Below are 55,354 nucleotides of genomic sequence, written 5' to 3'. Positions count from 1 at the left end.
CCCAGTAACAGGAAGAGCTGGGCGGCCCGGGACGGGCCGACCCCGAGGAGAGGAGCGTCTTGACCCCCACCGTCCGTACCTACCGACGTACAACGGACAAACAAAGATCAGCGCCATGCGGCGCGGCAAGGTCGTCGTCACCCGCTGCCGTGATTGCAACGGGTCGCAACGCCGGAAGTCCCGATCCACAGAGCACTTCGCCGGGGTGATCACCCATGGCAGATGGCCCCTGGCACGCCGAATGGACGTTCATCAGCACATCCGGCGTCACTACAGGAACGGCGAACGATGCACGGTACTTCGATATCCGCACAGCCATCTTCAAAGCAGCTGACAAGTCGGTACCTGATCTGTCGCGCGAGGAAACCGCCGCAAGAGACGAGCCCTGGAAACTCCTGGTCAGAGCCCTTTACTCCGAAGCAATGCTATCGGCCGACGAAACCGGAACATGGCAATACGCGAGCCCGGACGGCTGGGCGAACGTCACCGTCCGTTTCACACCGTAGCCACCGCTCTCGCTCCGTCCGGAGTCGCGCCCCACGGGGGATAGGAGAGGCCGAATCTCGGCCTTGGCCGGAGGGCCGCATGGCGCGTAGACAGCCGGGTCGACATCATCACGGATTCACGTACACGCACCATGAGGAGACCACGCACATGGCCGAACTGCCCGACGAGAACCGCGCGGCCGGGCTACGCAACACGGTCGTGGACCAGCTGGAGGAAGGCGGCTGGATCACCTCGCCCACCATCGAGGCCGCCATGCGCAAGGTGCCCCGCCACCTGGCTGTCCCCGAGGCATCTCTCGAAGACGCCTACAGCGCCTACAACGCAGTGATCACCCAGAAGGACGAGCACGGCAAGCACACCAGCTCGGTGTCCGCCCCACAGATCCAGGCGATGCATCTGGAACAAGCCGACATCCGCCCCGGCCATAACGTGCTGGAGATCGGCACCAACGGGCCGAATGCCGCCTACATCGCGGAGCTGGCGGGATCCACCGGGCAGGTGACCGCCCTCGGGATGCGAACGGAATTCCTGATGCCGAATGCGTGACCTCTTCGGTCGGTGCTCGTTGGACATGGGGAGCGGATCGTCGGGGCGGAGCCGGGCGGGGGTGTGGGATGAGCGGGCTGCGTGAGGTGGCCGAGCCGTTCGTTACATCCGGCCCGGCCGGAGTAGCAATCCGTACCCGGATCAAGCACCTCACCGCGCAGGATGAGAAGGTTCTTGCGCTGGTCGGCGCCCATCTGGGTTCGCTCGCGTCGCGGGACCTCAAGACGCGCTGCGCGGACAGCCTGAAGCACTCCGCCGACCGGTGGGCGGCGCGCAAGCGGGAGCTGACGCCGGTCTCGTCGGCGCGCTGGGCCGGGGCGATCACCAAGGCGTCGCATGACCAGTGGGCGCTGGCCCGCCGTTGCCAGCTCGCCCACATCCAGAGTCTGGAGGCCGGTGTCGCCATGATCGCGCATCGGCTGGCGCAGCCGGTCGGGGCGAAGGGGTCGAAGGGGTCGAAGAACGCTGCGGGCGGCTATCGCTCCCGTCAGGAGTGGTTCGTCAAGGCCCGGCGCCTCCACGTGCTCCAAGACCGGCTGGAGCGGGAGCGGGCCGACCGCGAGGCCGGGACCGTGCACGTGGTCCGGGGCGGCAAGCGCCTGGCCCGCACCCGCCACCACCTGGACGCAGCCGGGCTGACCGAGGCCCAGTGGCGTGAGCAGTGGGAGGCCGAGCGCTGGTTCCTGCAGGCGGACGGCGAGTACGGGAAGCGATACGGGAACGAGACCATCCGTATCACCTCGGACGGCTGGCTGAGCATCAAGCTGCCCGCTGCGCTGAAGGATCTGGCGAACGCTCCGCACAGCCGGTACATCTTCACCGCGCCCGTGCGGTTCGCCCACCGGGGCATCGAGTGGGCCGATCGTGTCGAAGCGAACCGGGCAGTCGCCTACCGCATCCACTACGAAACCGGCCGCAACCGCTGGTATGTGACCGCTTCCTGGCAGATTCCACCCCGGGTGACGATCCCCTTGGAGGCGGCCCTCACCCAGGGGGTGATCGCGGTGGACACCAACGCAGACCACCTGGCCGCATGGCGCCTGGACGTACACGGCAACCCGATCGGCAACCCCCGACGGTTCTTCTACGACCTGTCCGGCACCGCCGACCACCGCGACGCCCAGGTTCGGCACGCACTGACCCGGCTGCTGCACTGGGCGAAGGACTGCGGCGTGGCCGCGATAGCCATCGAAGACCTGGACTTCGCAGCCGAGAAGACCCGCGAGAAGCACGGCCGCCGCAAGCGGTTCCGGCAGCTCATCTCCGGCATGCCCACGAGCAGGCTGCGCGCCCGGCTCTCCTCGATGACCGACGCCACCGGCATCACGATCATCGCGGTCGATCCCGCGTACACCTCGAAGTGGGGCGCCCAGCACTGGCAAAAGCCCCTCACCACGAAAACCAGGAAAACCACTCGCCACGACGCTGCCGCCGTGGCAATCGGACGGCGCGCCCAGGGACACCCGATCCGGCGACGGACGGCACCGCCCCCACACGACCAGAGCGATCATGCGGGGCATCGGACCGCCCAGGCCCGACCGGACATCCCCGGGCGCGAGGGACCCCGCCCCCGCATCCCCGGACCACGGACACGATCCGTGCGCGCCGGATGCGAAGCGAACACGGGGAACCAGAACGCCCAACACCGTTCGGGGCGTTCGGCTGAGCATGAGCCCTGGTACCAGGACTCACTCCCACTCAGTCCCTAGGAACGGTAGAGCGGGGCGAACAGTCCGTGTGCAGTGAAGTAGACCCCGGCGGGCTGGTGGGCGCACCAGCCGCTGAGGTCGGCGTCGAACACGACGATAGTGAAGCCCCCATCGCGCTTGAAGAGTCCCGCGGTTACGCCACCGCCGCGCAGAGCATTCCATGAGCCTCACGCAGCGTGATCGCTCTCGGCTCCGGATGTGCCCGACCACACAACTCGGTCACACGGTTTTCACACGGGGTGTGCGCCGGTGACCCGCGTCCGTCCTGCGCACACTCTCCCGCACCACCCTGCGACACGGTTGACTCGGACTGTCGAAAGTGCACGAAAGCACATTCCGGAAGGGGAACAGTCCGTGACCACCGAGCCCGAGCACGCCGCGTTAGCCGTGGAGCTCGCGGAAATCCGCCGCAGGGTCGATGTCAGCCTGGCCCGTGTCGACGGACAACTCGCCCTGCTCGACCACCGCGGGGAACAGTCCGAGGAGGATGTGGAGCAACTGTCCGCACGCGTACGCCATTTGGAGCACGGACGCTGGCCGCTGCCGTCCATCGCCGCACTCACGGGGGTATGCGCGCTGGTGCTGGCGCTGTGGCAGGCCGCCGTCCGCTGACGCCCGGCCGGGGGGGCACGCGGTCGGCAGGCCGCCGGCGGGGGCGACGTCGGCGGTCAGCCGAGGCGGACAGGCGGGCGTGTCAGCCGAGGCGGGTGGGCCAGCCCAGGCGGGTGTCGGGCTGATGTGTCAGCCCAGGCGGATGTGGTGGAGCAGCAGCAGCGCGGCCGCCATGTTCGCGGCGGGCACCTCGCCGCGCGCCACCATGTCCGGGACGGACTTGAGCGGCACCCAGGCGCGCCGGTCGGATTCGAAGTCGTCCTCCGGCGGCCCGACGTAGGCGGCTTCCTCCGCCCAGTAGATGTGGTGCCGGGCGTCGGTGAGCCCGTTGGACGGCTCCACGGAGAGCAGATGGCGCAGCGGGCCGGGGCGCCAGCCGGTCTCCTCCTCCATCTCGCGGGCCGCGGCGACCTCGATGTCCTCGCCGTCCTCGACGACGCCGGCCGCCAGCTCCCAGCCCCAGGCGTCGGTGATGAAGCGGTGCCGCCACAGCAGAAGTACCTCGTTGGCCGCGTTGACGACGGTGGCCACGGCCACGGGGCGCAGTCGGATCAGATAGTGGTCCAGGTGGCGGCCGTCGGGGAGTCTGACGTCGGCGAGGTTCACCGAGAACCACCGGTTCTCGTACACGGTCCGCTCCCTGAGGTTCTTCCATCGCACTGTCAGCCACCTTCCGCCGCACAGTTGGCAAGGCTGTCGACGAGGGCGCGGACCGGACTCAGAGAGGCACGCGCAGCGCCCCGTCGATGAGTTCGGCGGCCTCGGCAGTCGCCGCGCTCCCGCTCTCGGCGAGGTGTTCCCGCACGGCGCGGAGCCGGTCGCGTAACCGCCTGGACTCCATACCGCGGGCCCGCTCGGTCATTTCCACCGCCGTGGCCACCGCCCGGTCCGCGTCGCCCTGTCTCAGCGCGATATGGGTGAGCATGGCGAGCCGGTGCACCCGGCCGCGGTCGTGCGCGGGGGTGCCGACCGCGGTGGCGGCGTTCTCCAGAGCGCCGCCCAGGTCGCCCAGGCTCAGCAGCGCCTCCGCGACCTGGACGTTGACCAGGCCGGGCTGGACGTAGCCGGTCTCGTCGGGCTCCTGGCCGGGGCGGATCCGGTCGGCGGCGGTCTCGGCGCGCCGGATGCAGGCCAGCGCCCCGGCCCCGTCGCCCAGCCGCGCGTACGCCTTGGCCTGCATGGCGTACAGGTCGGAGGCAAGCGCGGGGGTGATATGCGAACCGGACGCGCGCAGCGCGGATTCGGCGAAGGCGACCGCCTGTCGGTACTCCTTCATGAACAGGGACTGGTTGACCAGCAGCGCGATGACATACGCGCCGAGCCCGCGGTCCCCGCTGGCCTTGGCCAGCCGCAGCGCCTGGTGGAAGTAGCGCTGGGCCAGGCCGTGGGCGTCCGAGTCGTAGGCGCAGATACCGGCGATGGCCACCAGGCCGCCGGTCGCCCGGTGCAGCTGGCGGCCGGTGGCGTCGGGGTAGCTGCCGCGCAGCAGCGGCGCGGCCTCGGCGTTGAGGAAGCCCACGACGCGGGCTCTGGTCGCCACGCCGCCGGCCTTGCGGTACATCTGCTCGTAGTGGGCGCGGGCGGCGCGCAGCATGTCGATGTCGGACATGCTGACGCGGGTGAGGCCGCGGCGGGAGACGTCCGAGTCCTCCGGCGGGTTCTCCCACTCCCACACCGGGATGACGGCGGGGGTGCCGGTGACCGCGGGGGCGGCCACGACATGGGGCCGCTGCTGCTCGTCGGAACGCCACAGCGCGGTGGCGCGCTCGACGAAGCCGGACAGCGGAGTGGCGGGGGCGCGCGGGGAGCCGGGGGTGCCGAGGCCGATGTCGTCGAGGGTGAGCGCGCGGTGCAGCCGCTCGCCGAGCACTTCGCAGATGAGGTCGGGCACTTGGCCGCGGGGGCGCTGGCCCTTCAGCCAGCGGGCGACCGCGGTGTGTTCGTACCGCAGCTTCATACCGCGGGCCCGGCCCGCCTCGTTGATGTGTGCGGCGAGTCCGGCATGGGAGATCCCGGCCTCGTCGAGTACGGAGTCGAGCAGTGTGTTGGGCTCCATGGCCCCCTCCTGATGCGCCCCCAGCCGCGTGCCCCGCATGGCCAGCGTAGTGGAGGTCGATTCGCACGGGGTGTGAACCGACCCGGGGTGTGAACTGCCCCGACCTCAGCCGGTCTTCGTCTCGTTGCGCAGCGCCAGCAGGGCGACGTCGTCGGCGAGTCGGCCGCCGGTGTGCCGCAGCACCGCCGACCGCACCCCGTCGACGACCGCCGCGGGGACGATCGGGCCGGTGCCCGCCGCCTTGACCAGGGCGGGTCCGAGCTCGAAGAAGGTCCCGTGCGCGTCGCGGGCGTCCTCGGCCCCGTCGGTGTGCAGGACGAGCGCGTCGCCGGGCTGCAGCGGGGCGCCGCGGGCGGCTGGGAGGTCGTCGGGCAGCGGGAACGGGCCGAGCGGGGGCAGCACTTGGCCCAGGTCCAGCCGGCGCGCCCGCGCCTCGCCGCCCGGCACCCGCGCCCCGCCGGTCGCGTCCTGGGAGAGCAGATACGGCCAGGGGTGGCCGCAGTTGAGGGCGGTGAGCTCGCCGTCGGGTCCCATTTCGAGCAGGAGTACGGTGACGAATTCCTCCGCGACCGGGGTCCTCGGCTCCTCCCCAGCGGGGGGATCGCCCAGGGCGCGCTCGTGCAGATGGCGCTGAAGCGCGCGGTCCAGGCGGCGCATGACGTCGGTGAGTTCAGGCTCGTCGTGGGCGGCCTCGCGGAAGCTGCCCAGCACGGCGGCGACGGTGCCGATGGCGCCGACGCCGTGGCCACGCGCATCCCCGATGATCAGCCGGACCCCGTGCGCGGTGGCCAGCACCTCGTACAGATCGCCGCCGACCGCGGCGCCCCGGCTGGCCGACAGATAGCCGGCCGCCATCTCGATACCGTCCAGGCGGGCCGGCAGCGGCCGCAGCACCGCGTCCTGCGCGGCGGCGGCCACCGCCCGCAGCTGCTCCAGTTCGCGGACCAGCCGCAGCCTGCGGCCGTTGGTGAGATAGCTGGCGACGACCACGGCGAGGATGGCGCCGCAGCTGACCAGGCTCGCATGTGATTCCTCCACATCGCCGTCGGGTTCCAGGGTGCTCGGCGGGCCGAGGGCGAACAGCATGCTCGCGCCGCCGAGCAGCAGGATGCATCGGCGGCGGCCGCTGCTGGCGCAGGCGATGGCGGGTGCGGCGGCGAGGAGCGGGACCACTTCGGTGTCATGCGGGGTCAGCAGCTCCCAGCAGAGGGCGCCGAGCACCCAGAGGCAGGGGATGACCGTGGTGAGGGCCCGCCGGCCCCGTGCACCCCGTACGAACGCACCGCCGACTGCCCATGTCCCGATCATGTGTCGTCCCCCAACGCCGGCCAATGAGGCGGTTGGCCGGGCCCTGGTGGTCGGTGCTGCGCGGGCCGTGCGACCGGGACGATTCTTTCGGCAGCTTCTGCCAAAATGAGCAGCCGGACTCCGATTCTCACCTGATTGGGTGAGATGTTCTTCATCGTGTTGCCGAACGCCACGCCGAAGCAGCGACAAACGGTCCCCTCAACGCCGTGGGGGCGCACCCCGTTTACGGGATGCGCCCCCACCTTCAGGCGAAGCCGTCAGGCGCCGCGCAGCACCGCCCCGGTGCGCTCGACCGCCGCAGCGATCGCCGTGTCACGGGCCGCCGTGGCCTCCTCGGCGGTCAGCGTGCGGTCGGGGGCGCGGAAGCGGAGAGCGTAGGCCAGGGACTTCTTGCCCTCGCCCAGCTGCTCGCCGGTGAAGACGTCGAACAGCCGCAGCGATTCGAGGAGTTCACCCGCGCCGGCCAGCAGCGCCGCCTCGACATCGGCCGCGGCGACCGACGCGTCGACGACGAGCGCGACGTCCTGGGTGGCCACCGGGAAGGTGGACACATGCGGCGCCTGGACCGGACCCGGGGCCGCCCGCTCCAGGCGGTCGAGCTCGATCTCCATGGCGCAGGTGCGCTCGGGCAGGCCGAGGGCCTTGGTGACCCGGGGGTGCAGCTCACCGGCGTTGCCCACAAGGATCTCCTGGCCGTCGACGACGGCCAGCAGCGCGGCACAGCGGCCGGGGTGCCAGGGGTCCTGCTGGTCCTGGCGGACGATCAGCTCAACCCCCGCCGCACGGGCCACGATCCGCCCCGCCTCGACCGCGTCGGCCCAGCTCACCGGGGTGTCCTTGCCCCACCAGCCGGACTGCTCACGGGCGCCCGCGAGGACGACGGCGGCGCGCCGCGGCTGGCTGGGCAGCGCGGTGTTCAGCTCGGCGATCTCCTCGTCCGACGGACGGTGGTCGACGGGCAGGCTGATCGCCGGGGGCTCGTCGCCGGTGGCGCGGAAGACCAGGCCCGTCTCGAACAGCGCGAGGTCGTGCGTCCCGCGGCCGTCGTTGCGCCGCAGCGCGGCGAGCAGCCCCGGCAGCATGGTGGTGCGCAGCGCCGGCTCGGCGTCGGAGAGCGGGTTGACCAGGCGGACCAGGTCGCGCCGCGGATCGTCCGCGGCCAGGCCCAGCTGGTCGAGCACTTCCTCGCCGATGAACGGGTAGTTCAGGGCCTCCACATAGCCGGCGCCGGCCAGCGCCCGGCCGACCCGGCGGTGCAGCCGCTGGCGCTCGGTCAGCCCGCGGCCGGCCGGCGGCTGGGGCAGGGTCGAGGGCAGGTTCTCATAGCCCTCCAGCCGGATGACCTCCTCGGCGAGGTCGTTGGGGTCCCGCAGATCGGGCCGCCAGCTGGGGACGGTCACGGTGAGGGTGTCCGTGCCGTAGACGTCGCAGCCGACCTGCTGGAGCCGGCGCACCACGGTCTCCCGGCCGTAGGCGAGGCCCGCGACCTTGTCCGGGTGGTCGGCGGCCACCGTGATCGTATGGGGCGCGCTGGGCGCGACGATCTCGGTGACGCCCGCCTCGGCGGTGCCGCCCGCCAGCAGCACCAGCAGGTCCACGGTGCGCTGGGCGGCGGCCGAGGCGGCCTCGGGGTCGACGCCGCGCTCGAAGCGCCGCGACGCCTCCGAGGACAGCTTGTGGCGGCGCGCCGTACGGGCGATGGAGACCGCGTCGAAGTGCGCGGCCTCGATGACCACGTCGGTGGTGCCCTGGACGGCGCCGGTCTCGGAATCGGCCTGGGCGTCGGCGATCTCGGTGTTGGCACCGCCCATGACGCCGGCGAGCCCGATCGGGCCGTTGTCGTCGGTGATCACCAGGTCCTCGGCGTCCAGGACGCGCTTGGTGCCGTCGAGGGTGGTGAACTTCTCGCCCGGCTCGGCACGGCGCACACCGATCGTGCCGCTGACGCGCGACCGGTCGTAGGCGTGCAGCGGCTGCCCGAGCTCGAGCATCACGTAGTTGGTGATGTCGACGGCGAGCGAGACCGGCCGCATCCCGGCCTTCTGCAGCCTGCGCTGCAGCCAGATCGGGGAGTGCGCCTCGGGGTCGAGCCCGGTGACCGTACGCGCGGTGAAGCGGTCGCAGCCGATCCGGTCGGCGACCTGGACCGGGTAGCCGTGCGCGTTGGGCGCGGGCACGTCCAGCAACGCCGGGTCGCGCAGCGGCAGCCCGTACGCGGTGGCGACCTCGCGGGCGATACCGCGCAGCGACAGGCAGTAGCCGCGGTCCGGGGTGACGGCGATGTCGAGGACCTCGTCGACGAGCTCGAGCGGCTCGATCGCGTCGGTGCCCACCTCGTACTCCGGGGGCAGCACGATGATGCCCTCGTGGTCGTCGGACATGCCGAGCTCGGCGGCCGAGCAGATCATGCCCTCGGAGACCTTGCCGTACGTCTTGCGCGCCGAGATCGCGAAGCCGCCGGGCAGCACCGCACCGGGGAGGACGACGACGACCTTGTCGCCGACGGCGAAGTTGATCGCGCCACAGATGATGTTCTGCGGCTCGCCCGTGCCGTTCGCCTGTCCGACGTCGACCTGGCAGTAGCGGATGGGCTTCTTGAAGCCCTCCAGCGTCTCGATCGCCAGCACCCGGCCGACCACCAGGGGGCCCTTGAGCCCGGCGCCGAGCTGCTCGACGGTCTCGACCTCGAGCCCGGCCGAGACGAGTTTGGCCTGCACGTCGCGGCCGGTCTCACCGGCCGGCAGGTCGACGTACTCCCGCAGCCAAGAAAGCGGGACCCGCATCAGATCTCCATCCCGAAGGGCCGGGTGAAGCGCACATCACCCTCGACCATGTCTCGCATGTCTTCCACGTTGTGCCGGAACATCAGCATCCGCTCGATGCCGAACCCGAAGGCGAACCCGCTGTACTTCTCCGGGGCGATGCCACAGGCGATCAGCACCCGCGGGTTGACCATGCCGCAGCCGCCGAGCTCGATCCAGCCCTCGCTGGAGCAGGTGCGGCAGGGCCGGTCGGGGTTGCCGACCGAGGCGCCGCGGCACACATAGCACTGCATGTCCATCTCGGCGGACGGCTCGGTGAACGGGAAGAAGTTCGGCCGCAGCCGGGTGGACATGCCCTCCCCGAACAGCGCCCTGACCATGTGGTCCAGGGTGCCCTTGAGGTCGGCCATGGTCAGGCCCTCGTCGATCGCCAGCAGCTCGACCTGGTGGAAGACCGGGGTGTGCGTGGCGTCCAGCTCGTCGGTACGGAACGTCCGGCCGGGGCAGATCACATAGATGGGCGGCTTCCGGTCCAGCATCGACCGGATCTGCACGGGCGAGGTGTGGGTGCGCAGCACCACCCCGGACCCGTCGCTCCCCTGGCCCTTCGCGCCCTGCACGAAGAAGGTGTCCTGCATCTCACGGGCCGGGTGGTCCGGCGGGAAGTTGAGCGCGTCGAAGTTGAACCACTCCGCCTCGACCTCGGGCCCCTCGGCGACCTCGTAGCCCATGGCCACGAAGACGTCCTCGATGCGCTCGGAGAGCGTGGTGATGGGGTGGCGGGCGCCGGCCGGGATCCGGTCGTACGGCAGCGTGACATCCACCGCCTCCTCGACCAGCACCCGGGCGTCCCGCTCCGCTTCCAGCTCCGTCTGCCGGGCCGCCAGCGCCTTGTTCACCGCCCCGCGCGCCTGGCCGACGCGCTTGCCCGCGTCCGCCTTCGCATGCGGCGGCAGCGCGCCGATCTCGCGGTTGGCCAGCGCCAGCGGCGAGCGGTCGCCGGTGTGCGCGACCTTCACCTCGCGCAGTGCCTCGAGATCACCGGCCGCGGCGACGGCGGCCAGCGCCTCGTCCCGCATCCGGGCGACCTCTTCTGGTTTCAATGCCTCGACCTCGACAGGGTCGTACGACTTATTGGGTGCCGACATCTCTTCCCGTGTTTCCGATTGGCTGGCTGCGCGACCCGCCTCGACCACTGGTGCGCCAAAGGTGCCAAAAGCCGAGTCTAAAGGGCGCTGGACCGCGCTGTTCCGGGGGACGCCCCGGGCCCCGGTCGGGTGTGGGCCCGTGGGCTCCTCAGGCCAGGTAGGCCGGGGTACCCACGGGCAGGGTAAATCGGAACTCCGCGCCGCCGCCGTGGGCCCGGCCGACGGTGATCGTCCCGCCGTGTGCCTCGACGATGCCCTTGACGATGTACAGGCCCAGGCCGGTGCCGCCGCGCTTGCTGCCCCGCCAGAAGCGGGTGAAGACGCGGCTCATCGACTCCTCGGGGATCCCGGGGCCCTCATCGCTCACGGTGACGGCGGTCCTTTCGACAGTGGGGCCTTCCGCGGCCGGCTTGACCAGCTCGGGGGCCACCTCAATGGTGACGGTTCCCTCGCCGTGGCGCACCGCGTTTTCCAAGAGGTTCCCCAGCACCTGGTCGACCTTGTCCGGATCGGCCCACAGGCCCGGCAGCGGCTCCCTGACCTTGATGAGAAAGCGCTCGGAGGAGTGACCCGAGGCGGTCAGCGCCTGGACGTGGCGCCGGACCGCGGCCGCGATGTCGACCGGCTGACGGCGCACCTCAAGACGGCCGGAGTCGATCCGCGATATGTCGAGAAGCTCGGCGATCAGGCGGGTGACGCGGTTGGCGTCGGCGTCGACGGTCTCCAGCATCAGTCGCTTCTGGTCGTCGGTGAAGCGCTCCCATTTCGCCAGCAGCGTCGCCGTGAACCCCTTCACCGAGGTCAGCGGGGAGCGCAGCTCATGGGCGACGGTGGCGATCAGCTCGGCGTGGCTGCGCTCGGTGCGGCGGCGCGCCTCGGTGCCGCGCAGCGAGACCACGACCCGGCGCACCGGCCCCATCGGCCGCTCGCGCACATACCGGGCGGAGACCAGCACCTCACGGCCGCCGGGCAGCAGGAGGTTCCGCTCGGGCTGGCCGACGCGGGTGGCCAGGCCCCCGTACGGATCGGTCAGCGCCCACCAGCGGCGCCCCTCCAGGTCCTCTAACGGGAGCGCGCGCTCCAGCTTCCGCCCCAGGGCGTCGGCCTGGCGGGTCGCGGTGATCCGGGCCGCCGCGGCGTTGAAGCAGGTGACGCGGCCGGTCTCATCGGCGATGACCAGGCCGTCGGGCAGGTCGTCCGGGTGCACGTCGAGGCCCGCCGTCGCCTCGTCCGGCTCCCACCGCGCATATCCCTGGTACGGCGCCTCCAGGCGCGCTCCGGGCGCACAGGCATCACTCGTCCTGGCGCCGGAGGTCCTGACGTCCATCCCCGCACCCCCTCCGCTCGCGGCCGGACGCCCCCTTTGACGACAGACCCTGGGCCCCCAGAGGGGGCAACCCTACTAGGTCGATGTGACGGAGCGGCACCCTCCGGGAGCGCGCTGCGCACGAGCGGAGGCATAGAGGCACACAGCGGCGGCCGTGGCGAGGTTGAGGCTCTCGGCCCTGCCGTGGATCGGAACGCGCACCACGTCGTCCGCGAGTGCGCGGGTCGCCTCCGGCAGTCCCCACGCCTCGTTGCCGAAGATCCAGGCGGTGGGCGCGCCGAGGACCCCCTCGTCGAGCTCGGTGTCCAGGTCCCGCTCCCCCGCCCCGTCGGCGGCCACCACCCGCGCCCCGGCCTCCCGCAGCCCGCTCACGGCGCGCTCCACGGGCACACCGACGGCGACGGGCAGATGGAAGAGGGAGCCCACGGAGGCCCGTACGGACTTGGGGTTGTACAGGTCGACGGAGGCGTCGGTGAGCACCACGGCGTCCGCCCCGGCGGCGTCCGCGCAGCGCAGCACGGTGCCGGCGTTACCGGGGTCGCGGACGTGCGCCAGCACCGCGACCAGCCGGGGGCGGGCGCGCAGTATCTCCTCGAACGGCGTGTCCAGGAAGCGGCACAGCCCGACGATGCCCTGCGGAGTGACGGTGTCCGACATCTCGGCGACGACCTCGTCGGTCGCGGTGAGCACGGGGGCGCCCGCGGCGCGGGCGGCGGCGACGATGTCCGCGTGGCGCGCGGCGGCCTCCGGGGTCACGTACACCTCCACGAGGTACGCCATCGCCTCCCGGACGGCCTGCGGACCCTCGACGAGGAACCGGCGCTCCTTACCGCGGAAGCTGCGCTTGGCGAGCCGTCTCGCCGCGATGACACGCGGCGATCGAAGGGAGGTCAACTCGGGGGTCGCCATAGGGGTGCTCTCGTTTTCTCCGTTGTGGGCAATCGTTCCGCCAGGGGGCACCTCCCAGCGGTAGCTGGGGGAGGAACGGGTGGGCACAACCCGACCACCGGGCCGCACCCAGCACACAGACCTCAGACACGCACAGACCCGCAGGTGAGCATCACCTGCGGGTCCGTAGCCGTACAGCTCAGCGCAGCGCTTACGCGGCCTTCGGCGCGTTCACGTCGCTCGGCAGCGCCTTCTGCGCGGCCTCGACCAGCGCGGCGAAGGCGTTCGCGTCGTTGACCGCCAGGTCGGCCAGGATCTTGCGGTCCACCTCGATGTTGGCGGCCTTCAGACCCTGGATGAAGCGGTTGTACGTGATGCCGTTGGCGCGGGCAGCGGCGTTGATGCGCTGGATCCACAGCTGACGGAAGTCGCCCTTGCGCTTCTTGCGGTCGTTGTAGTTGTAGACCAGGGAGTGGGTGACCTGCTCCTTGGCCTTGCGGTACAGGCGGGAGCGCTGGCCCCGGTAACCGCTGGCCTGCTCGAGGATCGCCCGGCGCTTCTTGTGGGCGTTGACTGCCCGCTTGACGCGTGCCACTTGTTAACTCCTTGTACGGGGCCGCGGCTGACTCACGCGGCCCGGAAACGAATAGGTCCCGGTCGGCTCGGTGCGCGCGCCCCGCCGTAGCGGGGCGGGGCGTCACTTGCCGAGAAGCTTCTTGATCTTCTTGGCGTCGGCCGGGGCCATCTCGGTCTTGCCGGCCAGGCGGCGCGTCAACGTGGACGGCTTGTGCTCGAGAAGGTGGCGGCGACCGGCGCGCTGGCGCATCACCTTGCCGGAGCCGGTGAGCTTGAAACGCTTGCTGGCACCACTGTGCGTCTTGTTCTTCGGCATGTCGCCGTTCTCTCCTCGTCGGGACGCCGTCCGGCCGCTGTGGGCACGGTGAAGCGTCGGGATGTTTCGGGTTGTGTCCGGGGCGCGCGGCCCCGGGGTGAGGCTCGCGCCTCGAATCACGCCTCGGCGGGCTCCTCGGCGGGCTCCTCCGCGGGGCTGTGGCCCTGCTGACGCTCCGCCTTGCGGGCGGCCTGCGCCTCGCGGGCTTCGGCCATCGCCTCGGTCTTCTTCTTGTGCGGACCGAGAACCATGATCATGTTTCGGCCGTCCTGCTTCGGGTTGGACTCCACGAAGCCCAGCTCCTGGACGTCCTCGGCCAGCCGCTGCAACAGCCGGTAGCCGAGTTCCGGCCGGGACTGCTCGCGGCCACGGAACATGATCGTGATCTTGACCTTGTCGCCCTGCTTGAGGAACCGGACGACGTGACCCTTCTTGGTGTCATAGTCGTGCGGGTCGATCTTCGGCCGGAGCTTCATCTCCTTGATGACCGTGTGCGCCTGGTTCTTGCGCGCCTCACGGGCCTTCATGGCCGACTCGTACTTGAACTTTCCGTAGTCCATGAGCTTGCAGACCGGCGGGCGAGCGTTCGCCGCCACCTCGACGAGGTCGAGGTCGTACTCCTGCGCAAGCTCCAGGGCCTTGGCAAGCGGCACGATGCCGACCTGCTCGCCACTGGGACCGACGAGTCGCACCTCGGGGACGCGAATCCGGTCGTTGATGCGGGGCTCGGCGCTGATGGGGCCTCCTCGGTTGCACCACGCGACCGTCTGGCGGACTGCCGCGTAACGTCTGTTCTTGTCGGACCACCGCGCCGTGACGTCAAAAACGCCCCGGACGGTACGCAGGCGGGGCTCCTCATAGACCGGGAGCACCGCCGCGATATCACCGCGGGGCGCAGCCTGACCGATGACCTGCCGACCGGGGGTCGGTTCAGGTGGGAGTTCGGAGCCTCCACTTGCGGGCCGGGCACACCAGTGACCGGCCGGTCGTTTCCCTACGATACCAGGACTGGCCGAGAATGCTCACCACGGAGAATGTTTACCGCCCGCCTTGCTGTTTGCTTCTGCGCCCCGCCCGGCGGAACGGGCCCGCGGCGCGCCGCCTAGGCTGGGTCGCACCATCCACCAGGAAGTGAGCCTCGAGCACCATGAGCGACGCCAACGCCGGTCAGCCCGCACCCGCGCCCGACTTCGATCAGATGACCCGCGACATCGCGGACGTACCGGCGGTCGAGGTGATCACGACGGTCGCGGTGCACCTGATGAGCGCGGCGGCGGTCAACCTGGGGCTGGCCGAGGAAGGCCCGCAGCACAAGGACCTGGACGAGGCACGGAAGCTGATCAACGCGCTGGCCGGGCTGGTCACGGCCAGCGCCACGGAGATCAGCTCCTTCCACGCCGCGCCGCTGCGCGATGGCCTGAAGTCGCTGCAGCTGGCCTTCCGCGAGGCGTCGGTGGTGCCGGACGAGCCGGGGCAGGGGCCGGGCGAGAAGTTCACCGGGCCGGTCTTCGGGAGCTGAGCGGGGCCGAGCGGGCCGCGCGCTTCCCCGCCGCCTGGCGGGCCGCGCGCTTCCCCGCCGCCTGGCGGGCCGCGCGCTTCCCCGCCGCCTGGCGGGCGGCGGGCGGCTTACGCGGCCTCCGGCCCCTTGGCCTCCGGTTCGCCCGTCGCGGGGCCCCTGCCGCCGAGCCGTCTGCCCCAGAGCGTATGCGGCCGAGGGCCGGTCACCTGCTCCTCCTCGACGACCGGCTGCCCGGGGTGGGTGAGCATATGCAGACCCGCCGCGAGCACCCCGCCGATCATCGGCGCGATCAGGAACAGCCACAGCTGCGAGAGCGCCCCGCCGCCCGCGAACAGCGCCGGGCCCAGGCTGCGCGCCGGGTTCACGGAGGTCCACGTCAGCGGGATGCCGACCAGGTTGACCGCCGTGAGGGCCAGGCCCACCGGCAGCGGCTCCGTGCCGACCAAAGCGACCTTGCTGGTCACCGTGAGGAAGATGAAGACCAGCAGGAACGTCAGCAGCACCTCGGCGAGGAAGGCTCCGCCGCCGCCGATACCCACGGGCGACCGGCCCCCGTAGCCATTGCTGCCGAACGCGTCGCTGGTCACCAGCCTCGGCACCTGCTTGGCCAGCAGGAAGAGCACCGCCGCGCCCACGATCCCGCCGACCAGCTGCGCCACCCAGTACTCGACGGCCGTACGGATGTCGATGCGCTTGGCCAGCAGCACGCCCAGGGTGACCGCCGGGTTGACATGGCAGCCGGAGATACGGCCGAAGGCGTAAGCGATCGCGATCAAGGTGAAGCCGAAGGCGAACGAGATGCCGACGGCGTTGATGTAGTCGCCCGCGAGGACCAGGGAACCGACACCGAAGAAGACCAGCAGCGCGGTTCCGACGAATTCGGCCACGACCGTTCTCGTGTCTGTCGTTCGCATCTCCGCTGTATCCGCCGTACTCGTAACCATTGGCGCGCTCCTCGATCGGATCGCCGGTTGTCGTCCTTGCATTGTGGGACGAAAGAGGAGATTTCGCCTGTCGGAGATCGCGGAGGTACCGAGCGTCCACAGGGCCGTGGCAGGGCTCAGCGGCTGAACAAGGGCTCCCCCGGCACCGGCGTCCCCGGCGGCAGCAGCGCCAGGTCAAGACCGCGCACCAGCCGGGCCCGCAGCGTCTCGTCCGCGGCCAGGGCCTCCGCGACCCGCCGCACCGTCTCCGGCGCGGGAGCGCCCGGGTCCAGGGTGAGCGCGAGGATGCCGTCCGAGTCCGCGGCGGGCGTCAGATGGGCGCGGAGCACACCGGGCTCGGCGGCCAGCACCGTACGCAGCGCCTCCGCGACCGCCGGGTCGGCGAGCGGATCGGCGCTGGTCCGGCCCTCGGCGAGGGCGAGCAGGGCGGGCCCGGTCAGCTGGTACGGCACCGGCCCGGCCAGATCGAGCACCACGGTGTCCGCCTTCTCGTGCGCGGCGGCCTCCAGCGCCTGGCCCAGCGGTACGGCCACCGGCCGGGCGTCGGCGCGCCAGCGGGCCAGCGTCCCCAGGGAGGTGAAGGCGGGCAGGGCTCGCCGGCCGTCGGGCGCCTGAAGCGTGGGCACCGCCATATCGCTGGTCTTCTCCCGGCGCAGCCCGTCGGGGCCTTCCTCGGCCTCCCCGAGAAGGGCGACCACCGGCACCAGCAGCCGCGCCCCGGTGAGCGCGCCGAGCACTTCGGGTTCGGCGGAGGGGTCGTCGGCCCAGGCGGCGAGCGCCGCGGTCAGGCGAGGGTCGGCGGAGCCGTCGTCGCCGGAGAAGCCGGGGTCGGGGATGTTCTTGAGCGCCACCCGATGAGGGTATCGGGGGGCGCCGAAATGATTTCTCACGGGCTCTTAACCTGCCTCTTAACTGGGAAGCAGACCCTGTGCCTAGCGTCGCCCGTCATGGAATCCGGGACTCCAGGGGAAAGAGACAGCGGCGGCGCACACCGTTCCGCCACGCGCCGCCCCGCTCTGTACGCGGCCGTCACGGCGGTGGCACTGTTGATCGGTGCGGTCGCCGTCGGGACGCATGTACGGCCTCAGGACCGGCCGCGGAATGCCGCCCCGCGCGCCACGACCACCCCGGCCGCCGCCTCGCCGTCGGCCACGGCGAGTGGCGGCGGGACCAGGGGAGGAAGCGGCATGGAGCGAGTGGGCAGGCAGAAGACGCAGGCACCGGCATCGTCGTCACCGCCGCCGTCGGCCGCCGCGCTGACCGCGGCCCTGACCGACGCGCTGGACGCCGTGGCGGACGGCACCGACGGACAGTTCTCGGCCGCGGTCCTGGACACCGGCTCGGCGGCGGGCGCGGTGTACGGCGACGGGGCGTACGACACCGCGAGCATCGTGAAGGTGGACATCCTCGCCGCGCTGCTGCTCCAGGCCCAGGACGCGGGGCGGCAGCTCACAGCCCAGGAGCGCTCGTACGCCACCGTGATGATCCAGAAGAGCGACAACGACGCGGCGACCGCGCTGTGGCAGGAGATCGGCGGCGCGGCGGGCCTCGACGCCGCCAACAAGCGGCTCGGCCTGACCGAGACACACGGCGGCCAGTCGGGCCGGTGGGGGCTCACCCAGACCACCGCCGCCGATCAGCTCACGCTGCTGCGGGCGGTCTTCGCGACCGGCGCAGAGGGCGGCAAGACGGTGCTCAGCGAGCCGTCCCGGGCGTATGTCCAGCAGCTCATGGGGCAGATAGCCGAGGACCAGGCCTGGGGTGTCTCGGCCGCCGCCGACGACGCGGCCGGCACCCGGCTCAAGAACGGCTGGCTGCCGCGCAGCGCCACCGGCCTGTGGGTCGTCAACAGCATCGGCCGGGTCACGGCGCAGGGTCGTACGTACCTTGTGGCCGTGCTCTCCAACGGGCACAAGGACATGGACACCGGTGTCGCCCTCGTGGAGTCCGCGGCCCGCGCGGCCGTGGGCATCTTTTAACGCTTGGCGTTGAGGCCTCAGCCGCCGGGCCGGGCGGCGCCCCGCCGCCACCGGGCGAACCCGGCCCCCGGGCCGCGCAGCGGCCCCGACCCGCGCCACAGCGCCACCGCGGCGGCCAGCAGGCCCGCCCCGGCCACTCCGGCGGTGAGCGCGAGGCGGTTCGGGCCGCCCTCGTCGCCCTCCGTACGGGCGTGGTCCGGGCCCGAGCCGAAGTAGCGCTGGGGTGAGGCCCCCACGGCCGGCCGCTGCGCCTGGGGCTTGAGCTTCGCCCCCGCCTTGATCGCCGCCGCGGGGTCCACCAGGCCCGCGCCGAGCTCGTCGTTGCGGCCGCCCTTGGGGCGGTCCTGGGCGGTGTCGATGAGCAGCTGTCTGATCTGCCGGGGGCTCAGCTCGGGGTGGGCGGCGCGGACGAGGGCGGCCGAGCCGGAGACGAACGCGGCGGCGGCGCTGGTCCCCCAGCCCTCGTAGTAGCGCCGGTCGGGGTCGGCGATGACCACGTCGTCGCCGGGCGCGCAGACCGCGGCGTACCAGCGGCGGGTGGAGAAGACGGCGCGCAAGCCGTAACGGTCCACGGCGGTCACCGCGATCACCCCGGGGTACGCGGCCGGATAGGAGGCCCGGTCGCCGTCCTCGCCGCCGTTGCCCGCCGAGGCCACCACGACCACGCCCTTGCGCAGCGCGTACTGCACGGCGGCGTCCTCGGCGGGCTCGGGGTGCGCGGACTTGCTGTCGTCGCCCAGCGACAGGTTGATCACATCGGCGCCGTGGTCGACCGCCCAGCGGATCCCGTTCGCCAGCGCGCCGCCGCGCTGCGTACGGGCCTTCTTGCGGGCCGGGTCGGCCTCCTCCAGGATCACGCGCACCGGCAGGATCTTGGCCTCGGGGGCCACGCCCTTCACGCCGTCACTGCCGGAGGCGCCGTGTCCGTGCCCCGCGATGATCCCGGCCATGGCGGTCCCGTGCCGGGCCCAGGCGCGGTCGCCGCGCCCGGCTCCGAAGCCGATCATGTCCTTGCCCGTGAGGACCTGGCCCGCGAGGTCCGGGTGCTGGTCGTCCACGCCGGTGTCGAGCACCGCGACCGTCACGCCCGCGCCCTTGGTCGTCTGCCAGGCGGTCGGCACGTGAATGGCGTCCAGCGCCCACTCCCGCGCCTGTATCGCGTCCGCCCCGGCGGGCACGGCGGGCAGCAGCGCCAGCCCGGCCGCGGCCAGCCCCGCGCCCACGGCCCGGCCCAGCCGACGCCAGCGGGTCATCGCGGGACCTCCGTCATCGCGGGTCCTCCGTCTTGGACAGGGCGCGGCGGAAGGCGCGCTCGATCTCGTCGGCGATGCCGCGCGCGTCGTGGCCGAGGCCCGACTGGGCCGGGGCCGTCGTCGCACCGCCGCGGGTGGCCTCGCCGGCCGGCTGCGGGTCGGCGACCTTACGGCCGTCGGCGAAGCCGGACACGGTGTACACGACGGCCGGGGCGTCGGGCAGGATCCGGATCCGCCAGCTGGCGCGCTGGGCGTCGCCGAAGCCGGCGGCGGCGGTGCCCTTCGCCGCGTACGGGCGGGGCATGAGGTCGGCGCGCTCGCCCAGCCCCTCGGCCTGGAACCGCTCGCTGAGCTTGCGCATGGCCCCCGACCCGGCCTTCGTCACCAGCAGGCCGACGGTGGTCACACCGGTGCTGGTGGCGTCCGTGTAGGTGGCACGCAGCAGCCGCTTGCAGCCGACCGGCGCCAGGGCCTTCTCGAGCAGCGGGTCGAAGGCGCCGCCGCAACTGCTGTCCGGCGCGACCGCGATCCGCGTCCAGTCGCGGTCGGCGCCGCCGGGACCGGCCCCGCGCAGGGTGCGGGGGAAGAGTTCGTCGACGGGGACGCTGTGCCAGGCGCTGCGGGCCCGTGCGTAGCTGTCGCCGTCGGCCGGCCGGGACCCGGAGTCGCCGGTCAGCCAGGATCCGGCCGCGGCGCCGCCGAGCAGCCCGAGGCCCAGGACGAGACTGGCGGCGGCGGCCGCGACCCTGCCGCGGGTGCGGCGGCCGGTCGGCCGGTCCGGGGCGGCGCCGCCGTACGGGGAGTCGAGCGTGGACCGGTCGGGGCGGCGCCATGGGCCGAAGGCGGCGGGCCGGGGGGCGAACGGGGGCGCGGCGGGCGAGGGTGCGGAGGTGGGGCGTGGGGGGAGGCCGGTGGGGCGCGGCGGAGGGCTGGTGGGGAGGCTGGTGGGGCGCGGCGGGCTGTCGGCCGACCGCGCCCGCGGTATGCCCGTGCCGCCGCCCGCGGCTGTGCTCCCCGCCGTGTTCCCGCCCGTACTCGCGCCTGCGTTTCCGCCCCGGTTCGGGCGCGGGGTGCGCAGCGGTACGCCCAGGATCGGGGTGTCCGGGTCGCCCAGGGGCCCGGCTCCGGGGGTGGCGCCCGGCGGGGGCGCGGTGTGCGGAGGGTGGGCGGGGCGGGGTGGTGGGATGCGGTGTGGGCTGCGTGCCTGTTCCGCTTCGGTGCTCACCTGCACCCCTCTCGCACCCTCGAAAGACTTCGAAAGACGTGTTGTGTGCGCGACACTCTACGGTGCGCCGGGCGCCATTCGCACCGGTCGCCCTCTACCCGGCGGTAACGGCCGTCTGGCAAGCTTCGGCCATGTCCGCACTCCCCGCTGATCTCTCCGCCGACCTTCCTGCGGAGCGTGCCCGTTACGACCGGGCCACCGCTCATCTCGAGGCACCGCTGGCGATCGTCGATCTGCGGGCCTTCGACGACAACGCCCGGGATCTGGTGCGTCGGGCGCACGGCAAGCCGATCCGGGTGGCGAGCAAGTCGGTGCGGTGCCGCACGCTGCTCGACCGGGCGCTGGCCAAGGACGGCTTCGCGGGCATCATGAGCTTCACGCTCGCGGAGTCGCTGTGGCTGGCGCGCGAGGGGTACGAGGACGTCCTGCTCGCCTATCCGTCGACAGACCGGGACGGGTTCGCCGCGCTGACCGGCGATCCCAAGCTCGCCGCCGCCGTGACGGTGATGGTGGACGATATGAGCCACCTCGACCTGATCGAGAGTGTGCGCTCCGGGACCGAAGAGGTCCGGGTCTGCCTGGAGTTGGACACCTCGCTGCGGCTGTTGGGCGGCCGGGTACGGATCGGCGCACTGCGCTCACCGCTGCGCGACCCGGCCCGGCTGGCCGAGCTGGCGGAGGCGATCCAGCGCCGCCCGGGGTTCCGCGTCGTCGGGCTGATGGGGTACGAGGGGCATGTGGCGGGCGTGGGCGACAAGCTGGCCGGGCGCCCGCTGCGGTCCCGCGCCATCCGGCTGATGCAGTCCGCGGCGCGCCGTGAGCTGGCCGAGCGGCGCGGGGCCGTGGTGCGCGCCGTTCGGGCGGTGGCGGATCTGGAGTTCGTGAACGGAGGCGGCACGGGCAGCGTGCAGCACACCGCCGCCGAGGGCGCGGTGACGGAGATCGCCGCCGGATCCGGGCTGTACCAGCCCCGGCTGTTCGACAACTACACCTCCTTCCGCGGCCGCCCGGCAGCCCTCTTCGCCCAGCCGGTGGTGCGCCGGCCGGGCGTGGGCGTGGTGACGGTGCTCGGCGGCGGCTACCCGGCCTCGGGCGCGGCGGGCCGGGACCGGCTGCCGGTGCCGTATCTGCCGGAGGGGCTGGCCTACGACCCGATGGAGGGGCCGGGCGAGGTGCAGACCCCGCTGCTGGGGACGCCCGCCGACGATCTGCTGATCGGCGACAAGGTGTGGTTCCGGCACGCCAAGGCCGGGGAGCTGTGCGAGCGCTTCGAGGTGCTGCACCTGGTCGACGGGGACCGGGTGGTGGACACGGTGCCCACGTACCGGGGCGAGGGCCGCACCTACCTGTGACGGCGGATGCCCGGATGCCCCGGACGGGGACCGGTGACCGGGGTCAGACGGACTCGCCGTTGCCGCTGTCGCCCAGCGCCCTGATGCCCTTGACGATCTTGTCCATGACGGACAGCGACGGCGCCTTGTCGCTGACGTCGAATCCGAAGCGCACCAGGACCATGGTGTCGGGCAGAAGAGGTGAGGGGAAGGCGACGGTCTGGACGTAGCCGTCCTCGCCCTTCTTCGTGATCACCTTCCAGCGCACCAGGTAGCCCTTCTGCCCGGCGACCGTGACCGCCTCGGACTTGAGTTGCTTGTGCGAGGTGATCCCGCCGTACGACTCCTTGCCGTTCTGCGGGTTCTTGCCGTAGGAGCTCTCCGCGGCCTGCTTGATGTCCTCCTTGGCGATGCCCTCCGCGGACTTGGCCTTGAACCCCGTGGCCGGCATGGAGAAGACGCCGCCGCGCAGGCAGTTGCTCTTCGCGTCGTTCGGGCAGGGATAGGTGTCCTTTGTGGTGACGCCCGCACCGCCCGCGCTGCTGCGGCCTTCCTTCCAGCCGTCCAGGACCGGCAGGCTGATGCCGTTCAGGGCGTCCTCGGCGATGCTCGGATCGTCGGAGGGCGCGGGGGCGGTGGGGGTGTCGGTGGGGCCGCCCGGGCCCCCTCCGTCGTCGCCACCGGAGGTGCCCCCGTTGCTGTTCCAGCCGTTGTCCCCGCCGCTGCTGCCGTCCGGGGCGGGCGCGGATGTGGTGGCGGTCGGCCCGGGCTTGGCCCCGCCGCGGTCGTCGGACCCTCCGTCGTCGTCGCCCAGCAGCGCGACGCCGCCCGCGATGGCGGCGGCCACGACGGCCGCCACCACGACGGCCGCCGCGATCTTCGGGCCGCGGCCCCGCGCGGGGGTGCCGGTCTCTCCTGGCGTATAGACGGGCACGGGCGGGCCGAATGTCTGGCTCGTCGGTCCCGGGGCCTCGCGGGTGTGCTCGGTCCAGCCGAACCCGTCCCACCAGCGTTCGGGGGCGGGGCCGAGGCCGGTGTAGCCGGGGTCCGGGTACCAGCCCGGGGGTGTCGTCATGCTCACGCCGTCACCTTATGGCCACGCGTCCGCTCCGTACACCGGACCGTCCCAACCCCTGCGCGCTCACACCGGGGTGACGTACGCCCCCGCGATGCCTCCGTCAACCAGGAACTCCGCGGCGTTGACGAACGAGGAGTCGTCGCTGGCGAGGAATGCCACCGCGGCGGCGATCTCCTCCGGTTCGGCGAAGCGCCCCACCGGGATGTGCACCAGGCGGCGCGCGGCGCGCTCGGGGTCCTTGGCGAACAGTTCCTTCAGCAGCGGGGTGTTGACCGGGCCGGGGCACAGCGCGTTGACCCGAATGCCCTCGCGGGCGAACTGCACGCCCAGCTCGCGCGACATCGCCAGCACCCCGCCCTTCGACGCCGTGTAGCTGATCTGCGAGGTCGCGGCGCCCATGACGGCCACGAAGGAGGCCGTGTTGATGATCGACCCCTTGCCCTGCCGCTGCATATAGGGCAGCGCGGCCTTGCAGCACAGATAGACGGAGGTGAGGTTGACCTCCTGGACCCGCTTCCAGGCGTCCAGGCCGGTGGTGAGGATCGAGTCGTCGTCGGGCGGCGAGATGCCCGCGTTGTTGAAGGCCACGTCGACCGAGCCGTAGGTGTCGTACGCGGTCTTGAACAGCGCCTCGACCTGCTCGGGGTCGGTGACGTCCACCCGGACGTACAGCCCGCCGGCCTCGTCGGCCGCGGCCTTGCCCGCGCTCTCGTCGATGTCGGCGCAGACGACCCGCGCGCCCTCGGAGGCCAGGCGGCGCGCGGTGGCCAGGCCGATGCCGCTGCCCGCCCCGGTGACGACGGCGGTACGGCCCACCAGGCGGCGGCAGACCGGGGCCTCGGGGGGCTCGGGGATGTCGGGGATGTCGGTCACGTCACTGCTCCTCGGTGCTGATGAAGACGTTCTTGGTCTCGGTGAAGGCCGCCAGCGCGCCGGGCCCCAGCTCCCGCCCGAGGCCGGACTGCTTGTAGCCCCCGAACGGAGTCCAGTAGCGCACGCTGCTGTGCGAGTTGACGGACAGGTTTCCGGCGGCGACAGCCCGCGAGACGCGTACGGCGCGGCCCACGTCGCGGGTCCAGATGGAGCCGGACAGCCCGTAGTCGGTGGCGTTGGCCAGCCGTACGGCGTCGGCTTCGTCCTCGAAGGGCAGGACCACGGCGACCGGTCCGAAGATCTCCTCGACGGCGGCGCGGTGGGTGGGCCCGACGCCCTCCAGGACGGTGGCCGGGTACCAGAAGCCCTTGCCCGCCGGGGCCTCGCCGCGGATCGCGACGGGCGCGTCCTCGGTGACGTAGGACCGTACGCGCTCGCGCTGCGCGGCGGAGATCAGCGGGCCCATGGCGGTGCCGGGTTCGGCCGGGTCGCCCACCACGACGGAGCGCACGGCGGGCTCCAGCAGCTCCATGAACCGGTCGTAGACGGCGCGCTGGACCAGGATGCGGCTGCGGGCGCAGCAGTCCTGGCCGGTGTTGTCCAGGAAGGAGCCGGGGGCCGAGCGCGCGGCCAGCTCGATATCGGCGTCGGCGAAGACGATGTTGGGGCTCTTGCCGCCGAGTTCGAGGGTCACGCGCTTCACGCCCGCCGCGCATTTGGCCATGATCCGCTTGCCGACGGCCGTCGACCCGGTGAAGACGACCTTGGCGACGCGCGGGTGCTCGACCAGCGCCTCGCCCGCGACCGGCCCGGCACCGGGCAGCACCTGGAAGAGCCCGTCGGGGAGCCCTGCCTCGGTGGCGAGTTCGGCCAGCCTGAGCGCGGTGAGCGGGGTGGTCTCGGCGGGCTTGAGGAGGACGGCGTTGCCGGCCGCGAGGGCGGGAGCGGTGCCCCAGGCGGCGATCGGCATGGGGAAGTTCCAGGGCGCGATGACGGCGACGACGCCCAGGGGCTCCTGGAAGGTGATGTTCAGCCCGCCCGGTACGGGGATCTGGCTGCCGGCGAGGCGTTCCACTCCCCCGGCCGCGTACTCCAGCAGATCGCGGACGTTGCCCGCCTCCCAGCGGGCGTTGCCGATGGGGTGTCCGGCCTCGCGGACCTCCAGCCGGGCCAGCTCCTCGAGGTGGTCGTCGACGGCGGTGGCGAAGCGGCGCAGCAGCCGCGCGCGGTCGCCGGGCGCCAGGGCGGCCCAGCCGGTCTGGGCCCGGGCGGCCCGGGTGACGGCGGCGTCGACGTCGGCGGGGGTGGCGGCGGGGACGGTGGCGATGATTTCTTCGGTCGCCGGGTTGAGTACCTGGTGTTCGTGCGGGTGCTCGTTGTTCGCGTGCGGGTGCTCGTTGCTCACGTGGTGGTTCCTCACATGCGCTCGAAGGACCGGAAGCGCTCCCAGTCCGTGACGGCGGTGTCGTAGGCCTCCTGCTCGACACGCGCCATGTTGAGGTAGTGGTCGACGACCTCCTCGCCGAAGGCGGCCCGCGCTATGGGGCTGGTCCGCCACAGCTCGGCGGCGTCGCGCAGGGTGGCCGGGACGTGTTCGGCGTCACCGTTGTAGGCGTTGCCGGTGCACACCTCGGGGAGCTCCAGCCCCTCCTCGATCCCGTACAGCCCGGCCGCGACCATGCCCGCGACGGCGAGGTAGGGGTTGACGTCGCCGCCCGGGAGGCGGTTCTCCAGGCGGTGGGAGGGGCCGTGGCCGATGACGCGCAGCGCGCAGGTGCGGTTGTCCGGGCCCCAGGCGACGGCGGTGGGCGCGAAGGAGCCGGGGCGGAAGCGCTTGTAGGAGTTGATGTTCGGCGCGTAGAGGAGGGTGAAGTCGCGCATCGCGGCCAGCTGCCCGGCGAGGAAGTGGCGCATCGTCTTGGACATGCCGTACGGGCCGTCGCCGTCGGCGAGCACGGGCGCCCCCGACTCGTCGCGCAGCGAGAGGTGGATATGGCAGGAGTTGCCCTCGCGCTCGTCGTACTTGGCCATGAAGGTCAGCGCCACGCCCTCCTGGGCGGCGATCTCCTTGGCGCCGGTCTTGTAGATGGCGTGCTGGTCACAGGTGGTCAGGGCGTCGTCGTAACGGAAGGCGATCTCGTGCTGGCCGAAGTTGCACTCGCCCTTGGCCGACTCCACGGTCATCCCGGCCGCGCCCATCTCGTTGCGGATGCGGCGCAGCAGGGGCTCGACGCGGCCGGTGCCGAGGACGGAGTAGTCGACGTTGTACTGGTTGGCGGGGGTCAGCCCGCGGTAGCCGGCGCCCCACGCCTGTTCGTACGTGTCCTTGAAGACCATGAACTCCAGCTCGGTCCCCGCGTACGCGGTCCAGCCGCGCTCGGCGAGCCGGTCCAGCTGGCGGCGCAGGATCTGGCGCGGGGAGGCGAGCACGGGCGAGCCGTCGTGCCAGGCCAGGTCGGCGGTGATGAGCGCGGTGCCGGGGTTCCAGGGGGTGCGGCGCAGGGTGGCGGTGTCACCATGCATGGCGAAGTCGCCGTAGCCGCGCTCCCAGGAGGACATGGCGTAGCCGTCGACGGTGTTCATATCGGCGTCTACGGCGAGGAGGTAGTTGCACCCTTCGGTGCCGTGCTCCAGGACCTCGTCGAGGAAGAACCGGGCGGCGAACCGCTTGCCCTGGAGCCTGCCCTGCATATCGGTGAAGGCGAGGACGACGGTGTCGATCTCTCCCGCGTCGACGAGCGTGGTCAACTCGTCGGCGGAGAGCGGGGGCGTGCGGTCAGCCACGGTGATGCCTCCTGTCGGTACGACTGGGTACGTCTCGATGCGCCCGGAGCCATAAGGTATTCGGGTAGACCATTGATTGGGAAGTAGGTGCGGAAAGTTCCATGAACGGCGGCGGAAGCGGCACGGGGGCCGTGGGCGACCGGCTGGCGCCGGTGCTGCGGCCGGTGCGGGCCGGCAACGGCTTCGAGGAGGCACTGGAGCGGATACTCCGGATCCTTCGGCTCGGTCTGGTCCCCGAGGGCGAGCGGCTGCCGTCCGAACGGGAGCTGGCCGAGCGGCTGCGGATCAGCCGGGTGACGCTGCGCGAAGTGCTGAAGGTACTGGCCGACCAGGGTCTTGTGGAGAGCCGGCGCGGCCGTTACGGCGGCACCTTCGTACGGGCCCGGCCGGAGTCGGCCAGGGGCGGCGAGGACGAACTGCGGCGCCGGATCCGGGAGGTGGACGTCGAGGACACGCTGCGGTTCCGGGAGGTCCTGGAGGTGGGCGCGGCCGGGCTGTGCGCCGCGCACGGGCTGTCCGACGAGCGGGCCGCCCGGCTGCGGGCCGCCCTCGACGCGACGCGCGACGCACCGCTCGCCGACTACCGCCGGCTGGACACGATGCTCCATCTGACGCTCGCCGAGCTGGCGGGCTCGCCCTCGCTCGCGGCCCAGTACGCGGCCGTCCGCGCCACCGTCAACGACCTGCTGGACTGCATCCCGCTGCTGGTGCGCAACCTGGAGCACTCGCAGGCGCAGCACACCGCACTGGTCGAGGCGGTGCTGGACGGGGACGCCGACGGGGCGCGCGAGGTGATGCGGGAGCACTGCGAGGGCACGGCGGCGCTGCTGCGCGGCTTTCTGTCCGACGACGCGGCCGACGCCACGGGCGCGGGTACGGGTACGGGTACGGGTACGGGTACGGGTACGGGTACGGGTAACGGGCAGGGTTAACGGGCGTTTTACGCAGAGGTCTTGCGCATGGCCGCCAGACAAGGCAAAGGTATGCCTCCAAACCATTGCCCTCGCCTCTCGTGTGGACCAGGAGCAACCATGGCCGACGGAACCGAGTCCTCGCGCACCTCTGTCAGCTCGCCGGGCGCCTCCCCACCGGACGGCGGCGCGGCGCCCGCCGAGGACGCCTATCTGGAACGCCGCACCCTGCGCCGCGGCAGCGCGGGCCCGCTGCTGCTGACCGGCCTCGGCGTCGCATACGTCGTCTCCGGCGACTTCTCCGGCTGGAACTTCGGCCTGGCGGAGGGCGGCTTCGGCGGCCTGGCCATCGCCGCCGTGCTGATGGGCCTGATGTACACCTGCATGGTCTTCGCCCTCGCCGAACTGGCGGCGATCCTGCCCACGGCGGGCGGCGGCTACGGCTTCGCGCGGCGCGCCCTCGGCACCTGGGGCGGCTTTCTGACCGGCACGGCGATCCTCATCGAGTACGTCCTCGCGCCCGCCGCGATCTCCATCTTCATCGGCGACTACGTCGAATCGCTCGGCCTGTTCGGCCTCGAATCCGGCTGGCCGGTCTACCTCGCCTGCTTCGTCATCTTCATCGGCATCCACCTGTGGGGCGTGGGCGAGGCCCTGCGCTTCAGCCTGATCGTCACCGCCATCGCCGTAGCCGCGCTGCTGATCTTCGCGTTCGGCGCCTTCACCGACTTCGACTCCGCCTCCCTCGACGACATCCCGGTCGACCACTCGGCCCTCGGCGCCAGCTCCTGGCTGCCCTTCGGCCTGCTCGGCATCTGGTCGGCGTTCCCCTTCGGCATGTGGTTCTTCCTGGGCGTGGAGGGCGTACCGCTCGCGGCCGAGGAGACCCGCGACCCCGCGCGCACCCTGCCCAGGGCCATGGCCTGGTCGGTGGGCATCCTGCTGGTGCTGGCCCTGCTCACCTTCCTCGCCGCGACCGGCGCGCGCGGCGCGAACGCGGTCCAGGACGCGGGCAACCCCCTCGTCGAGGCGCTACAGCCGGACGGCAAGGCGACCACCCTGTCCCGCATCGTCAACTACGCGGGCCTGGCCGGCCTCGTCGCCTCCTTCTTCTCCCTCATCTACGCCGGCTCACGACAGCTGTTCGCCCTCTCCCGCGCCGGCTACCTCCCCCGCTTCCTCTCCCTCACCAGCCGCCGCAAGGCCCCCTACCTGGGCCTGCTGGTCCCCGGCGCCCTGGGCTTCGCACTCGCGGCGGCGACCGGCGACGGCGCCCGGATGCTCAACGTCGCGGTCTTCGGCGCCACCATCTCGTACGCGCTGATGTCCCTCTCCCACATCGTGCTGCGCCGCCGCGAACCGGGGCTGCACCGCCCGTACCGGACCCCGGGCGGCGTGCTGACCTCCTCCATCGCCTTCGTCCTGGCCTGCTCGGCGCTCGTGGCCACCTTCCTGGTGGACAAGGACGCCGCCTTCATCGCGCTGGGCGTCTACGCCGTGGCCCTCGCCTACTTCGCCTTCTACAGCCGGCGCCGTCTGGTCGCGGCGGCTCCCGAGGAGGAGTTCGCGGCGCTGGCGGAGGCGGAGGCGGAACTGTCCCGCGACTGAGAGATTGGACCCTGCGTTGTCAAAGCCCCTTATCGGCGTCAGCACCTACCTGGAGTCGGCGGTCAGCTGGGGCGTCTGGCACCAGCCCGCGGCCCTGCTCCCGGCCGGATACCACCGCCTCGTCCAGCGTGCGGGTGGCCTGGCCGTCATGCTGCCACCGGACGACGCCCCGGCGTCGGCCCCGTCCGTGGTCTCCCGCCTGGACGCCCTGGTCATCGCGGGCGGCCCCGACGTCGAGCCCGTACGCTACGGCGCCGAGCCCCACGAACGCACCGGCCCGCCAGCGCGGGAGCGGGACGCGTGGGAGCTGGCGCTGATCGACGCGGCCCTGGCGGACGGCGTGCCGCTGCTGGGCATCTGCCGTGGCATGCAGCTGCTGAACGTCGCCCGCGGCGGCACGCTCGTCCAGCACCTTGAGGGCCATGTGGGCCCGCCGGGCGTCTTCGCGCGACACGAGGTCAAACCGGTGCCGGGCACGCTGCTGGCCCGGATCGCGCCAGAGGCGGTGTCCGTGCCTACGTACCACCACCAGGCGGTGGACCGGCTGGGCGAGGGGCTGGTGGTCTCGGCGCGTGCGACGGCGGACGGGACGGTGGAGGCGGTGGAGCTACCGGGGGGTGCGGGCTTTGTGCTCGGGGTGCAGTGGCATCCCGAAGCGGGGGAAGATGTGCGGGTCATGCGTGCGCTGGTCGACGCGGCGGCCGCGGCGAGGGGCTGAACGTCCAGCACCTCGCCGGTCCCCGGCTATGGGCGATCGGGCCCGCCGGAGCAGCTCCGGCGGGCCCGATCGGAAGAGAAGAGAGGACGCCGACTACGTCCACCAGACGGACGTGTCTTCGTACTCGAAGGGGTGGCCGGACTTGCTGAGGTAAATCTGGAAGGAGTAGCCCGCGCCCTCCCCCATGTCGTGGCCATTCGAGGCACTGTGAGTGACGCAGTTTCCGTTTCCGCCCACGGAAAACTCGTCGTAATAGTGGTAGCCACTGACCTCCAGGTTGACCTTCCAACCGTCGGCCTCGATGTCGCACAGCTCCACGACGTCGCCGTCCGCCTTGAAGCGGACCCGACCGCCCGGGTCGCCGTCGTTGGTGTGCATCTGCTGGTCCCACCAGTTGGCGGTGGTTGCGGCCCCGGCGGTGGGTGCGCTGAGCAAGGGCACACCCGCCGCGACAACGGCCACGGCAAACGCGCTGAGGGTCCTGCGGAACTTCATATCACTCCCCAAGAGGAAACTAAGCGAAGCAGCGTGCCCGGGGATGTGCACTTTCAACGCCCTTGCCATACGCCAGAGTTGAGTGCGGCACATCTGCCTGCTGAGTGGTTGCCGCGAGGAATATAAGAGGCTGGAACAACCATGGTCAACTCCTGCATTCGATGGTTGCGGCACGGCCGGCCTCAGCGCTCCCCGTCCACCTCGGCGCCGGAGATCCGGGCGGTCGTGGCCGTACCGCCCGGACCGGTCGTCGTCGGCTGGAGGGTGAGGGAGATGCGCTGGGTCTCGCTGGTCGAGTACTTGCCGTTGCCGCCCGCCTCGACGACCCAGAAGCGGACCTTGCCATTCGCGCCACCCTCTTTGGTGACGGCCACGGTGACCTCAAGCTCGATCGGGCCGACGTCGAACTTCAGCGCCTCGTCCGCGCCTGCGGCCGCCGCGGCGGTCAGCTGCGCACGCAACTCGCGAATCATCTCCGATAGTTCGACCATCTCCCCCACGGGTCCCCCTCATCACTCGTCCCGGGAGACGAAATCCTACAAGGGGGCACCGACAGGGAAGGCGGACCACAGGCGATCGGCCCGCCGGAAGAAAATCCGGCGGGCCGATCGGGAGAGACAACGCCGTGGCTAGGCGACCCAGTCCGACGAGTCGTCGTAGTCCAGGGGGGTGCCGGACTTGCTGAGGTAGATCTGGAAGTAGTAGTGCTGGTTCTCCGTCAGGTCATGGCCGTTCGCGGCAGTGTGGGTGACGCAGCTGCCGTTGCCGCCCACGGACATGCGGTCGACCACGTTGCCGGTGTAGCCGTGGACGATGGTCAGGTTGACCTTCCAGCCGTCGGCCTCGATGTCGCACAGCTCCACTTTGTCGCCGTCCGCCTTGAAACGGACGCGGCCGCCCGGGTCGCTGTCGTTGGTGTGCATCTGCTCGTCCCACCAGTCGGCGGTGGTGGCGGTCGGAGCGGCACTGGCGGTGGGCGCGGTGAGCAGGGGCGCCCCTGCCGCGGCGATGGCCACCGCGAACGCGGCGAGGGTCTTGCGGTACTTCATGTCACTTCCCAAGAAGAGCATAAGAGGCTTGATCAACAACGGTTCATTATGAACGGGCCGTTGACCGGCAGGGGCGCGGGCTCCCCCGCGGCCCGCCTCAGCGCTCTCCGTCCACCTGGGCGCCGGAGATCCGGGCGGCCGTAGCCGTACCGCCCGGACCGGGCGCCCCCGGATGATGAGGGAAGGTCAGGAGTTGATCTCGAACGGGTCGCCGTACACCTTCCACTTGAGCGGGGGCTCGAGCCCGAGGTTGCCCTCGTTGAGGAACTTCCGCTGCTCGGTGTCCACCCGGCTGGTGTCGCTGTGTGCCTCTTCGCTCTGCATGGCCTTCTTGCGGGCGTCCAGGAAGGCGTTGAGGTAGGTCTTCTCGTCGCCGCCCTGCGCCGGGGTCTTGGCCTTGGACATGGCGGTCTTGCGGATGCCGCCGAAGCTGTACTTGCTGTCGCCTGGGCCGTGCATGACGATCGCGTCGTAGTAGATGAACTGGCCCAGCGTGCCTATTCCGTCGGCCTTGCCCTGGTTGACGGACGGGTTGAAGTAGACGCGGTCGCGCTCGTGTTCCTGGGCGTCCTGGAAGGCCTTGTCCTCGGCGGCCTTCTTCCAGTCCTTGGTGAAGTTGGGGTCGAGGCCGTCGTGGGAGTCGCTGCCGTCGACCTCGCGCAGCGCGGGCAGGTACTTGGCCAGTACGTTGCCGGGCTTGACCTGGGTGTAGTACTCGACGAGTTCGAGCATGTCGCCGGTGCCCGAGCAGAAGCCTATGATCCCGGCGGTGTAGCCGCGGCCGTCGTCTATGTCCTCGATGTACTTGAACTGGGCGCGCCAGTCCAGCGAGGAGTTCTCCGCGCTGGAGACCAGCTTCATGGCGATCTCCTTCTTGGCGGGATCGTCCAGGTTCTTCACCGCGGCCGTCCGGTGGTCCGCCGTTACGGCCTGCGCGGCCTGCGCTGACGAGGGTGTCTGCTCGGCGGCCTGGCCGATTCCGACGCTGGTGAGGACGAGCGCCGCCGGGACGGCTACAGCGGCGGCCACGAGGCCGATCCTCTTGGGCATCTGGATCTCCGTTCCTTGTCGTCTGTGGGGGAAGCGCGCACGGATCGCCACGGGAAGACGCCCCCGACGATCCGTTAGGAACCTTTCCTAACCATTCAACCGAGCATGCCATGCGCGCGACAAGAGCTAGGAACGAAGAAGAACCCCGACGGGCCGCTGAAGACCCCGAGTTGCCGACAGCCGGGTCGGCAACTCGTACCCTGGTCGCCCCCTCGCCCGACCACCCGGTGCCGTGAACGGGCGGCGACAGCTCAGGGATGTATTTGCTCGATGAGACGGACGTTGCGCGAAGAGCGCGGCCGCCATGACGCATACGACGCCGACCGCCGGCAACCGCTGCATCCCCGACGCGGCACCCGCCCCGAACAAGGTGAGCAAAAGCCGTTCAGGGTGAGGAAGAACGTGTTGTCCACGCTCCTGCGGGCGCTCACCCGGTCGGCCGACTCCACGTAGACCTTGTACTGCTCCAGCACGGCCGGCTACGGCTGTGGCAGGCCCTGTCCCCGGGCCTGGAGAAACGCGGGCAGATCGCCGGCCAGGCGGGAATGAGCCCCAGCACGCTCGACGAGTTCGTGGCCCACGTACGGGAGTTCATACTCGACTGCATGCCGCCGCCGATGCCGCCGAACGGCGCACAGGCGGCCGCTCCCGCCGTCCGGTCCGCGAATCTGCCCCTGGCCGTGCCATTCGCCTACGCCAACCGCGCGTTCTTCAACGACCCGGAACTGGCACAGCTCGTCGATCGCTGACCCGCCCCGCACGGCCAGGTGGCCGCTACGCCTGGGGAAGGGGAACCGCGGCGCCCGGGCCGTCGGCCTGGCCTCCGGGGCCGCCGCCGGCCGCCGCGGCGCCGCGGCCCGGCACCTGGGGCGAGACCGCCGCCGCCTCCACCGCGCCCGCCGCCGGCCGGGCCGCGATCGCCCGCCACCACGGATCCAGCGGCAGGCCCGCCACCGGTTCGAAGGGCTCCCCCGGCCGGGGGATGGCCACCCGCGCATCAGCCGCCCGCGCGGCGGTCAGCGTGCCCTCGGCCGGCTCCTCCCAGGGGTGCGGAGCGAGGTTGAAGGTGCCCCAGTGGATCGGGAGCATGATCCCCCGGTCCGGCTCGCCGCCCTGGAGATCGACATGCGCCCGCATGCCCTCCTCAGGAGTCATATGGATGTCGGGCCAGAAGTCGCTGTACGCCCCGATCTGGATCATGGTCGCGTCGAACGGGCCGTACTCCGCCCCGATCTCCGCGAAGCCGGGGAAGTATCCGGTGTCCCCGCTGTGGTAGACGCGGTGCTCAGGCCCGGCCACCACCCAGGAGGCCCACAGGGTGTGCTGGGTGTTGCGCAGCGCGCGACCGCAGAAGTGGCGGGCCGGGGTGGCGGTGAACCGCAGGCCGGCCGCCTCCGTCGACTCGCGCCAGTCCAGCTCGGTCATCCGCCGCGCGGGCACACCCCAGCGCTCCAGGTGGGCGCCGACGCCCAGCGGCACCACGAAATGCGCCTCGGAGCGCACCAGGGCGCGGATGCTCGGCATGTCCAGATGGTCGTAGTGATCGTGGGAGATCACCACCACATCGACCGGCCCCAGCTCGCGCAGCGGCACCGGCACCGGGTGGATCCGCTTCGGCCCGGCGAAGGAGAAGGGCGAGCAGCGATCGCCCCACACCGGGTCGAACAGCACCCGCCGCCCGTCGATCTCCGCCAGCACGGTGGAGTGGCCCATCCAGGTCAGCCGCAGCCCGGAGGCGGGCGGCGTGGCCAGGTCGGCGAGGGTGGTGGGGTGCACCGGCACGGGCCCGGCCGGGGCCCGGCGGACGCGCTCCTCCTTGCGGAAGTAGGTGGGCAGGAACTTCAGCATGGAGCCGGACGGCGCGGTGCGGGCGGTCACGGGGTTCACGAACACACCGTTCGCGAAGTTCGGCGACCGGCGGATGCGCTCCATGCGCTCTCCGGCCGGGTCCGCCCCGAAGGCGGCGGGGCGCAGGGCGGCGGCGAGCCGGGCACGTTTCTGGCTGGGGCCGGTCACGGCACCTCCTGGGTGAGGGGCGGATGCCCCCGTACGGTCTGCGGTGTGGCAGCGCGGCGGGGACCGCCGCGCTGCTTAAGGACAACTCGCGAGACCGCCGGTGTTGTTCCGCTGAGCGCCGCGGATCAGCAGCTGAGGTTGGATCCGGGGGTGGTGCCCAGGATCTGGACGAACCTCTGATAGGCGTCGATCCGGCTCTGCACCTGGCCGGGGTTTCCGCCGTTGCACTCGATGCTGCCGTTGATGCTGCGGATCGTCTCGCCGAAGCCCCGCTGGTTGACCATCGCGTCGTGCGGGGTCATGGTGCCGGGTCCGGTCTGGGTGTTCCAGTACCACAGGGCGGTCTTCCAGGAGACCGCCGCGTCCCGCTCGACCAGATACGGATTGTTCAGCAGGTCGATGCCGAGCGCGTCACCGGCCGCCTTGTAGTTGAAGTTCCAGCTGAGCTGGATCGGCCCGCGCCCGTAGTACGCGGCCTGGCCGGCCGGGCAGCCGTAGGGCCGGCTCGCGTCGCAGTAGTGCGGATAGTTGGACTGGTTCTGCTCCACGATGTAGACGAGGCCGCCGGTCTCGTGGCTGACGTTCGCCAGGAAGGCGGCGGCTTCCTGCTTCTTCACGGTGTCGCTGCCGGTGTTCGCGAAGCCGGGGTAGGCACTCAGGGCGGCGGTCAGACCCTGATACGTGTAGAACGAGTTGCGGCCCGGGAACATCTGGTTGAACTGCGCCTCGCTCACCACGAAACCCGCCGGGTTCTGGCCTCCGGACCCGCAGTCGTACGGCTCCCAGTACCAGGTGCTGATGATGGGGTCATAGCCCGGGTTGTCGTGTTCGGCGCGGTAGTACTTGCCGTCGGTGTACTTCACGATGTCGCCCGTGGCGTACCACTTGCCGGCGACCCAGTCCGGGTAGGTGCAGGCCGCGCGGGGGGTGGTCGCCGTGGTGGCGGTCGCCGAAGCTGAGGCCATGGGCATGACAAAAAGCAGGGCGCACGTCGCCGCGGCGGCGGCGAGAGCGGCCCGGAGGCGTTTTGCTATCAAGGCTCCTCCTTCAGGGGGGACTTGAGAGTGGGGGGACCTGACACCACTCAAGCGGACTTGGTCTATACCAGTCAAGGTCTAGACCAAGCCGGGTATGCGGGCGGCCGCGCCCGGCCGCCCCTCCCCTCTCCCTCCCCGCGGAGGACCCCCGTCAGGTCTGGCGCTCCGGGGCGTACCCGTCGGCATCCAGGCCGAAGGTCCAGGCGACGCCCTCACGGGCGGTGGTGGTGCGCGGCGGCACGCGCAGCCAGTAGGTGCGATGCGTCCCGTCCGGCTCCGGCGTGGAGTTGACCACCTCGACCATGGCCACCGGCTCGTCACCGGCCATCTCGATGCGCCACAGCACCCCGGTCTCGTCGCGGTGCACCGGCTTCGCCCCGGACTCCGTGAGATAGCGGTCGTAGCCGTAGTGCTCGAGCATGACGCGGCGCAGCTCCGCGTTCTCCTCGGTGCGGATGCGCTCGGCGGTCAGCTCGGACAGCTGCCCGAGGAAGTCCGCGGGCACCGGCATGCCCCGCCACGCGTACAGCGCGAAACCGTCGGGGTAGTCCAGCGCGGGCCCGGTGCCGCTGTCGAGGCGGCCCGCCTCGTCGCGGTGCAGCGTGACCGGGCGCTCGGCGATGACCACGGCCTTCTCGTACGGCCACCACCACCCTGCGGACCGCGCCACCGCGGCCGGGCCGGCGAGCTCACCGGCGTCTCCCTCTGCGGCTACCGCCGCCAGCCACGGCGCGTCGTGCTGGCCGAGCACCGCGTCCAGCATGGCCAGCCGGACGGCGGATTCCTGGCCCCGGTCCGACTGCGCATCCAACGCCTCGACGACTCCGGTGCGGATGCGCTCGGTGAGCGAGCGGGTGACCTCCCACAGCGCCGCACCCGTCAGGGCCCAGCGCTCGGCCCAGCCCGTGCTGCCGAGCGTGCCGTGCAGCCGCTGTCGCGCGGCAGCCCACGGAAGGGTGCGCACCGCCTCCCGGACACAGGCACCCGCCGCGCCCGCCTCCGGCTCGACCCCCGCGGCGCGCAGCGCGCCGGCCGCCCGGTCGGCGATCTCCCGCGGCAACTCGCCGCCCTGGCCGGTCAGCAGCATCGCCGCCGCCGTGCCCGCCAGCGGGGAGTCGACCCATACGATCCGCTCCGGGCGCGCGATCCCGGCCGCCTCGTAGGCCAGCCGCACGCCCTCCTCGGCGGCCTCGCGGTCGGCCGGGCCCGTGGCCGCGGCCACCGCCCGCCACCGCTCGACCAGGCTCAGCGCCACAGTGTCCGCACCCGCGGTACCCGGACCCGCGACGTCCGATGCCGTCGTCATCGAGCTCATGGTTTCCGTCTCCCGTTTCCCAGTCCCGGTTCTCAGTTCTCAGTTCTCGGTGCTCAGTTCTCAGTCCGCCACCACGCGCACGGCGCCCGGCGCGTACTCCCGCTGCCGCACCACGCGGTACCACCCCTTGGGCAGCGGTATCGCCGCGTGTTCCTCGTGCACCACCCGCCCGCCGTCCGGCAGATGCAGATACGACACGCCGAACGGCCCCGACTCGCGCACCAGCGTGCCCGGCCCGACCACCGCATGGGCGTGTCCGGTCACCTCGCCCAGCGCCAGCACCAGCCGCCCCCGCGAGTCCCGCGGCTGCCGCGGCAGTGCTTCGGTGTTCGGCGGCAGTGTCTCCTCGGCCACCGGCACGATCAGGACATCTCCCTGTCGGTACATGCGCTTCTCCCTTTCCACCGCACGGCGGCGCCGGGGCCCACCGCTCCTGCGGGGCCCGTCGATGTCCACGACGTTAGGCGCAGGGACTGACAACGCGGAGCGCCCGACAACGCTTCGACAATGCCCGCCGCGCCCGCTGTCGGTGGGGCTTGGTAGAACTCTTCGCACGCCGTTCGGAAACGGGCACGCCCACGCGAAGCATCAGGAGATCTCCCGGCATGAACTACGCCGAACACATCGAGGAACTGCACGGCCTCCCGGCCTTCGACTTCCCAGCGCCCGACAAGGTGCCGGACCTGCCCGAGCCGGAGGCCGTGGCGTGGCGGCTTTCCTGCGACCCGTACCGCTCGGGTCCGGACATCGGATTCGCCGACTGCTTCCAGCGGTTCCTGGACACGGTGGACACCACCCGCGTACGGGCGCTGATCTTCGGCGTATGGGGCGCGGCATACGAGGACGACTCCAGCGTGGTCATCGAGCCGCTGGTCGCCGCCAAGGACCGGTTCCCCGCTCTCGAAGCGTTCTTCGTCGGGGACATCGAGGCGGAGCAGGCCGAGATCTCCTGGATCGAGCAGTCCGACGTCACCCTGGTCCTCGACGCCTTCCCCCGGCTGCGGGAGCTGAAGATCCGCGGTGGTACGAAGCTGCAGTTCCCCGCCGTGAAACACGAGCACCTGCATACACTCTGCTTCGAGAGCGGCGGGCTGCCGGGCGCGGTGGTGCGCGGTGTCGGCGACAGCGAACTGCCCGCGCTGGAGCGGCTGGAGATGTGGCTGGGGGTGGCGGAGTACGGGGGCGACTCGACCGTCGCGGACCTGGCCGGGCTGCTCTCGGGAGGCCGTTTCCCCGCGCTGCGCCACCTGGGGCTGCAGAACAGCGAGATCCAGGACGAAATAGCCACCGCCGTCGCCGCCGCCCCCATCGTCGCCCAGCTCGCCTCCCTCGACCTGTCCATGGGCATCTTGACCGACGCGGGCGCCGAGGCCCTGCTCGAAGGCCAGCCGCTGACCCACCTCAAGGCACTCGACCTGCACCACAACTTCTTCTCCGAGGCGATGGAACAGCGGCTGCGCGACGCCCTGGAGCCCTCCGGTGTGCAGCTCGACCTCTCCGAGAAGGGCGACGAGGACGACGACGGAGAGGGCGAGGTGTGGCGTTACACCGCGGTCGCCGAATGACGACCCCCTTACCCAAGCCCTCGACAGCCGCGCACCACGACGACCGAAAGGACCGTGCCGCCTCATGATCAGCGAATATCTGGAGACCTTCGCGGGCCTCCCCGTCACCGACTTCGCCGAATGCGGGACCGACCTGCCGCCCGCCGACGCCGTCGCCTGGCGGCTGGCCAGCGACTTCGACGAGGAGCGGACCTTCGAGCAGCTGTGGCGGGAGTTCCTGGAGACCGTCCCGGCGGACCGGATCCGTGCGATCGTCATCGGTGGCTGGTGGGGCGATGGGGAATACGAGTCCGTGCAGCCGGTGCTCGACCTGCTGACGGAGTCGGCCGGGCGCCTGCCGGCACTGCGGTCGCTCTTCATCGGCGATGTGACGGCCGAGCAGTGCGAGCTGTCCTGGCTGCAGATGGCAGACGTCTCGCCAGTGGTCGAGGCGTACCCGCTGCTCGAGGAGTTCGTGGCGCGCGGCTGCGGCTACAGGGGAGACGACGGGGGGCTGGCCTTCAGCCCCGTGCGCCATGAGCGGCTGCGGACGCTGCGGTTCGAGTCCGGCGGTCTGCCCGCCTCGATCGTCCGGGCCGTCTGTGACAGCGAACTCCCCCGTCTGGAGCACCTCGCGCTGTGGCTGGGGGTCGACCACTACGGCGGCGACGCGACCATCGCCGACCTCGCCCCGCTGCTGGCCGGCGGCCGCTTCCCCGAGCTGCGCCACCTGGGCCTGCAGAACAGCGAGATCCAGGACGAAATAGCCACCGCCGTCGCCGCCGCCCCCATCGTCGCCCAGCTCGCCTCCCTCGACCTGTCCATGGGCATCTTGACCGACGCGGGCGCCGAGGCCCTGCTCGAAGGCCAGCCGCTGACCCACCTCAAGGCACTCGACCTGCACCACAACTTCTTCTCCGAGGCGATGGAACAGCGGCTGCGCGACGCCCTGGAGCCCTCCGGTGTGCAGCTCGACCTCTCCGAGAAGGGCGACGAGGACGACGACGGAGAGGGCGAGGTGTGGCGTTACACCGCGGTCGCCGAATGACGACCCCCTTACCCAAGCCCTCGACAGCCGCGCACCACGACGACCGAAAGGACCGTGCCGCCTCATGATCAGCGAATATCTGGAGACCTTCGCGGGCCTCCCCGTCACCGACTTCGCCACGTCCGGGACCGACGCCTCCGACCTGCCGCCCGCGGATGCCGTGGCCTGGCGGCTGGCCTGCGGCTGGGACGATGATCTTCCCTTCGACGAGCTGTGGCGGAACTTCCTGGAGACCGTCCCGGCGGACCGGGTCCGCGCGATCGTCATCGGCAGCTGGTGGGGCGAGGAAGGGTACGAGTCCGTGCAGCCGGTGCTCGACCGGCTGACAAAGTCCGCCGAGCGTCTGCCGGCGCTGCGGTCGCTCTTTCTCGGCGATGTGACGGGCGAGGAGTGCGAGCTGTCCTGGCTGGAGATGGCAGACGTCTCGCCAGTGGTCGAGGCGTACCCGCTGCTCGAGGAGTTCGTGGCGCGCGGCTGCGGCTACAGGGGAGACGACGGGGGGCTGGCCTTCAGCCCCGTGCGCCATGAGCGGCTGCGGACGCTGCGGTTCGAGTCCGGCGGTCTGCCCGCCTCGATCGTCCGGGCCGTCTGTGACAGCGAACTCCCCCGTCTGGAGCACCTCGCGCTGTGGCTGGGGGTCGACCACTACGGCGGCGACGCGACCATCGCCGACCTCGCCCCGCTGCTGGCCGGCGGCCGCTTCCCCGAACTGCGCCACCTGGGCCTGCAGAACAGCGAGATCCAGGACGAAATAGCCACCGCCGTCGCCGCCGCCCCCATCGTCGCCCAGCTCGCCTCCCTCGACCTGTCCATGGGCACGCTGACCGACGCGGGGGCCGAGGCCCTGCTCGCCGGTCAGCCGCTGACCCATCTCATGCTGCTCGACCTCCACCATCACTACCTGAGCGAGAAGCTGGCACAGCGGATGCGCGACGCGCTGGAGCCGAGGGGGATCGAGGTGGACCTCTCGGAGCAGCAACAGCCGGGCAGGTGGGCAGGGGACGAGAGCAACGAGGAGCACCGCTATGTCGCCGTCTCCGAATGAGGTGCGCCATGACGTGCGCTTCGCCGTAGTCGGCAACCCCGGCGGCCGCCGGGTGGAGATGTTCACGGACGCCGTGCTGGCGGCGGGCCTGCCCGCGCCCCGGGTGCTGCCCTGGCGCGAGGTGCTGTACGACGGCAGGCCGCGGTTCGAGCCGGGCGAGACGGTGCGGCTGGACTCCCCGGGCGAGGACGAGGACGTCGAGCTGCTGCTGCGGGGCGCCGACGACCCGACCCGCGTCGAGGGCACCGCCCACTGGTACACCCGGTTCACCGGCGCGGCGCGCCAGGTCGCCGAGGCGGCCCGTACGGCGGACGCGGCGGTGCTGGACGACCCGGACGAGCTGGCCGTCATGTTCGACAAGCGGCTGTGCCACGGCGTGTTGAGCGAGGCCGGAGTCGCGGTGCCGCCGTCGCCGACCTCCGGGCCCAAGGCGCCGCCCGTCCGCGGCTGGGATGACGTACGGGCGCTGCTGGCGGGCTCCGGCGGGCTGCGCCGCGCCTTCGTGAAGCTCGCGCACGGCTCGTCCGCGTCCGGGGTGCTCGCCGTCGAATGGGGCGCCCATGGCCGGGTGCGCGCCGCGACCTCGGTCGAGCGCACGGCCGACGGGCAGCTGTTCAACTCCCTGCGGGTGCGCCGGTACGAGACGGAGGCGGAGATCGCCGCCATCGTCGACACGCTGGCCACCGACGGGCTGCACATCGAGCGCTGGGTGCCCAAGGCGGCGCAGCACGGCCGCGCCGCCGACCTGCGCGTGGTGGTGGTCGACGGGCGGGCGACCCATGCCGTGGTGCGCACCAGCCGCTCCCCCATGACCAACCTCCACCTCGGCGGCATCCGCGGCGATCTGGCCGCCGCGCGCGCCGCGGCGGAGGCGGCCGGGGTGCGCTGGAGCGAGGTGCTGGGCCTGGCGGAGCGGGCGGCGGCCTGCTTCCCGGGCACCCTGTGCGTCGGCGTCGATCTGCTGCCGGGCACCGGATGGCGGCGCTTCTCGGTCGGCGAGGTCAACGCGTTCGGCGATCTGCTGCCCCGGCTGACCGGTCTGCCCGGCAGCGGCGCGGAGGGCCTGGACACGTACGGCGCGCAGGTCGCGGCCGTGCTCCGGCGGCGCAAGCCCCCGGCAAGAGAGGCGGCGGAAGGGCTGGTACGAGAGGCGGCAGGAGAAGTGGTGGGAGGGGGCGGCCTCGATGCCCTTGGCTGAGCCGGATATGAACGAGGTCGTGGGCAGCCATGATCTGCTGCTGGTCACCTTGGACACGCTGCGCTACGACGTGGCGGCCGAGCTGGCCGCCGAGGGCCGGATCCCCCATCTGGCGAGCCGGCTCCCCGGCGGGGTGTGGGACAAGCGGCATGCGCCCGGCAGCTTCACCTACGCCTCGCATCAGGCGATGTTCGCCGGGTTCCTGCCCACCCCGGCCACGCCCGGCCCGCACCGGCGGCTGTTCGCCGCCCGCTTCGCGGGCAGCGAGACCACCGCCGAGGGGACCTTTGTCTTCGACACCCCGGACCTGGTGTCCGGGCTCGCGGCCGCCGGGTACCACACGGTGTGCGTGGGCGGGGTGGGGTTCTTCAACAAGCGGGGCCCGCTGGGCTCGGTGCTCCCCGGCCTCTTCCAGGAGAGCCACTGGGAGCCGGAGTTCGGCGTTCCGTCCCCCACCTCCTTCGAGGCACAGGTGGCGTGCGCCGAGAAGGTCATCGCCGGGCTGCCGCCGGACCGGCGGCTGTTCCTCTTCGTCAACGTATCGGCGCTGCACCAGCCCAACTGGTTCCATCTGCCCGGCGCGACCCGCGAGGCGGGCGATTCGCGCGCCACCCACGCCGCCGCGCTGGAGTACGTCGACCGGCACATCGGCCGGCTGTTCTCCGCGCTGAGCGACCGCGGCCCCGGCTTCGCGATCGTCTGCTCCGACCACGGCACCGCGTACGGAGACGACGGCTATACGGGCCACCGGCTCGGCCATGAAGTCGTCTGGACCGTGCCGTACACCCACTTCTTCCTCGAGGCCTCATGACCACCAGCACCACCGCCGCTACCGCCACTACCGCCCCCGCTGTCCGCCCGTACCAGTCGTACGTCTACGCGTACCCGCACAAGACCGCCTACCGCCCGCTGAATCCGCGCCCCGCGCTGAGCGACCTGTGGGCGGCCGAGCCCAAGGACGCGCTGTCGCTGTACGTGCACATCCCCTTCTGCGAGGTGCGCTGCGGCTTCTGCAATCTCTTCACCCGCGTCGGCGCCCCCGAGGGGCTGGTGAGCGCCTATCTGGACGCCCTGGAGCGGCAGGCGGACACGGTCCGCGAAGCGCTCGGGGACGGGGCCCGGTTCGCCACGGCCGCGTTCGGCGGCGGCACCCCGACCTTCCTGGAGGCGGCGGAGCTGGAGCGGCTGTGCGATATCGCGAGCCGGCGCATGGGGGCCGATCTGGCGGCCGTTCCGCTCTCGGTCGAGGCATCCCCGGCCACCGCCACCGCGGACCGGCTGGCCGTGCTGGCCGAGCGCGGCACCACCCGGCTGAGCCTGGGGGTGCAGAGCTTCGTGGACGCCGAGGCGCGCTCGGCGGTGCGGCCGCAGCGCCGGGAGGACGTCGAGGCGGCGCTGGGGCGGATCCGCGAGGCCGGTATCCCCGTGCTCAACATCGACCTGATCTACGGCATCGACGGGCAGACCGAGCGGAGTTGGCGGCAGTCCCTGGATGCCGCCCTGGTCTGGCGCCCCGAGGAGCTGTATCTGTATCCGCTGTATGTGCGCCCGCTGACGGGCCTGGGGCGGCGCGACGCGGCGGCCACGGACGCGGAGTGGGACGCCCAGCGGCTGCGGCTGTACCGGGCGGGCCGGGACCACCTGCTCGCCCAAGGCTATGAGCAGGTGTCGATGCGCATGTTCCGCCGCCGGGACACGCCCGGGACCGGCAGGGAGCCATGCGGCGGGGACGACTACGCCTGTCAGACCGACGGCATGGTCGGTCTTGGCTGCGGCGCCCGCTCGTACACCTCGGCGCTGCACTACTCGTTCGACTACGCGGTGGACATGCGGGAGATCCGCGGCATCATCGACGACTACACGGCGCGGCCCGCGGCCGACTTCGCGCGCGCCGAGGTGGGCCGCGCGATGACCGCCGACGAGGCCCGGCGGCGCCACCTCCTCCAGTCGGTGCTCCAGGCCGAGGGCATGCCGCTCGCCGGCTACCGGGCCCGGTTCGGCACCGACCCGGCCGAGGACTTCCCCACCGAACTGGCGCGGTTCGCCGAGCGCGGCTGGCTGGATCCGGACGCCGCCCCCGAGCTGCTGCGGCTCTCCCCCGAGGGTCTTGCGCACTCCGACGCGCTGGGGCCCGAGCTGTTCTCCCCCGCGGTGCGCGCCGCCATGGCCGACTACGACCTGAAGTGAGGCGGGCGGCGTGGACCTGACGATCCTCTACCGAGGCCCGCTGGCCTCGTGCGACTACGACTGCCCGTACTGCCCGTTCGCCAAGCGGCGCGACACCCCGGAGCAGCTGCGCGCCGACCGGGCCGCCCTGGAGCGCTTCACCGCATGGGCCACGGCGAACACGGGCGACCGGCTGTCGGTGCTGTTCACCCCGTGGGGCGAGGGCCTGGTGCGCTCCTGGTACCGCCGGGCGCTGACCGAGCTCAGCCGGCTGCCGCATATCGCGCGGGTGGCGATCCAGACGAATCTGAGCTGCCGTACGGGCTGGATGGCGGACGCCGATCTGGACACCCTGGCGCTGTGGTGCACCTTCCACCCGGGCCAGACGCCGTACGACCGGTTTCTGGCCAAGAGCCGTGAGCTGGCGGGGCTCGGGGTGCGCCACAGCGTCGGCATCGTCGGCCTGCCCGAGCATCTGGAGCCCGCCCGGCAGCTGCGCGCCGATCTGCCCGCACAGGTCTATCTGTGGGTCAACGCCGCCGAGGGGCGCACCTATACGGACGAGGAAGCGGCCGAGTGGACCGCGCTCGACCCGCTGTTCGGCTACAGCCGCCATCCGCACCAAAGCGCCGGTCTGCCATGCCGGACCGGCGCTTCGGTGATCTCGGTGGACGGCGACGGCGCGGTGCGCCGCTGCCATTTCGTCCGTACGGAACTGGGCAACCTCTACGACGGCTCGTACCGCGCGGCCCTCGCGCCCCGCCCCTGCCCGCTCGCCGTCTGCGACTGCCACATCGGCTATGTGCACCTGGAGTCGCTGCCGCTGTACGACGTGTTCGCGGGCGGGGTGCTGGAGCGAATTCCGGCCGCCGTCGGCACGGGCTCAGGGCTTACGCCCCACCCCGCCGTACACGCCGACGTCAGCCCGCTTCCCCTGCTTCGGTAAGGGGCCGTCCGGCCGCCATGCCGGCACCTGGACCAGCCCCGGCTCCAGCAGCGGAAACCCGTCGAAGAACGGCAGGATCTCGGCGCGGCCGCGCAGGCTGAGGCTGGCCGAGGACTTCCGGTACACCTCCGCGGCGATGTCGGCTCGGTCGGTGAAGTCCAGGGTGCCGTGGCTGATCACCAGACAGCTGCCCGGAACCAGCCGTTCGGTGAGGGTCGCGAGGATCCCGACCGGGTCCTCCTCGTCCTTGACGAAGTGCAACACCGCGACCAGCAGCAGCGCCACCGGCTTGCCGAAGTCGATGAACTCCCGCACCGCGGGCCGGTCAAGTACCTCGGCGGGCTTGCGCACATCCCCCAGTGCGAAGCTCGTGCCGCCCGCGTTCGTCAGCTTGGCGCCGGCGTGCGTGGCGACGATCGGATCGTTGTCGATATAGACCACTCGGGTTTCCGGCGCGATCTCCCGGGCAACCTCATGGGTGTTCGGCGACGTCGGGATTCCGGTCCCGATGTCGATGATCTGCCGTATCCCGTCCCCGACGACGGTGCGCACGGCCCGGAGCAGAAACTCCCGGTTGGCGCGGGCGGTGCCGCGGACGGTCGGTGTCACTTCGAGAATGCGGTCGGCCGCCCTGCGGTCGACCTCGTAGTTGTCCCAGCCCCCGAGGTAGTAGTCGTACATGCGGGCCGGATGAGGCGTACTGGTGTCTATCTCCTGCACGGAGAATCCTTGGTCGGTCACACCGTTCTCCCGTTTTTGCGGTTTCGCGCTTCCTGAGGTCACTCCCCTGTGACCCGTGGCTGCGTCAGGCGAGCAGGAAGTCCGCTTCGCCGGCCTTCGCACCCTGGATGAACCGCTTCATCTCCAGATGCGTATAGATGAGGGCAGGTCCGTCGGGATCCGTGGACTGGCGCAGCGCCACTCGCCCGTCCTTCAGCCTCATCGCCTCGACGCAACTTCCCCCGTTGCCACCGCTCCATGGCTTGTGCCAGCCCTCGGTACCGAGGTCCCTCGCCGGCATTCCGCTGTAGACGCGGTCCGTGCAGATGCGATCCATCGATCAGATCTCCTTGCGAATGCCACTCAGAATGGCCTGAGTGGTCTGTGCAGGCGCGGCCTGCGCACACATCCGGTCCAAGGCCTCCAGGAACGCCGATACGTCATCGCGCTGGTCGAAATAGGAACCGCTGACAAGCGTCTCCGTATACGCGATGTCCGGCAGCTCCTGAATCGGGAACCGGAAGATATGGAAGGGGCCGTACATCGCCGGGTGCGGCCCGGCGTCGAACGGCATGATCTGCAACCTGATGTTGGGCATCGTCGCGGCTTCGATGAGCCGCGTGATCTGATCGCGCATGACCTCGGGCCCGCCAATGGGTCGGCGGAGCACCGTTTCGTCCATCACCACCCACAGCATGGGCGGATTGGGACGGGTGAGGAGGGCCTGCCGCTCCATCCGCAGGGCGACATTGCGCTCGGTCTCCGCATCGGCCGCGTGCGGCATTCCGGCGCACATCACCGCACGGGCGTAGTCCTCGGTCTGCAACAGCCCGGGGACATAGTGCGGCTCATAGGCGCGGATGAGATTGGCCTCGCCCTCCAGACTGACAAAGGTGTTGAACCACTCGGGCAGCACATCCCGGAAGCGGTGCCACCAGCCGGGCTTATTGGCCTCGCGCGCGAGGGAGAGGAACCCCTCGACTTCCTCCGGGTCGGTGACCCCGTAGGTGCGCAGCAGCTTCTCGACGTACGGAAGCTTCAGGCCGACCTCGGCCTTCTCCATCCGGCGGATCGTGGCATGGGTGACGTCGAGGGCGCGGCCCGCCCGCTCGTACGACAGCCCGGCCTTCTCCCTGAGGTCCTGCAGCCGCTTGCCGAGCACGACTCTCAGGACGGTCGGGGCGCCGCCCGCTCGCGCATCCGCCACTACCGTCCCCCTCCAACTACCTTCACATCACAGCAGTCTGGCACGCGCTCAGCCGCTACAACAGACTGTCTCTTCGATTCTGCAATTTACAGATTGAACCTTGCCATACGCGAGTGGCGCAGAGCATAGTGTCGGCGTGGCTCCTTCCTATGAGGCTCTCCGGTTAGGGCGCAGCGGCTCGCTCTCCGCTCCGTGCCTGCAGGACGCGTTTCGCCTTCCGGCACTGAGCACTTCCGTCGCGGAGGCGAGAAGGCTGGTCGTGCTGCGGCTGTGCTCATGGGGCGCCAGGCAGGAGATGTGCGACAACGCCGAGTTGGTCGTCTCCGAGCTCTTCACCAACGCCGTGCGCCACACCTCCAGCGAGGAGGTACGGTGCACCATGCAGCTCATGGGCAAGCGCTTGCGGTTGGAAGTGGCCGACCAAGGGTGTGCGCGCACGGAGCCACAGGCCCGGTCGGTGAGCGTCGACCAAGAGGGCGGACGCGGGCTGATGCTCGTCGAGGCTCTGTCCGAGGCTTGGGGCGTCAGACCGGACGCCAATGGCACGGGCCGCGCCGTGTGGGCCTATCTAGCTTAGGCCCACAGGGCACGACCCGCTTTGTGTTCGCCGATTCTCCGCGCTGTTTCTCTACTTCGGGGTTTCTTCGGGGTGTTCGGGACTCCCCTGCGGGAGCCCTCAGGGCCGCAGCGGCAGCAGGTCCGGACGCTTGGGCTCCACATGGTCCCCCGACGACTCCCCGCGCAGCCGTCGGCCGATCCAGGGCACCGCGTATTCGCGCGCCCAGTGGATGTTGGCCCGGCGCACCTCGGCGGCCGAGCGCGGCCCCTCCGGCGGCCACGGCTGGTCCGGGTCGACCGGTACGTCGAGGCCGAGCACCTTGGCGGCGCGCAGCGCGACCCGGGTGTGTCCGTCGGGCGACAGATGCAGCCGGTCCTCGCTCCAGGCCCGCCGGTCCTGTACGGAGCGCAGCGACCACAGGTCGAGCACCGGACACCGGTACCGGTCGGCGATCGCCCGCACATGGGCCGTGTACGTGGCGGCCTTGCCGCGCAGATGGCGCAGCACCGGCACGCCGCGTGGGTCGAACCCGGTGCACAGCAGCACCGTGCCGACGTGGGAGGCGAGCCGGTCCACGGCCGCCTCGTAGCGCTCGGCGACGTCGTCGGGGTCGCTGCCGGGCCGCAGGATGTCGTTCCCGCCGCCGCAGAACGTCACCAGATCGGGGCCGAGTTCGATCGCGCGCGGGACCTGCTCCTCGACGATCTGGTCGAGGAGCCGGCCCCGTACGGCGAGGTTGGCGTAGCGGAAGTCGGCCGGAGCCGGGCCGCCGATGGACCCGGCTCCGGAATGTCGGTCGGAGAGCAGGGCGGCCAGCCGGTCCGCCCAGCCGATGAAAACGCCTTCGGGATCCGGGTCGCCGACGCCCTCGGTGAAGCTGTCCCCGATGGCGGCGTAGGACCCGATCACTCCGCTGTTGAGTCTCTTCGCATCGTCTGCCACGTCCCGACATCCTCCACCCTGGTGAGTGACCTACGCCACCGTAAGGAGGGGTTGACGGAGGGTGATCTATCCCACCTGGTCAGATTCGCCGAAGGCGGAATACGGCGGCGTCCAGGTCGTGACGGAGCCCGGTCTCGAGGCCGTGGTGGCTGAGCACGGCCCCCCGGTGCACCTCTCCGGTCTCCAGGTCCTCGTACCGGCTCTCGGGGTCGAGCCCGCGCAGCCGCAGCGCGGGCTGCCGCTCGCCGAGGGTCTGGGCCTGCAGCCAGGCCAGCACCACGGTCTCCTCGCCGCGTACGTACTGCACCGCGGTCAGCCCGCCGTCGCCCGGCGGCCGCAGCCGGTACAGCTCGCCGTGCTGGACGACGGGCCGGATGCGCTTGTAGAGGGCCACCCAGTCGCGCGCCTCGGCGAGTTCTTCCTCGCTCCAGTGGCTCAGGTCGCCGCCCACCCCCAGCACCCCGGCCATCGCGCTGATGAAGCGGAAGCGCAGCGAGGTGATGCGCTTGCTGCCCATGGCGTTGGGGGTGTCGGTGACCCAGGCGGCCATGACGCGGGCCGGGTGCAGCTGGCTGAAGCCGTGCTGGATGGGCAGCCGGTCCAGCGGGTCGGTGTTGTCCGAGGTCCACACCTGGTCGGTGAGCGCGAGGACGCCCAGGTCGATCCGGCCGCCGCCGCCCGAGCAGGATTCGAAGGCGACACCCGGGTGCGCGGCCCGCAGCCGCCCCAGGAGCTCGTACAGCCCCCGCACATGCTCGATCCACAGCCGCTGGGGGTACGGGTCGCCGGGCCACCCCGCGTCGGAGAAGGACCGGTTGAAGTCCCATTTCACATAGTCGATGGGCGCGCTGGAGAGCAGGGTGTCCAGCCGCTCCCACAGGTGCTCGCGTACGTCGGGCCTGGCGAGGTTGAGCACCAGCTGGTTGCGGAACTCGGTTCGGGTGCGGCCGGGGTGGTGCTGCACCCAGTCGGGGTGGGCCCGGTAGAGGTCGCTGTCGGCGTTGACCATCTCGGGCTCGACCCAGATGCCGAACTGCATGCCCAGGGCGTGCACCTCGTCCGCGAGGGGCTTCAGGCCGCCGGGGAAGCGGTCGGGGTTGGGGGTCCAGTCGCCGAGCCCGGCGCGGTCGTTGATGCGCGCCCCGAACCAGCCGTCGTCGACGACGAACAGCTCCACACCCATCTCGGCGGCGCGGCGGGCGAGTGTGCGCTGCTGCTCCTCGCTGACGTCGAAGAAGGTGGCCTCCCAGGAGTTGTAGAGCACCGGCCGGTGCTGGTCCGCGTCGGGGATCACCTGGGCCAGCTGCCAGGCGTGCCAGGCGCGGCTGGCGGCGCCGAACCCGCCGTCGGTCCACAGGCCCGCGAAGACGGGCGTGGTGAAGGACTCGCCGGGCGCCAGGCTCAGCTGGCCCGAGTCGTCGTGGCCGACGCCGCCGACCGCCTGTACGGCGCCGATGGGCAGCTGCTGGACGGCGATCCGCCAGGACCCGGACCAGGCAAGGGCGCAGCTGTGCACCTCGCCGTGTTCCTCAGTGGCCTCGCCGCCGTCCAGGGCGATCCAGGGCAGATGCTGATGGCTGGTGTGGCCGCGGCGGCTGCCGAGGACCTTCTCACCGGGCGTGAGGTCGGCGCGCACCAACTGGCTCTCGGCGGCCCAGCGCCCGTACAGATGCGACAGCCGCCAGCGGTCGCGCGCCGGGAGTGACCAGGCGGCGGAGTCGATGCGCAGCAGCTCCAGGGGGGCGTCGTCCGGGCCGCCCGCGTGGGCCGCGGTGGTCCAGCGCTCGACCACGTCGTAGTCGTCGCGCATCCGGTAGTGGAGGGTGAGGGCGAGGTGGTGCAGCGAGTCGTGGAAGTGGAGCCGCAGCTCCGCCCCGGAGTCGGTCACCTCGCCCCGCTCGAAGCGCCACTCGGTGCCCCTGACGCCCGGCGACCGCACCGACAGGGCGGGGCGCACAAAGCGGGGCCCGCCTTCCACGGGGAATTCTTCGCGCCCGTCCAGAGGTGATTCGAAACCCCACTCCATCGACAGGAGGCTGCCGGACCTAAGCGCAAGGGCCTCCGCGTCGGGGAGCGCGATGCGCGGGCCCCAGTGGAGGTGAAGCAACTCGTCGTTCTCCGTGAGGTGCAGCGCATAGCTGCTGCCCCGCCCCGACAGCAGCCAGACCCGACCGCTACCACCGATTTCGATCATCACTCTCCCCAATTCCGCACAGACCAGAACATCATCGGGGCAGTGCACCCGGTGCGCAATGCCCGGGGCGCCCCTCCACCGGTCCCATGGCGACCTGGTCGCCCTCGTACCCCCATGTCGTATGGTCAGGACAGTCCGCCTCGCCGACGAGCGGCGTCGGCGGCCGAGCCGAAGGAGCGCCCGTGACGCAGCAGACGCCGCAGGTTCCGTCGACCGAGCCCGAGCTCACCGGGGTGCGCAACTTCCGGGACGTGGGCGGTCTGCCGACCGTCGACGGACGGCGGGTGGGGCGTGGCGTACTGTTCCGCAGCGGCCATCTGGCGCATGCCACCGACACCGACGCCGCGTTCCTCGACTCCCTCGGCCTGCACACCGTCTTCGACTTCCGCAACTCCGCCGACATCAAGCTCGAGGGCCCGGATGTGGCGCTCCCGGGCGTACGGACCGTCAACCTCCCGCTGTCCGACCCGGCCGACGGCGCCGGGTTCTGGACCATGGTCCGCGAGGGCGATCTGGCCACGCTGCGCGAGATGCTGGGCGAGGGGCGGGCGGCCCAGCGGATGATCGACTCGTATCGGTTGATCATCACCACCCGGACCGCCGAGCACCGCCGGGTGCTCGACGAGCTCGCGGACGGCGCTTCGCCCGCGCTGATGCACTGTTCGGCCGGCAAGGACCGCGCGGGTCTGTCGATCGCGGTGGCCCTGCTGGCCCTCGGCGTGGAGCGGGACGCCATCGAGGCGGACTACCTGGAGTCGGCCGCCGCCCACCGCCGCTACAAGGTGTGGCGCGCCTCACACGCCGAGGACGGGAAGTCCCCCGAGGTCATGGCGCTGCTCGCGCCGCTCTTCGACGCCCGCGCCGAGTATCTGGCGACTGCCTTCACGGCCATCGAGGAGACCTGGGGCGACACCGAGAAGTACCTCACCCGGGGGCTCGGACTCGACGCGGCCAAGCGGGAGCGGCTGCGGGAGCGGCTGCTCGCGAACTGAGGCCATGGGGGCGCCCGAGCCGGCGGGGCCGCCGCCGGCTCGGGCAAGCGGCGGTCAGCGGTGGGCCATCGCCTGCTTGACGAGCGTCCGCCCGAAGTCCCACATCAGCCCGCCGCCCCCGTGTGCGTCGTCCATGACGGCCGTGAACGCCTCGACGAAGCGGTCCACTTCCCGCTCCCCGATGATCAGCGGCGGAATCAGCTTGATGACCTCCAGATGGTCGCCGGAGACCTGAGTGAGGATGCGGTGCCGCTGGAGCAGCGGTACGACCACCATCTGCGCGAACAGCCCCTTGCGGGCCGCCTGGAGCATCGCCCAGCGGCTGCGCAGCCCCAGCGAGGTCGGCTTCCCGAACTCGATGCCGATCATCAGCCCGCGCCCGCGCACCTCGTACAGCAGCTCATAGCGGTCCACCAGCGCGGCGAGACGGGTGCGCAGCAGATCGCCGACCTGCCGGGCGTTCTCGACGACCTTCTCGTCCTCCATGACCGCGAGGACGGCCAGACCCGCGGCCATCGCCTGCGCGTTGGCGCCGAAGCTCGCCGAGTGGACCAGCACCCGGTCCATCGACGAATAGACGCGCTTGAAGATCCATTCCTTGCCGAGCGTCGCGCCGACGGGCACATACCCGCCCGACAGTGCCTTGGCCACGCACACCAGATCCGGCTCCACGCCCGACTCATGCTGGTACGCGAAGAAGGTGCCGGTCCGGCCGAGCCCCGTCTGCACCTCGTCGGCGATGAGCAGCGCCTTGTGCTTGTGCAGCAGCTCCTGGGCGGCGCGCAGAAAGCCGGGCGGGGTCTCGTGGACGCCCTTGCCCTGGATCGGCTCGACCACGAACCCGGCCACATCGCCGCGCTTGAGCTCCCGCTCCAGCGCGGCCAGGTCGCCGAGCGGAATGGCCGTGTCCGGCAGCAGCGGCGCGAACCCCTTGCGGAAGGAGTCCTCTCCGTTGACCGACAGCGAACCGGTCGTCAGGCCGTGGAAGGCGTGCGCGCAGTACAGCACGCGCTGCTTGCCTGTCGCATACCGGGCGAACTTCAAGGCGGTCTCCACCGCCTCCGTACCGCTGTTGCCGAAGAAGACCCGGTCCAGGTGCGGGGCGTGGCCGAGCAGTTTCTCGGCGAGCAGACCGGGCAGCGGCTGGCAGTCGAAGCGGGTCAGATCGGCCAGCTGGGCGTCCAGGACGTCGTGCAGCGCCTTGCGGACGACCGGGTGGTGGCGGCCCAGGCCCATCACCCCGAAGCCGGCGAGCATATCGAGGTAGTCCTGGTCCTCGTCGTCCCAGAAGTACGCGCCCTCGGCCCGCTCGTAGACCTTGTCGAAGCCGATGGTGTGCAGCATCCGCGGCAGCTGGTGGTTGAGGTGCCGGGCATGCAGGTCGTACCGCTCGGACCCGCGCTCGGCCAGGAGCTTGTCCAGGTCGAAGCCCGATCCCTGCTCGGCTGCTGTCATGCGTCCTTCTCCTTGCGGGCCGCGGGCGGGGCCGGGCGGGCGGTGGCCGCGCGCCGCCCGGCGCCGGGGGCGGTGGTGACGGGCGCGGTGACGGGAACGGCTGCGGACGCGTCGATACGGGCCAGGGCCGCGCCGATCCGGCCCGCGATCTCGGCCGGAGTGAGCCCGATGTCGGCCAGCACCTCCCCGCGCTTGGCGTGTGCCAGGAACGCCTCGGGGATGCCGAAGGTGCGCACCGGCAGATCGACTTCGGCGTCGCGCAGCGCCTGCGCCACCGCCGCCCCCACCCCGCCGGTGCGGCTGTTGTCCTCGACGACGGCCACGACGCGGTGGCGCGCCGCCAGCCCGGGCAGGGCGGCGTCGACGGGCTTGACCCAGCGCGGGTCGACGACCGTGCAGCCGATGCCTCGCTCGGCCAGCAGCTCGGCCGCCGCCAGCCCGACCTGGGCCATCACCCCGGCCACGACCAGCAGCACATCACCGCCGCCGCCCTGGTCGGCGGGTTGGGGCCCGCCGTGCCGCAGCACATCCATGCCACCGACGCGGCCGAGCGCCGGGATCGGCTCGCCCACGGACTCCTTGGGGAAGCGGATGACGGTCGGCGCGTCGGCCACGTCCAGCGCCTCGCGCAGCTGGGCGCGCAGCTGGTCCGCGTCGCGCGGGGCGGCGACCCGCAGGCCCGGCACCACCTGGAGGACGGACATGTCCCACATGCCGTTGTGGCTGGGCCCGTCGGTGCCGGTGACGCCCGCGCGGTCCAGCACGAAGGTCACCCCGCACTTGTGCAGTGCGACGTCCATCAGCAGCTGGTCGAAAGCGCGGTTGAGGAAGGTGGCGTAGACGGCGAAGACCGGGTGCAACCCGCCGGTGGCGAGACCGGCAGCGGAGACCGCGGCGTGCTGCTCGGCGATGCCGACGTCCCACACCCGCCGCGGATACGCCTGGGCGAACTCGGTCAGGCCGACGGGGTCCAGCATCGCGGCGGTGAGCGCCACCACATCGGGGCGCTCGGCGCCGATCCGTACCATCTCCGCGCCGAACACCGAGGTCCATGAGCGGCCGCCGGAGGGCGCGAGGGGCGCACAGGTCAGCGGGTCCATGGCGCCGACCGTATGGAAGCGGTCGGCCTCGTCCTCCAGCGCGGGCCGGTAGCCGCGGCCCTTCTCGGTCAGGCAGTGGACGAGGACCGGGCCGTGGAACCGCCGGGCGCGGCGCAGGGCGGATTCGACGGCCGCGATGTCGTGTCCGTCGATGGGGCCGACGTACTTCAGGCCCAGGTCCTCGAACATGCCCTGTGGCGCGAAGGCGTCCTTGAAGCCCTTCTTGGCGCCGTGCAGCGATTCGTACAGCGGCTGGCCGACCACGGGCGTGCGCTGCAGTACGTCCTTGCCCCAGGCCAGGAAGCGCTCATAGCCGTCGGTGGTGCGGAGGGTGGCCAGGTGGTTGGCGAGGCCGCCGATGGTGGGCGCGTACGAGCGCTCGTTGTCGTTGACGACGATGATCAGCGGGCGGTCCCGGGCGGCGGCGATGTTGTTGAGCGCTTCCCAGGCCATGCCGCCGGTCAGCGCGCCGTCGCCGATGACCGCGACGACATGCCGGTCGGTGCGGCCAAGGACCTCGTTGGCCTTGGCCAGGCCGTCGGCCCAGCCCAGGACGGTGGAGGCGTGGCTGTTCTCGATGACGTCGTGCTCGGACTCGGCGCGCGACGGGTAGCCGGACAGCCCGCCCTTGCCGCGGAGCTTGGAGAAGTCCTTGCGGCCGGTGAGCAGTTTATGGACGTAGGACTGGTGCCCGGTGTCCCACAGGATGCGGTCCACGGGCGAGTCGAAGACGCGGTGGAGCGCTATGGACAGCTCGACGACACCCAGGTTGGGGCCCAGGTGCCCGCCGGTTCTGGCCACCGCGGTGATCAGGAACTGACGGATCTCCTCCGCCAGTTCGGCCAGCTGTTTCTCGGTCAGTGTCTTGAGGTCACGTGGGCCCCCGACGCGCTCCAGTAGTGGCATGCGCGGATCCCCTCCTTGCGTATGTGCGTAGATCAGCTCACGGTGACCTCGGGGATACCCGAAGGGGCCCCGTCCTTCTCCAACTGCTCGGCGATCTTCATGGCCTCGTCGATCAGGGTCTCCACGATCTTCGACTCGGGCACGGTCTTGATCACCTCGCCCTTGACGAAGATCTGGCCCTTGCCGTTACCCGAGGCCACCCCCAGATCAGCCTCACGCGCCTCACCAGGACCGTTCACCACACACCCCATCACGGCGACCCGCAGCGGCACCTCCATGCCCTCCAGACCCGCCGTAACCTCATCCGCCAGCTTGTACACATCCACCTGCGCCCGGCCACACGACGGACACGACACGATCTCCAGCCGCCGCTGCCGCAGATTCAGCGACTC

The 55,354-nt window shown here is 71.5% G+C and carries 54 protein-coding genes; 20 read left to right on the top strand and 34 right to left on the bottom strand.

The genetic code is table 11. The annotated features are described in order from the left end of the window. Positions 1-215 precede the first annotated feature (215 nt). The 4 genes from ACH4U7_RS07525 (at position 216) to ACH4U7_RS07510 (ending at position 3,374) form a co-directional block, all read left to right on the top strand. Positions 216-506: a hypothetical protein gene (locus tag ACH4U7_RS07525; RefSeq protein ID WP_398527066.1), complete on the top strand. Its 291-nt coding sequence runs from the start codon at positions 216-218 to the stop codon at positions 504-506. Positions 507-654: 148 nt separating this feature from the next. Continuing rightward, entirely contained in the window at positions 655-1,053 is a 399-nt protein-coding gene (locus ACH4U7_RS07520) for a hypothetical protein (protein ID WP_398527065.1), read from the top strand. Positions 1,054-1,121: 68 nt separating this feature from the next. Then, positions 1,122-2,762, top strand: a complete 1,641-nt coding sequence (locus ACH4U7_RS07515) for an IS200/IS605 family accessory protein TnpB-related protein (RefSeq protein WP_398527064.1) — start codon at positions 1,122-1,124, stop codon at positions 2,760-2,762. A gap of 354 nt (positions 2,763-3,116) precedes the next feature. Then, positions 3,117-3,374, top strand: coding sequence for a hypothetical protein (locus tag ACH4U7_RS07510; RefSeq protein ID WP_398527063.1), 258 nt, complete (start codon positions 3,117-3,119; stop codon positions 3,372-3,374). A 129-nt stretch (positions 3,375-3,503) separates the two neighbouring features. Here the strand turns inward: ACH4U7_RS07510 and ACH4U7_RS07505 are convergent, their stop codons facing one another. The 10 genes from ACH4U7_RS07505 to infC all read right to left on the bottom strand — a co-directional run bounded on the left by ACH4U7_RS07505 (position 3,504) and on the right by infC (position 14,492). Continuing rightward, positions 3,504-4,034 (bottom strand): NUDIX hydrolase, encoded by a 531-nt coding sequence (locus tag ACH4U7_RS07505; RefSeq protein ID WP_014175134.1) that lies wholly within the window; start codon positions 4,032-4,034, stop codon positions 3,504-3,506. Between the two features lie 58 nt (positions 4,035-4,092). Continuing rightward, positions 4,093-5,430, bottom strand: a complete 1,338-nt coding sequence (locus ACH4U7_RS07500; protein ID WP_398527062.1) for a transcriptional regulator — start codon at positions 5,428-5,430, stop codon at positions 4,093-4,095. Between the two features lie 105 nt (positions 5,431-5,535). Continuing rightward, positions 5,536-6,738: a PP2C family protein-serine/threonine phosphatase gene (locus ACH4U7_RS07495; protein ID WP_398527061.1), complete on the bottom strand. Its 1,203-nt coding sequence runs from the start codon at positions 6,736-6,738 to the stop codon at positions 5,536-5,538. Between the two features lie 257 nt (positions 6,739-6,995). Then, entirely contained in the window at positions 6,996-9,521 is a 2,526-nt protein-coding gene (pheT, locus tag ACH4U7_RS07490; protein WP_398527060.1) for a phenylalanine--tRNA ligase subunit beta, read from the bottom strand. Further along, a complete protein-coding gene (gene pheS, locus ACH4U7_RS07485) occupies positions 9,521-10,648 on the bottom strand; it encodes a phenylalanine--tRNA ligase subunit alpha (protein ID WP_398527059.1) in 1,128 nt (375 codons plus the stop codon). Before pheS ends, pheT begins: the two co-directional genes overlap by 1 nt. 148 nt (positions 10,649-10,796) lie before the next feature. Further along, positions 10,797-11,975, bottom strand: coding sequence for a sensor histidine kinase (locus tag ACH4U7_RS07480; RefSeq protein WP_398527058.1), 1,179 nt, complete (start codon positions 11,973-11,975; stop codon positions 10,797-10,799). Positions 11,976-12,050: 75 nt separating this feature from the next. Beyond that, positions 12,051-12,884 carry a TrmH family RNA methyltransferase gene (locus ACH4U7_RS07475; protein WP_398527057.1) on the bottom strand — a complete coding sequence of 278 codons (834 nt, stop codon included), beginning with the start codon at positions 12,882-12,884 and terminating at the stop codon, positions 12,051-12,053. Between the two features lie 190 nt (positions 12,885-13,074). Beyond that, positions 13,075-13,458 (bottom strand): 50S ribosomal protein L20, encoded by a 384-nt coding sequence (gene rplT / locus ACH4U7_RS07470; RefSeq protein ID WP_014175141.1) that lies wholly within the window; start codon positions 13,456-13,458, stop codon positions 13,075-13,077. A gap of 102 nt (positions 13,459-13,560) precedes the next feature. Further along, positions 13,561-13,755, bottom strand: coding sequence for a 50S ribosomal protein L35 (gene rpmI, locus ACH4U7_RS07465; protein WP_014175142.1), 195 nt, complete (start codon positions 13,753-13,755; stop codon positions 13,561-13,563). Positions 13,756-13,871: 116 nt separating this feature from the next. Further along, positions 13,872-14,492 carry a translation initiation factor IF-3 gene (gene infC, locus ACH4U7_RS07460; protein ID WP_385624675.1) on the bottom strand — a complete coding sequence of 207 codons (621 nt, stop codon included), beginning with the start codon at positions 14,490-14,492 and terminating at the stop codon, positions 13,872-13,874. Between the two features lie 410 nt (positions 14,493-14,902). On the opposite strand from infC, the gene ACH4U7_RS07455 reads away from it, so the two are divergent. Further along, positions 14,903-15,274, top strand: a complete 372-nt coding sequence (locus ACH4U7_RS07455) for a DUF1844 domain-containing protein (protein WP_089510493.1) — start codon at positions 14,903-14,905, stop codon at positions 15,272-15,274. Between the two features lie 107 nt (positions 15,275-15,381). On the opposite strand, the gene ACH4U7_RS07450 is transcribed toward ACH4U7_RS07455, so the two are convergent. Together ACH4U7_RS07450 and ACH4U7_RS07445 are read right to left on the bottom strand one after the other, a co-directional pair. Beyond that, complete coding sequence (locus tag ACH4U7_RS07450; protein WP_398527056.1) at positions 15,382-16,188, bottom strand: aquaporin; 807 nt, start codon at positions 16,186-16,188, stop codon at positions 15,382-15,384. Positions 16,189-16,334: 146 nt separating this feature from the next. Beyond that, entirely contained in the window at positions 16,335-17,069 is a 735-nt protein-coding gene (locus tag ACH4U7_RS07445; protein ID WP_398527055.1) for an SseB family protein, read from the bottom strand. Between the two features lie 336 nt (positions 17,070-17,405). On the opposite strand from ACH4U7_RS07445, the gene ACH4U7_RS07440 reads away from it, so the two are divergent. Continuing rightward, a complete protein-coding gene (locus ACH4U7_RS07440) occupies positions 17,406-18,197 on the top strand; it encodes a serine hydrolase (RefSeq protein ID WP_398527054.1) in 792 nt (263 codons plus the stop codon). A 17-nt stretch (positions 18,198-18,214) separates the two neighbouring features. On the opposite strand, the gene mycP is transcribed toward ACH4U7_RS07440, so the two are convergent. Together mycP and ACH4U7_RS07430 are read right to left on the bottom strand one after the other, a co-directional pair. Beyond that, positions 18,215-19,450: a type VII secretion-associated serine protease mycosin gene (gene mycP / locus ACH4U7_RS07435; protein WP_398527053.1), complete on the bottom strand. Its 1,236-nt coding sequence runs from the start codon at positions 19,448-19,450 to the stop codon at positions 18,215-18,217. 13 nt (positions 19,451-19,463) lie between these two features. Next, positions 19,464-20,675, bottom strand: a complete 1,212-nt coding sequence (locus tag ACH4U7_RS07430) for a hypothetical protein (protein ID WP_398527052.1) — start codon at positions 20,673-20,675, stop codon at positions 19,464-19,466. A 131-nt stretch (positions 20,676-20,806) separates the two neighbouring features. Here ACH4U7_RS07430 and ACH4U7_RS07425 point away from each other — a divergent pair, with 131 nt between their 5' ends. Next, entirely contained in the window at positions 20,807-22,027 is a 1,221-nt protein-coding gene (locus ACH4U7_RS07425) for an amino acid deaminase/aldolase (RefSeq protein ID WP_398527051.1), read from the top strand. Between the two features lie 43 nt (positions 22,028-22,070). Here the strand turns inward: ACH4U7_RS07425 and ACH4U7_RS07420 are convergent, their stop codons facing one another. From ACH4U7_RS07420 to ACH4U7_RS07405, 4 genes are all read right to left on the bottom strand, one after another. Continuing rightward, positions 22,071-23,081: a DUF2510 domain-containing protein gene (locus tag ACH4U7_RS07420; protein WP_398527050.1), complete on the bottom strand. Its 1,011-nt coding sequence runs from the start codon at positions 23,079-23,081 to the stop codon at positions 22,071-22,073. Between the two features lie 66 nt (positions 23,082-23,147). Then, positions 23,148-23,957, bottom strand: a complete 810-nt coding sequence (locus ACH4U7_RS07415) for a 3-oxoacyl-ACP reductase (protein WP_398527049.1) — start codon at positions 23,955-23,957, stop codon at positions 23,148-23,150. 1 nt (position 23,958) lies between these two features. Then, on the bottom strand, positions 23,959-25,362 hold the full coding sequence (locus ACH4U7_RS07410) for an aldehyde dehydrogenase family protein (protein ID WP_398527048.1): 1,404 nt from the start codon (positions 25,360-25,362) through the stop codon (positions 23,959-23,961). 11 nt (positions 25,363-25,373) lie between these two features. Further along, positions 25,374-26,741 carry a glutamine synthetase family protein gene (locus ACH4U7_RS07405; RefSeq protein WP_398527047.1) on the bottom strand — a complete coding sequence of 456 codons (1,368 nt, stop codon included), beginning with the start codon at positions 26,739-26,741 and terminating at the stop codon, positions 25,374-25,376. Between the two features lie 101 nt (positions 26,742-26,842). Between ACH4U7_RS07405 and ACH4U7_RS07400 the strand changes: the two genes are divergently transcribed. The 3 genes from ACH4U7_RS07400 to ACH4U7_RS07390 all read left to right on the top strand — a co-directional run bounded on the left by ACH4U7_RS07400 (position 26,843) and on the right by ACH4U7_RS07390 (position 29,978). After that, entirely contained in the window at positions 26,843-27,673 is an 831-nt protein-coding gene (locus ACH4U7_RS07400) for a FadR/GntR family transcriptional regulator (RefSeq protein ID WP_398527046.1), read from the top strand. Between the two features lie 99 nt (positions 27,674-27,772). Then, positions 27,773-29,260 (top strand): ethanolamine permease, encoded by a 1,488-nt coding sequence (gene eat / locus ACH4U7_RS07395; RefSeq protein WP_398527045.1) that lies wholly within the window; start codon positions 27,773-27,775, stop codon positions 29,258-29,260. Between the two features lie 16 nt (positions 29,261-29,276). Then, positions 29,277-29,978 carry a gamma-glutamyl-gamma-aminobutyrate hydrolase family protein gene (locus tag ACH4U7_RS07390; RefSeq protein WP_398527044.1) on the top strand — a complete coding sequence of 234 codons (702 nt, stop codon included), beginning with the start codon at positions 29,277-29,279 and terminating at the stop codon, positions 29,976-29,978. Between the two features lie 93 nt (positions 29,979-30,071). On the opposite strand, the gene ACH4U7_RS07385 is transcribed toward ACH4U7_RS07390, so the two are convergent. The 4 genes from ACH4U7_RS07385 to ACH4U7_RS07370 form a co-directional block, all read right to left on the bottom strand. Next, positions 30,072-30,473 (bottom strand): hypothetical protein, encoded by a 402-nt coding sequence (locus tag ACH4U7_RS07385; RefSeq protein ID WP_398527043.1) that lies wholly within the window; start codon positions 30,471-30,473, stop codon positions 30,072-30,074. Positions 30,474-30,655: 182 nt separating this feature from the next. After that, entirely contained in the window at positions 30,656-30,964 is a 309-nt protein-coding gene (locus ACH4U7_RS07380) for a trypco2 family protein (RefSeq protein ID WP_398527042.1), read from the bottom strand. Between the two features lie 138 nt (positions 30,965-31,102). Continuing rightward, positions 31,103-31,522, bottom strand: a complete 420-nt coding sequence (locus tag ACH4U7_RS07375; protein WP_358703739.1) for a hypothetical protein — start codon at positions 31,520-31,522, stop codon at positions 31,103-31,105. A 186-nt stretch (positions 31,523-31,708) separates the two neighbouring features. Further along, the gene (locus ACH4U7_RS07370; RefSeq protein ID WP_398527041.1) at positions 31,709-32,572 is read right to left on the bottom strand and encodes a chitosanase; all 864 of its coding nucleotides are present in this window, start codon (positions 32,570-32,572) and stop codon (positions 31,709-31,711) included. A 545-nt stretch (positions 32,573-33,117) separates the two neighbouring features. Here ACH4U7_RS07370 and ACH4U7_RS07365 point away from each other — a divergent pair. Then, positions 33,118-33,321, top strand: a complete 204-nt coding sequence (locus tag ACH4U7_RS07365; RefSeq protein WP_398527040.1) for a hypothetical protein — start codon at positions 33,118-33,120, stop codon at positions 33,319-33,321. 25 nt (positions 33,322-33,346) lie between these two features. Here ACH4U7_RS07365 and ACH4U7_RS07360 read toward each other — a convergent pair whose 3' ends face one another. The 4 genes from ACH4U7_RS07360 to ACH4U7_RS07345 all read right to left on the bottom strand — a co-directional run bounded on the left by ACH4U7_RS07360 (position 33,347) and on the right by ACH4U7_RS07345 (position 37,327). Then, positions 33,347-34,588, bottom strand: coding sequence for an MBL fold metallo-hydrolase (locus ACH4U7_RS07360; RefSeq protein WP_398527039.1), 1,242 nt, complete (start codon positions 34,586-34,588; stop codon positions 33,347-33,349). Positions 34,589-34,713: 125 nt separating this feature from the next. After that, complete coding sequence (locus tag ACH4U7_RS07355) at positions 34,714-35,559, bottom strand: glycoside hydrolase family 19 protein (RefSeq protein WP_398527495.1); 846 nt, start codon at positions 35,557-35,559, stop codon at positions 34,714-34,716. A 217-nt stretch (positions 35,560-35,776) separates the two neighbouring features. Beyond that, entirely contained in the window at positions 35,777-36,874 is a 1,098-nt protein-coding gene (locus ACH4U7_RS07350) for a DUF6745 domain-containing protein (protein WP_398527494.1), read from the bottom strand. Between the two features lie 126 nt (positions 36,875-37,000). Beyond that, a complete protein-coding gene (locus tag ACH4U7_RS07345) occupies positions 37,001-37,327 on the bottom strand; it encodes a hypothetical protein (RefSeq protein ID WP_398527038.1) in 327 nt (108 codons plus the stop codon). Positions 37,328-37,545: 218 nt separating this feature from the next. Here ACH4U7_RS07345 and ACH4U7_RS07340 point away from each other — a divergent pair, with 218 nt between their 5' ends. The 7 genes from ACH4U7_RS07340 (at position 37,546) to ACH4U7_RS07310 (ending at position 44,887) form a co-directional block, all read left to right on the top strand. Further along, on the top strand, positions 37,546-38,505 hold the full coding sequence (locus ACH4U7_RS07340; RefSeq protein WP_398527037.1) for an STM4015 family protein: 960 nt from the start codon (positions 37,546-37,548) through the stop codon (positions 38,503-38,505). A gap of 64 nt (positions 38,506-38,569) precedes the next feature. Next, entirely contained in the window at positions 38,570-39,532 is a 963-nt protein-coding gene (locus ACH4U7_RS07335) for an STM4015 family protein (RefSeq protein ID WP_398527036.1), read from the top strand. A 64-nt stretch (positions 39,533-39,596) separates the two neighbouring features. Continuing rightward, entirely contained in the window at positions 39,597-40,577 is a 981-nt protein-coding gene (locus tag ACH4U7_RS07330; protein ID WP_398527035.1) for an STM4015 family protein, read from the top strand. Next, positions 40,558-41,775, top strand: a complete 1,218-nt coding sequence (locus ACH4U7_RS07325; RefSeq protein WP_398527034.1) for an STM4014 family protein — start codon at positions 40,558-40,560, stop codon at positions 41,773-41,775. Before ACH4U7_RS07330 ends, ACH4U7_RS07325 begins: the two co-directional genes overlap by 20 nt. 7 nt (positions 41,776-41,782) lie before the next feature. Beyond that, positions 41,783-42,586 carry an STM4013/SEN3800 family hydrolase gene (locus ACH4U7_RS07320; RefSeq protein ID WP_398527033.1) on the top strand — a complete coding sequence of 268 codons (804 nt, stop codon included), beginning with the start codon at positions 41,783-41,785 and terminating at the stop codon, positions 42,584-42,586. Continuing rightward, positions 42,583-43,962 carry an STM4012 family radical SAM protein gene (locus ACH4U7_RS07315; protein ID WP_398527032.1) on the top strand — a complete coding sequence of 460 codons (1,380 nt, stop codon included), beginning with the start codon at positions 42,583-42,585 and terminating at the stop codon, positions 43,960-43,962. Before ACH4U7_RS07320 ends, ACH4U7_RS07315 begins: the two co-directional genes overlap by 4 nt. A 10-nt stretch (positions 43,963-43,972) precedes the next feature. Continuing rightward, positions 43,973-44,887, top strand: a complete 915-nt coding sequence (locus ACH4U7_RS07310; protein WP_398527031.1) for an STM4011 family radical SAM protein — start codon at positions 43,973-43,975, stop codon at positions 44,885-44,887. Here the strand turns inward: ACH4U7_RS07310 and ACH4U7_RS07305 are convergent. The 3 genes from ACH4U7_RS07305 to ACH4U7_RS07295 all read right to left on the bottom strand — a co-directional run bounded on the left by ACH4U7_RS07305 (position 44,825) and on the right by ACH4U7_RS07295 (position 46,814). Then, entirely contained in the window at positions 44,825-45,628 is an 804-nt protein-coding gene (locus ACH4U7_RS07305; RefSeq protein ID WP_398527030.1) for an SAM-dependent methyltransferase, read from the bottom strand. The genes ACH4U7_RS07310 and ACH4U7_RS07305 overlap by 63 nt on opposite strands. A 64-nt stretch (positions 45,629-45,692) precedes the next feature. Beyond that, the gene (locus ACH4U7_RS07300; RefSeq protein ID WP_398527029.1) at positions 45,693-45,944 is read right to left on the bottom strand and encodes a DUF397 domain-containing protein; all 252 of its coding nucleotides are present in this window, start codon (positions 45,942-45,944) and stop codon (positions 45,693-45,695) included. Between the two features lie 3 nt (positions 45,945-45,947). Next, positions 45,948-46,814 carry a helix-turn-helix transcriptional regulator gene (locus tag ACH4U7_RS07295; RefSeq protein ID WP_089510517.1) on the bottom strand — a complete coding sequence of 289 codons (867 nt, stop codon included), beginning with the start codon at positions 46,812-46,814 and terminating at the stop codon, positions 45,948-45,950. 136 nt (positions 46,815-46,950) lie between these two features. Here ACH4U7_RS07295 and ACH4U7_RS07290 point away from each other — a divergent pair, with 136 nt between their 5' ends. Then, entirely contained in the window at positions 46,951-47,391 is a 441-nt protein-coding gene (locus ACH4U7_RS07290) for an ATP-binding protein (protein ID WP_238545334.1), read from the top strand. Between the two features lie 99 nt (positions 47,392-47,490). Here the strand turns inward: ACH4U7_RS07290 and ACH4U7_RS07285 are convergent, their stop codons facing one another. Further along, a complete protein-coding gene (locus tag ACH4U7_RS07285) occupies positions 47,491-48,315 on the bottom strand; it encodes an SGNH/GDSL hydrolase family protein (RefSeq protein ID WP_398527028.1) in 825 nt (274 codons plus the stop codon). Positions 48,316-48,394: 79 nt separating this feature from the next. Continuing rightward, the gene (locus ACH4U7_RS07280) at positions 48,395-50,509 is read right to left on the bottom strand and encodes an alpha-galactosidase (RefSeq protein ID WP_398527027.1); all 2,115 of its coding nucleotides are present in this window, start codon (positions 50,507-50,509) and stop codon (positions 48,395-48,397) included. A gap of 182 nt (positions 50,510-50,691) precedes the next feature. Here ACH4U7_RS07280 and ACH4U7_RS07275 point away from each other — a divergent pair, with 182 nt between their 5' ends. After that, positions 50,692-51,501, top strand: coding sequence for a tyrosine-protein phosphatase (locus ACH4U7_RS07275; RefSeq protein ID WP_398527026.1), 810 nt, complete (start codon positions 50,692-50,694; stop codon positions 51,499-51,501). Positions 51,502-51,555: 54 nt separating this feature from the next. Here the strand turns inward: ACH4U7_RS07275 and ACH4U7_RS07270 are convergent, their stop codons facing one another. The 3 genes from ACH4U7_RS07270 to ACH4U7_RS07260 form a co-directional block, all read right to left on the bottom strand. Then, positions 51,556-52,956: an aspartate aminotransferase family protein gene (locus tag ACH4U7_RS07270; protein ID WP_398527025.1), complete on the bottom strand. Its 1,401-nt coding sequence runs from the start codon at positions 52,954-52,956 to the stop codon at positions 51,556-51,558. Further along, positions 52,953-54,962, bottom strand: a complete 2,010-nt coding sequence (gene dxs / locus ACH4U7_RS07265) for a 1-deoxy-D-xylulose-5-phosphate synthase (RefSeq protein WP_398527024.1) — start codon at positions 54,960-54,962, stop codon at positions 52,953-52,955. Before dxs ends, ACH4U7_RS07270 begins: the two co-directional genes overlap by 4 nt. A 32-nt stretch (positions 54,963-54,994) precedes the next feature. Continuing rightward, the coding region (locus ACH4U7_RS07260) for a flavodoxin-dependent (E)-4-hydroxy-3-methylbut-2-enyl-diphosphate synthase (protein WP_398527023.1) at positions 54,995-55,354 on the bottom strand (360 nt) is incomplete at its 5' end.

The sequence above is a fragment of the Streptomyces sp. NPDC020845 genome, from assembly GCF_044334165.1.
Lineage (GTDB): Bacteria > Actinomycetota > Actinomycetes > Streptomycetales > Streptomycetaceae > Streptomyces.
This window is presented reverse-complemented; position numbering and strand designations above follow the sequence as displayed.

What these genes read in the sequence shown, in the direction of transcription:
- ACH4U7_RS07525 (WP_398527066.1), top strand. Translation starts at nt 216, where the DNA reads ATGGCAGATGGCCCCTGGCACGCCGAATGGACGTTCATCAGCACATCC.
- ACH4U7_RS07520 (WP_398527065.1), top strand. Translation starts at nt 655, where the DNA reads ATGGCCGAACTGCCCGACGAGAACCGCGCGGCCGGGCTACGCAACACG.
- ACH4U7_RS07515 (WP_398527064.1), top strand. Translation starts at nt 1,122, where the DNA reads ATGAGCGGGCTGCGTGAGGTGGCCGAGCCGTTCGTTACATCCGGCCCG.
- ACH4U7_RS07500 (WP_398527062.1), bottom strand. Translation starts at nt 5,430, where the DNA reads ATGGAGCCCAACACACTGCTCGACTCCGTACTCGACGAGGCCGGGATC.
- ACH4U7_RS07495 (WP_398527061.1), bottom strand. Translation starts at nt 6,738, where the DNA reads ATGATCGGGACATGGGCAGTCGGCGGTGCGTTCGTACGGGGTGCACGG.
- pheT (WP_398527060.1), bottom strand. Translation starts at nt 9,521, where the DNA reads ATGCGGGTCCCGCTTTCTTGGCTGCGGGAGTACGTCGACCTGCCGGCC.
- pheS (WP_398527059.1), bottom strand. Translation starts at nt 10,648, where the DNA reads ATGTCGGCACCCAATAAGTCGTACGACCCTGTCGAGGTCGAGGCATTG.
- ACH4U7_RS07480 (WP_398527058.1), bottom strand. Translation starts at nt 11,975, where the DNA reads ATGGACGTCAGGACCTCCGGCGCCAGGACGAGTGATGCCTGTGCGCCC.
- ACH4U7_RS07475 (WP_398527057.1), bottom strand. Translation starts at nt 12,884, where the DNA reads ATGGCGACCCCCGAGTTGACCTCCCTTCGATCGCCGCGTGTCATCGCG.
- rpmI (WP_014175142.1), bottom strand. Translation starts at nt 13,755, where the DNA reads ATGCCGAAGAACAAGACGCACAGTGGTGCCAGCAAGCGTTTCAAGCTC.
- ACH4U7_RS07455 (WP_089510493.1), top strand. Translation starts at nt 14,903, where the DNA reads ATGAGCGACGCCAACGCCGGTCAGCCCGCACCCGCGCCCGACTTCGAT.
- ACH4U7_RS07450 (WP_398527056.1), bottom strand. Translation starts at nt 16,188, where the DNA reads ATGCGAACGACAGACACGAGAACGGTCGTGGCCGAATTCGTCGGAACC.
- ACH4U7_RS07440 (WP_398527054.1), top strand. Translation starts at nt 17,406, where the DNA reads ATGGAGCGAGTGGGCAGGCAGAAGACGCAGGCACCGGCATCGTCGTCA.
- mycP (WP_398527053.1), bottom strand. Translation starts at nt 19,450, where the DNA reads ATGACCCGCTGGCGTCGGCTGGGCCGGGCCGTGGGCGCGGGGCTGGCC.
- ACH4U7_RS07425 (WP_398527051.1), top strand. Translation starts at nt 20,807, where the DNA reads ATGTCCGCACTCCCCGCTGATCTCTCCGCCGACCTTCCTGCGGAGCGT.
- ACH4U7_RS07420 (WP_398527050.1), bottom strand. Translation starts at nt 23,081, where the DNA reads ATGACGACACCCCCGGGCTGGTACCCGGACCCCGGCTACACCGGCCTC.
- ACH4U7_RS07400 (WP_398527046.1), top strand. Translation starts at nt 26,843, where the DNA reads ATGAACGGCGGCGGAAGCGGCACGGGGGCCGTGGGCGACCGGCTGGCG.
- eat (WP_398527045.1), top strand. Translation starts at nt 27,773, where the DNA reads ATGGCCGACGGAACCGAGTCCTCGCGCACCTCTGTCAGCTCGCCGGGC.
- ACH4U7_RS07385 (WP_398527043.1), bottom strand. Translation starts at nt 30,473, where the DNA reads ATGAAGTTCCGCAGGACCCTCAGCGCGTTTGCCGTGGCCGTTGTCGCG.
- ACH4U7_RS07380 (WP_398527042.1), bottom strand. Translation starts at nt 30,964, where the DNA reads ATGGTCGAACTATCGGAGATGATTCGCGAGTTGCGTGCGCAGCTGACC.
- ACH4U7_RS07375 (WP_358703739.1), bottom strand. Translation starts at nt 31,522, where the DNA reads ATGAAGTACCGCAAGACCCTCGCCGCGTTCGCGGTGGCCATCGCCGCG.
- ACH4U7_RS07370 (WP_398527041.1), bottom strand. Translation starts at nt 32,572, where the DNA reads ATGCCCAAGAGGATCGGCCTCGTGGCCGCCGCTGTAGCCGTCCCGGCG.
- ACH4U7_RS07365 (WP_398527040.1), top strand. Translation starts at nt 33,118, where the DNA reads ATGAGCCCCAGCACGCTCGACGAGTTCGTGGCCCACGTACGGGAGTTC.
- ACH4U7_RS07355 (WP_398527495.1), bottom strand. Translation starts at nt 35,559, where the DNA reads ATGCCCATGGCCTCAGCTTCGGCGACCGCCACCACGGCGACCACCCCC.
- ACH4U7_RS07345 (WP_398527038.1), bottom strand. Translation starts at nt 37,327, where the DNA reads ATGTACCGACAGGGAGATGTCCTGATCGTGCCGGTGGCCGAGGAGACA.
- ACH4U7_RS07340 (WP_398527037.1), top strand. Translation starts at nt 37,546, where the DNA reads ATGAACTACGCCGAACACATCGAGGAACTGCACGGCCTCCCGGCCTTC.
- ACH4U7_RS07335 (WP_398527036.1), top strand. Translation starts at nt 38,570, where the DNA reads ATGATCAGCGAATATCTGGAGACCTTCGCGGGCCTCCCCGTCACCGAC.
- ACH4U7_RS07330 (WP_398527035.1), top strand. Translation starts at nt 39,597, where the DNA reads ATGATCAGCGAATATCTGGAGACCTTCGCGGGCCTCCCCGTCACCGAC.
- ACH4U7_RS07325 (WP_398527034.1), top strand. Translation starts at nt 40,558, where the DNA reads ATGTCGCCGTCTCCGAATGAGGTGCGCCATGACGTGCGCTTCGCCGTA.
- ACH4U7_RS07320 (WP_398527033.1), top strand. Translation starts at nt 41,783, where the DNA reads ATGAACGAGGTCGTGGGCAGCCATGATCTGCTGCTGGTCACCTTGGAC.
- ACH4U7_RS07315 (WP_398527032.1), top strand. Translation starts at nt 42,583, where the DNA reads ATGACCACCAGCACCACCGCCGCTACCGCCACTACCGCCCCCGCTGTC.
- ACH4U7_RS07300 (WP_398527029.1), bottom strand. Translation starts at nt 45,944, where the DNA reads ATGGATCGCATCTGCACGGACCGCGTCTACAGCGGAATGCCGGCGAGG.
- ACH4U7_RS07280 (WP_398527027.1), bottom strand. Translation starts at nt 50,509, where the DNA reads ATGATCGAAATCGGTGGTAGCGGTCGGGTCTGGCTGCTGTCGGGGCGG.
- ACH4U7_RS07270 (WP_398527025.1), bottom strand. Translation starts at nt 52,956, where the DNA reads ATGACAGCAGCCGAGCAGGGATCGGGCTTCGACCTGGACAAGCTCCTG.
- dxs (WP_398527024.1), bottom strand. Translation starts at nt 54,962, where the DNA reads ATGCCACTACTGGAGCGCGTCGGGGGCCCACGTGACCTCAAGACACTG.